Origin of the sequence: Hymenobacter aranciens (assembly GCF_030580865.1) — a bacterium.
Taxonomy (GTDB): domain Bacteria; phylum Bacteroidota; class Bacteroidia; order Cytophagales; family Hymenobacteraceae; genus Hymenobacter; species Hymenobacter aranciens.
In genome coordinates this window covers 57,672-115,342 of record NZ_JAUQSY010000014.1, presented here as the reverse complement: position 1 = coordinate 115,342, position 57,671 = coordinate 57,672, and the positions used below count along the sequence as shown (strand labels likewise).

The window sequence follows — 57,671 nt, the reverse complement described above, 5'->3', positions numbered from 1 at the left end:
GGCGTGGGCGCCACGCTGGAAGGCGACTGGGACGACGCCATTTACCTCAGCACCTCGCCTTCGGTGAACGGCGCCATTCGCATCGGCACCTACCGCCACGCGGGCACGCTGGGCGCGGGCGCCAGCTACTCGGTGGCGCTGCCAGTGACCATTCCGGCTTATTTGTCGGGCAACTACTACATTTTCCTGGTGGCCGACCAGTCGGGCGTGAACGGCTACTACCCCACGCAGCTCTGGGGCGGGGCCATTCAGTACGGCACGGTGTATGAGCACCAGCAGGAGCTCAACAACGTGGTGCAGGGCAACATCCTCATCCGCGTGCCCGAGCCGGCCGACCTAGTGGTAACCAGCGTAACCCTCCCCGCCAACCGCGTGCTCGGCCAGACCATGACCGTGCACTACCAGGTGCGCAACCAGGGCATCAACCCCGCCGTGGGCCAGCTGAAAGACGGCCTCTACCTCAGTCAGGACGCCACGATGGACGGGGCGGTAGACCAGCTCTTTGCCTCGCGCACCCAGAACGTGGCCATTGCCCCCAGCCAGACCATCAACGGGGTGGTGCGCTCGCGCCTGCAGGGCATCCTGCCCGGCAATTACCACGGGCTGATGGCCACCAACCTCTTCAACGACATCTACGAAGGGCCGGTGAGCAGCCCGGCGGCCAACAACAACATCACCGACGCCGGCAACCTGCTCAGCCTGGGCGTGAACACGCTGCCGCTGCGCACCCCCACCAGCTTCCCGCTGATGGCCGACTCGATAGTGTATTACCGCGTGACGCCCGGCGCCAACAAGGACATGGTGCTGACTCTGACCAGCACCCAGAGCCTGGGTCAGAACGAGATGTACGTGGCCTACAACCGCGTGCCTACCGCCGCCGACTACGACTTCATCTACCTCAACCAGGTGAGTACGAGCCAGGAAATCCTGGTGCCCACCACCGGCGCCGGCCCCTACTACGTGCTGGTGAAAACGCCCTACGCCTACCCGAGCCTGCAAACCGCCACGCTCTACGCCGATACGCTGGGCTTCCAGGTGCGCAGCATCGCGGCCAACCGGGTAGGGCAGGGGCGCGTGACCACCCAGGTGCTGGGCGCCGGCTTCCGCCGCACGCCGGCCACGCGCTTCTTCCTCACCAAGGGTCTCGACCCCACCATCCGGGCCGAGGCGCAGGTGCTGCGCTTCCGCAACAGCACGGAGGTGACCCTGCGCTGGCGCCTCGACACGCTGAGCGTGGGCGTGTATAACGTGGTGGCCGCCAACGGCGCCGTCCGCGTGCAGCTCACCGATGGCCTGACCGTGGAAACCGCCCGGCCGCTCGACGTGGACTTTGCCACCATTATCCCCCAGACCATCCGGGCGGGGGCCAATGGCAACTGGACCTACTTCCTGCAGAACAACTCGAACCTCGACGTGCCCTACTGGGAGTTCCAGTATGACCTGCCGCCGGGCCTGAACCCCGTCATCACCCACACGCCCAACGTGCGCAAGAAGTCGGACTTCACCAACGCGGCGGCCAGCGCCACCCCGCGCAACCGCCTCGACGACGGCCTGACCGAAGTGCTGCCCTTCATCGCCCAGGATTTGCGCCCCGGCGAAATCATCCAGGTGAACCTGCGCCTGACGGCCAATCTCGCTGTGAATCAATTTCTGCCGGTGGTGTGGAACCAGGCCGCCCTCACCGAGGAATGGTACACCCGCCAGACGCTCGACCACATTGCCCGCTACCGCGCCGCCGTGCTGGCCGCCCCGGCCCAGTACCCGGCCGGCGTGGCCTCGCTGGCCGCCAGCGCCAGCGCCTGGACCGACAGCCTGACCCGCTACTACACCCGTCTGGGCTTGGTAGATACCACTTGGCTGCGCCTGAATCCGCAGACCGGCTACACGGCCCGCTCGGTGGATATTGCCATTCCCGGCGGCATGTGCGGCACCACGGGCGTCACGGAATGCGTGCGGCCCTTCCGCCCCAACCCGTTCGACGGCAACACTTACCCGCCCGCACTGGTGGGCTGCGCCGACTCCATTGTCTTCACTTACAAGGGCCGCGGGCTGTCGTGCACGCTGGTGGTGGGTTCGGCCGACCCCAACCTGATAGTGGGCCCCAACGGCGTGGGCACCCGCAAGATGGTGGGGGTGCAAACCCCGCTCAACTATCAGGTGCAGTTTGAAAACGACCCCGCGCTGGCCACCGCGCCGGCCCAGGTGGTGCGCGTGACCGTGCCGCTGGGCCCGGCCTCCGACCCGCGCACCTTCCGCCTCGGCAGCTTCGGCTGGGACACGCTCACCTTCCAGGTGCCGGCCAATTCCTCGACCTACTCGGCCACGCTCGACATGCCCGACTCGCTGGGCTACGACGTGCGCGTGCTGGGCACCGTGGACGTGGTGGGCCGCCAGCTCATCTGGCGTCTCGAAACCATCGACCCCGCCACCGGGGTGGCCCCGCTCGACCCTAACAAGGGCTTCCTGGCCCTCAACGACAGCACCGGCCGCGGCCAAGGCTTCCTGAACTACATCATCCAGGGCAGCGCCACGGCCGCCACCGGCGATACGCTGGCCGCCCAGGCCAGCATCGTGTTCGACGTGAATCCGCCCATCGCCACCAACCGCTGGGTGAATATCCTCGACGCCGGCGTGCCGGTGAGTCAGGTGAATACCCTGCCCGCCACCCAGCCCGGCAACGTGGTGAGCCTCACCTGGACTGCCAGCGACGACGCGGGCGGCTCGGGCCTGCGGGCCTTCGATATCTACGCCAGTCAGGACGGCGGGGCCTTCACGCGGGTGGCGCAGGACGTGCCCGGCCTGAGCTACACCTTCACCGGCCTGCCCAACACGCACTACGACTTCTTCACCCTGGCCGTGGACAGCACCGACAACCGCGAGGCCCTCAAAACGGTGGCCGAAGCCGGCATCACGCTCGGCTCGGTGCTGCCCGACCTGGTGGTGAGCGCGCTGCAAACCCTGCCCGGCGGCAGCTACCGCAACGTCACCATCACCGGCACGCTGCACCTCAGTGCCGACCTGCTCGTGACCGGTACCCTCACCGTGCAGAGCGGCGGCGTGCTGAGCACCCTGGCCCCCGGCGGCGCGGCCTGCGCCGCCATCACCGGCGCGGGTAATTTCGTGCTGGCGGCCGGCGGCACCCTGCGCATCTGCGATGCGGCGGGCATCAGCGCCAGCGGCGCGACGGGCAGTATCCAGCTCAGCGGCACCCGCAGCTTTAGTGATGATGCTACTTACGTGTACGACGGCCTGGCGCCCCAGCAAACTGGCGCGGGCCTGCCCGACACCGTGCGCAACCTCCGCAACGTGAGCCAGCCGCTGACCCTGACGCAGCCCGTGGCCGTGGCCCAGGTGCTCGAAGTGAATGCCAACTTCAGTACTAACAGCCAGGCGCTGACGCTGCTGTCCTCCGCCGCCGGCACAGCGCTGGTGGCCTACAACGGCACCACCAACCCCACTATGACCGGCCCGGCCACCGTGCAGCGCTGGATTGACCCCAGCCAGAACGCCGGGGCCGGCTACCGCCACTATTCGTCGCCGGTGCTCAACGCGCCGTTCGCCGATTTGCAGACCCCCGGCTTCGTCCCCACGCTCACCACCAGCTACAACACCAGCGCCACACCGGGCAACGTGACGCCCTTCCCCACGGTGTTCGGCTACGACGAGGCACGGATTCCGGGCAGCGTGGCCACCGGTTTCTCGGCCTTCGATAAGGGCTGGGAGGTGCCCACCACCAGCACGCTCACCCTGGGCCGCGGCTACACCGTGAACATCCCGGCCTCCGAAAAAGTGGACTTCGTGGGCGCGCTCAACAACGCCCCCGTGAGCCTGCCGCTGAGCTTCACGCCCAGCGCCGAGGCCGGCTGGCACCTGGTGGGCAACCCCTTCGCCGCGCCGCTCGACTGGAGCCTGGTAACGCGGCCGGCCGGCCTCGATGCGGCGCTCTACGTGTTTGGCAGCACCGGGCAATACACCGGCCAATACCGCAGCTACGTGAACGGCGTGGGCCTGGGCAGCCCCGTGGTGCCCAGCGGCCAAGGCTTCTTCGTGCGCGCCTCGGCCCCGGCCACGCTCATCCTCAATAACTCGCACCGCATCCGCGAGTTCCGCACCACCGACCCCGCCTTCCAGCGCAGCACCGCCGACCTCCGGCCGCAGCTGCACCTGAGTTTGCGCGGCAGCACCGGCCCCGCCGATGATGCCTACCTCTACGCCGAAGTCGGGGCCAGCCCCGCCGTGGAAAGCGCCTTCGACGCCGTGAAGCTGGCCAACCCCAGCGGCCTCAACCTGGGCTCGCTGGTGGGCAATGAGGCGTTGGCCATCAATGGCCTGGCCCCGGCTCAATTGGCCGCCACCACCAGCATCCCGCTGCAAGTGGGCGTGCCGGCGGTAGGTGCCTACACGCTGACGGCCGCCGGGCTGCTAAACTGGCCCGCCACCACCGCCGTGGAGCTCTACGACGCCCTCACCGGCCAGCGCACCGACCTGCGCCAGCAGCCCGCCTACGCCTTCACGGTGAGCGCGGCCACGCTGAACAGCGCCACCGGCCGCTTCTGGCTGAACCTGGCGCCGGCGGCACCGCTCGGCACCGCCCCGGCCTTCTCAGCCGCCACGGTGCAGCTCTTCCCCAACCCGGCGCACCAGCAGGTGCGGGTGCTGCTGCCGGCCACGGCCGGCAGCGCCACGGTGCAAGCCGAACTGCTCAACAGCCTGGGCCAGCGGGTGACGCAAACGGCGGTGGCCCTGCAGCCGGCCGGCACCAGCTTCCTGCTGCCGCTCGACGGGCTGGCGGCTGGGGTGTACACGCTGCGCCTGCACGCGGGCGCCACGATTGTGACCAAGCGACTGGTAGTCGAATAGCATCCCGACTGCTTTGTGAACAGGAGAGGCCCCGGCAATTTGCCGGGGCTTCTTTTTTGAGAGGCTAACTCCTTATTTATTGCGCTGAATGCCGTGCATCCTAGCCAGCAGCCCGACCTTTGCCCGCTCATGCATACCCTCGAACAACTCCGCGCCGGCCAGCTCGCCGGGGCCACCCGCCTCGACCTCAGCGAAAACCTCACTGAGTTTCCCCGCGAAATCTTCGCTCTGGCCGATACCCTCGAAATCCTCAACCTGAGCGGCAACGCCCTTACTGCGCTGCCCGATGATTTTGCCCGGCTGCACCAGCTACGCATCCTCTTTTGCTCCGATAATCTGTTTGAGGAGCTGCCCGCCGTGCTGGGCCAGTGCGAGAATCTTACCATGATTGGCTTCAAGGCCAACCGCATCCACACCCTGCCCGCCGCCGCGCTGCCGCCCCGGCTGCGCTGGCTCATTCTCACCGACAACCAGCTTACCAGCCTGCCGCCCGAGCTGGGCCACTGCCAGCACCTGCAGAAGCTGATGCTGGCCGGCAACCGCCTCGCCGCCCTGCCTTCCGAAATGGCCCAGCTGCACCAGTTGGAGCTGCTGCGCCTGGCGGCCAACCAGCTCACCGAGCTGCCGGCCTGGCTGTTCACGCTGCCGCGCCTGGCCTGGCTGGCGTATGCCGGCAACCCCCTCGATGCCGGGGCCGAGGCCGCCACGGTGGCGCGCCACCCGGTGCCCGCCATTCCCTGGGCCGGGCTCACGCTGGGGCGCCTGCTGGGCGAGGGCGCTTCCGGCATCATCCACCAAGCGGTTTGGGAGCCTGCCGCTGGGGCCGTGCCCCAGCCCGTGGCCGTGAAGCTCTTCAAAGGGGCCGTGACCAGCGACGGCTTGCCCGCCAGCGAGATGGATGCCTGCATCGGCGCCGGCCCGCATCCCAATCTGATTGCGGTGCAGGGGCGCGTTAGCGAGCATCCGGTGGGCGCGCCGGGCCTGGTGATGGAATTAATTGACCCCGTCTTCCAAAACCTGGCGGGGCCGCCCAGCTTCGTCACCTGCACCCGCGACGTGTACGCGGCCGGCACCACTTTCACCCTGCCCGCGCTGCTGAAGCTGGCCCACGGCGTGGCCAGCGCCGTAGCGCACTTGCACAAGCAGGGCATCACGCACGGCGACCTTTACGCCCATAATATCCTGCACCTGCCTGATGGCACGGTCCTGCTGGGCGACTTCGGGGCCGCCAGCTTCTTCCCGCCCGATGACGTAGCCACCGCTACGGCCCTGGCCCGGCTGGAAGCCCGCGCCTTCGGCCACCTGCTGGGCGAGCTGCTGGCCCGCTGCCCCGCGCTGGAGGCGGTGCCCGCCGTGGCCGCCAGCCTGCAGCTGCTGCACGCCGCCTGCCTGCACGCCGAGCCCGCCGCCCGCCCTGGCTTCGCCGCGCTGACGCAGCAGTTGGCCGCGCTGGCGGCCGCGCCAAACCCGTCCGCCGCCGGGTAAAAATCAGGGCTGGCCCGGATGGCGCCGTATGGCCCGGAGCCAGAGCTTTGCGGGATGAAGCTGAATCCTTGCCTAGCCCTTGTGGCCGCTTTCGCCTTGGCCCTGGCTGCCCGGCCGGCAGCCGTTGCCCAACCCACCGCCGCGCTGGTGCCCACGGTGTTGCTCGACGAGCGGTTTGCCGATAACAGCAACAGCTGGATTGTGGGCTCCGACGACACCGGCGACAGCAAAATCGACACCCTGGCCGGCACCTATACGCTGCGGCGCCCACCGGAAGGCGGCAGCTTCATCACTCAAACCCTGGGCGTTAATTACGATGCCGATTTCAGTATCGATGTCGAACTGCGGGGCACCGGCGGCCTGGTGTGGGGCTACACCAAAGGCTCCTACAACACCCTGGAGCTAACCGCCGCCGGCCAGTGGCTGGCCAAGCGCGTGCTGAACTCCACCGCTACCACCCTAAAGCAAGGTGCCCTGACCGCGCCCGCCGACTGGCACCGCCTGCGCGTAGCCCGCGTAGTCAATGAGCTGCAAATAAGCGTTGATGACAAGCTGGTGCATCAGCAGGCCTGGGAGGCCCCGGCCGGGAAAAAGGTTGGTTTTGTGGCCCGGGGGCCGGGGGGCGAGCTGGTGCTGCGGCGGCTGCGGGTGCAGCACCGGGCGGCCCCTATTCAGCTGGCGCCCAACCTGCCGGCCGGCCTCAAGCGTGAGCGCCTAGGCCCGCCCGTGAGCGACCCCGCGCTGGCCGACGTAGGCCCGGTGGTATCGGCCGATGGCAAGCGAATCTTCTTTCACCGGGTTATCAGCAAGGTAAGCACCGTGAATGCTAACGTCTCAGATAAGGACGTGTACCTGACCGAGCGCCGCCCCGACGGTAGCTGGGGCCCGGCGCAGTCGCTGGGCCGCCCCATCAATAACGAAGCCAGCAACGCCCCCGCCTGGACCTCGCCCGACGGCCGCGAGCTGCTGCTCATCAGCCGCTACAATGCCGACGGCAGCTACTTGTCCAGAAGCGGCTTGTCGCGCAGCCGCCAGCAGCCCGACGGCTCGTGGAGCATCCCCGAAGTAGCCGTCGAGCGCAAGTCCGATTTCCCGGGCCAGCGGGTCAGCTACACGTTTGATGCGGGCAGCACCCTGCGGGTGTATTCCAAGCAGCTGGACAGCCGCGAGTCGCCGAACTCCGATTTGTACGTCGAGTTTCGGCAGCCCGACGGCTCCTACGGCCCGGCCCGGGCGCTGGGCCCTGTGCTCAACACCCCGCTCAAGGACATCAGCCCCTTCCTGGCGCCCGATGGCGTGACGCTCTACTTCGCCTCCAACGGCCATCCCGGCTACGGCCACCTCGACATCTTCGTCAGCCGCCGCCTCGACGACTCCTGGACCAGCTGGAGCCCGCCCCTCAACCTGGGCCCGGCCGTGAACACCAACGGCGACGAAAGCTTTTTCACGCTGGCCGCCGCCGGCGACTACGCCTACTTCAGCGCCACCGGCCCGGCCGGCAACCTCGACCTCTACCGCATCGCATTGCCGCCCGCCCTGGCCCCCAAAGCCACCCGCCTGGTGCGCGGCCGGGTGCTCAACGCCCGCACCGGCGAGCCCATCGGCGGGGCCGACATTGCCTACGAGCAGCTGCCCGGCGGGCAGGCCGCCGGCACCGTGGCTGCCGCCCTGGGCACGGGCCGCTACAAGATAGTGCTGCCGGCGGGACGCCAGTTCGGCTTCCGCGCCTCGGCCGCCGTCTACCTTTCGGTGAACGAAAACGTGGACCTGACCAGCCTGACTCGCTACGGCGAAGTAGAGCAGGACTTGCTGCTGCTGCCGCTAATGGCCCCGGTGGCGGCCTTGGCGGCGGCGCCCGTGCAGCTGGCCGGCGGCACCGCCCCCGCCGCCGTGCCGGGGCAGGTGAAGAGCGTGGCGGTGCCCGCCCCCAAAGTCCCCGTCGAGGAAAAAATCACCCTCAACAACCTGTTTTTCGTGCAGTCGCAGCCCAAGCTGTTGCCCGCTTCCTTCCCCGAGCTCAACCGCCTGGCCCAGACCCTGCGCGAGCACCCCGGCCTGCGCCTGCGCCTCGAAGGCCACACCGACAATGTGGGCGACGACAAGAACCCCCGCCCCAACCAGTTCCTGTCGGAGCAGCGCGCCGAGGCCGTGCGCAACTACCTGCTAGGCCAGGGTATTGCCGCCGAGCGTCTTAGCACGGCTGGCTACGGCGGCAGCCGTCCCGCCGTGCCCAATACCACCGAAGCCAGCCGCCGCCGCAACCGCCGTGTGGAGTGCGTGGTGCTGGCCCGCTAAGCCCGCGCCGGTAACCCTGCCCCAACCAAAGCCCCGCCCACCCCGGTAGGGGAGGGGAGGGGAGAAGCGTGAGCCTACCGGATGCCCCCTCAGGTGGTACCGGCGGGCAACGCTTGGCCGCGATTTGCAGTTATGGAGAGTAAGACAGGGCTACTGACGATGCTTCGCCGGGGCTTGCTGTCGTGTCTCCTTAAAATTGCGGCGTCCTCCGATGGTACAATTTGCAAGCTCAGCCATGGAAGCCGGCGGGGCGTGGCAACTGGTAATTCGGTATAATGTTTTGGGCTCGTTAACCAGGCTTATTTCAAGGTATGAATTTATGCTGGGAAACGCCGTGGATGAAAATTCAGCTTTCGTTGGTGATTTCTGCTGCAAAATCAATAAGCCCGCTTGAGCGCAGCCACAAACATGGAAAAACGGAGGTGGCATTAAAATGAAATTAACGCCGATTTTGGCTATGAAATGCCAAAAAAAAGTCGTATCTATGGGGGCTGGATTACCGTTTTAGCAATTTTATGCCCTCCCAACGGGCATTCAGCGCCCCCCTTAACCTTCCCCATTTCTTTCTTTATTTTATGCAAAACTCTCTACGCAACTCTGCCCGCTGGCCCTTGGCCTGGGCGGTGCTGCTGGCTGTGCTCACGCTGGGCCGGGCGCAGGGCCAAACCGTTACCATCGGGTCCACGGCGGTGCCAGTGGTAAGTCCGGCCACCAGCTCGTACCTCTACGGGCCGTTTTACCGCTCGGCCACCACGTCGGTGTTCGACTATTCGCGCTACGCCCATCTGTACCGCGCCTCGGAGCTGAACCTGCCCGCCGGCGCTGTTATCACGGAACTGGCCTGGTTGAAATCGACTGCCGCCGAGCTTACCGGCAGCAACACGTTCTCGGTGCTGATGAACAACACCGCTCTTACGACCCTGCCCTCACCCCAAACCTGGACTACGCTCAGCAGCGGGGCCACACCCGTGTATACCAACACTAACCAGCAAGTAACCGGCGCTGCCGGCTCCTACTTTGTGGTAACGCTGAACCAACCCTTCGTGTACCAGGGCGGCAACCTGCTCATCCTCACCGACCACGTGAAGCGCGGGGCGGCCACGGCCGCTATCAACTTCGTAACCAACCCGGCTACCGGCCAGGCGCTGGGCTACGCTTCCAACCTGGCGGCTACCGCCGCTTCCAACCTGACCACTACCTACGGCAACCGCCGTCCCACGCTGCGCATTACCTACGCGCCGGGCGGGCCCTGCGTGTCGCCGCCCCTGGCCGGTGCTGCCGTGGCTGAGCCCGATACGCTGTGCGCCGGCGCCGGCACCACGGTATTCCTGACCGGCGCCAGCTATGGTCAGGGCCAGACCTATCAATACGAGCAGTCGACGGACGGTGTAAACTACACCGACATCCCCGGCGCTACTTCCTTCTCTTACACCACGCCGGCGCTGTCGGGGCCGCGCTTCTACCGCGCCCGCACCACCTGCGGCGGGCAGTCGGCTACGTCCACGCCCGTGCGCGTGTTCGTGAATGCGCCCACCTACGCCCCCCTGCCGGTAGCCGAGAGCTTCGAGAACGTGTGGCAAAGCGTGTGCGGCATCCGCGACGCGCCTTCGCCCAGCTGGCGCACCACGCCCGTGGTGGGCAACAACGCCTGGCGCCGCTTCGACGACCCCGCCGGGGCCAACTGGACCAGCCCCACCTTTGGCGGCTACACGCCGCAGGCCAGCCAGGGGCGCTTCTCAGCCCGCTTCCACTCCTACATTGCCACGGCCGGCCTGGAGGGCATCATGGATTTGTACGTGGACATGAGCGCGCCCGGCACCAAGGAGCTGACGTTTGACCACATCAACACCAACGGCACCGACTCGCTGTTCGTACAGATTTCGACCGACGGCGGCGCTACCTTCGGCCCGCGGCTGATTCGTCTGGGCAGCCGGGCTACCACTACCTTCCGCAGCGAAAGCCTGCCGCTGACCCTGACATCGCCCACCACGGTGATACGCTTCCTGGCCCGCAGCGACAACGGCACGACCGACATCGGCCTCGACAACGTGAACATTGCCGTCACTTCGTCGTGCCTGGCGCCGGGCGGTGTGCAAATTTCGGCCACCACCAGCGACAGTGGCACCGTGACCTTCTCCGGCGCGGGTGGACCCTACACAATTGAGTACGGTCCGACGGGCTTCACGCCCGGCAGCGGCACCACCATTTCGGGCGTCACGGGCTCGCCCTACACCATCGGTACGCTGGCGGCCTACACCACCTACGATGTGTACGTTACCCAGGTGTGCGCCAGCGGCCAGACCGGCACCTCGTCGGTAGTTACCTTCACCACGCGCATCGGCAATGACAACTGCGCCACGGCCATTCCGCTGACGCCGGGCGCCAACTGCAACCCGGTGGCCGGCTCGGTGTTCCAGGCCTCGGCTTCGGCCACGGCGGCCTGCACCCCCACCACCGGCACGCCGGATGACGACGTATGGTACTCCTTCGTGGCCACGGCCACGGCCCACGACATCCGGCTGGCCGAAGGCGTGGGCTTCGATGGCGCCCTGCAATTGTACGGCGGCACCTGCGGCACCCTCATGAGCCGCCAGTGCCTCGATGCCACCGCCGCCAACGGCGTGGAAGTAATGGCCGCTACCGGCCTGACGGTTGGTAGCACCTATTATATCCGGGTGTACTCGTCGGGTACGGCCGTGCCCACGGCCGCCAACGGCACCTTCCTGATTTGCGTGACGGCCCCGGCCGGCATCCCCACCAACAACGAATGCGCCAATGCTCTGGCCGTGACGCCGGGCGCGGTGTGCTCGCCCATTCTGGGCACCACCTTCCGCTCGACGGCCAGTGCCAGCGTGCCGGTGTGCTCGCCCGCCCTCGGTACCCCCGACGATGACGTGTGGTACTCCTTCGTGGCCACGCGCACCTCGCACGACGTGACGATGGACGAATACACCGGCTTCGACGGCGTGCTGCAGGTGCTGAGTGGCAGCTGCGGCAGCCTCACCAGTGTGCAATGCGCCGACCAGAGCCTTGCCGGCGGTGTTGAAACCCTGCGTGTGGGCGGCCTTACCGTGGGCCAGACCTATTACATCCGCATCTACTCGTTTGCCAACGCCGCTCCCACGGCCAGCAACAGCAACTTCACGCTGTGCGTGACGAACTCGCCCACGCCGCCCGCCAACGATGACTGCGCCGGCGCCATTGAGCTGCCCGTGCAGCTGGGCGTCACGAGCTGCACCACGCCGCTCATCGGCACCAACGTGGGGGCTTCGGGCTCGGCCGGTGCGCCGGCGCCAGCCAACTGCACCACGCCTACGTCGGGTGTCGCCAACTACCAGGGCGGCGATGTGTGGTTTAAAATAACCGTGCCCCTGGCCGGCCAGCTGAACCTCGAAACCGGCGCCCTCGTGGGCAGCACTATCACCGACACCGGCATGGCGCTGTACTCGGGCACCTGCGGCGCCCTGACCCAGATTGAGTGCGACGACAACGATGCAACTGGCAACTTCTCGCTCATCAACGCCACTGGCCTCACGCCCGGGGCCATCCTCTACCTGCGGGTGTGGGAAGTGGGCAACGACGTGGAAGGCGGCTTCACGGTGTGCGCCACCGCTCCGGCCACCTGCATCGAGCCCGCCGCGCCGGGTGCCGACAACATCGCCGCGACCTCAGCCGACCTCACCTGGGGCGGCGCGGCCATCACCGGCGAGAGCTTCAAGGTGGAATATGGCCCGACGGGCTTTGTGCCCGGCACCGGTACCATCCTGCTGGGCCTCACCAATAACCTGACCTCGCTGACGGGCCTGACGCCCGATACCGAGTACTGCTTCTACGTGACCAAGCAGTGCGGTGGCACCCAGGGCGACAGCCCGACGGCTGGCCCCATCTGCTTCCGCACCCGTGTGGCCGTGCCCACCAACGACGAGCCCTGTGGTGCCGTGGCCCTCACCGTGGCCCCGGCCGGCACTGCCCCCACCCTGGTAAACAGCTCCAACGTGGGTGCCACCGCCAGCCTCGACAACGACATCATTGTGCCGGCCTGCTCGCCGGCCAGCAACCCCACCGACGTGTGGTTTGAGTTCACGGCCCCCGGCGGCTCGGTGGATGTAACCGTGACCGGCAACCCGGCCGGCATGATGCGCGTGTTCAGCGGCACCGACTGCACGGGCTCCTTCACGCAGCTGGGCTGCCGCGGCCTGGGCAGCAACCAGGCAGCGGGCACCCTCACCGTGAGCGGCCTCGTGCCGGGCCAGCGCTACTTTGTGGCCGTGTCGGGCTACGGCTCGGGTGATACGCCCGGCGCCTTCGCCGTGGGGGTGGCCTCCACCATCCTGAGCAGCCGCGCCGGCCTGCCCGGCAGCGCCCTGCGCGTGTACCCGAACCCCAGCAGCACCGGCCAGCTGACCGTGGCCCTGCAGGGGGCCGGCACTGCCACCCGCGCCCAGGCCACCCTGCTCAATATGCTGGGCCAGCCCGTGCTCACCGAAACGCTGACTCTGCACGGCGGCACCGCCGTGCAGACCGTGAGCGTGAAAGGCCTGGCTACCGGCCTCTATACCCTGCAGTTGCGCGTGGGCGATGCCCTCATCAGCCGCAAAGTGATACTGCAATAACCGCTGGTAAAAAGGGTTGGCCACATGGTCAGCCCTTTTTATTGTGGCGGCCCGGCGGAACCGGAAGCAGCTGAAATAGCTTGCACGGGTGATTTAGCTCATTGATTGTCAAAAAATACCCTGCCATGCGGGGGCGCCTGGCGCCAAGCGTGGCAAGTAGTACGTTTTTACTTTTTTATTCCCCCACTTTTACTTCTTACTTCATGCAAACAATTACTCCGCAGCGGATGCGGGCCTGGCTGAGCCGGGCGGCATCCGGACGCTCGGTGGTGATAGGGCGGCAGGGGCTGCTGGGACTGGTGCTGCTGCTGAGCAGCTTCGCCGCCCACGCCCTCAACGGCACCTACACCATCAACAAGAACGCGGCCGCCAGCGGCACGAACTACGTGTCGTTTGCGACGGCCATGGCGGCCCTGAACGGCTCGACCAACACCGGCAACGTAACCTTCAACGTGGTGGCGGGCAGCGGCTCCTACAACGAGCAGGTCGTTATTCCGGCCTACACGCCGGGAGCGTTTACCACCACCATCAACGGTAACGGTAACACGCTGACCTTCGCCACTACCAGCACGAACATGTACGTGCTGTCGTTTGCCACGGGCACCTCGAAGGTGACGGTGAATAACCTGACCGTGACCAACACTGCTATTACCACCACTACCGTGGGTGGCATTGGCATTCTGGGGGCTTCGAGCAACAATACGGTATCAGGCTGTACGGTAAACATTCCGCTCACTGCTACCGGCTCTACGTCGGGGGGCATCCACATTGGCGCTTCGGCTACTTCGGGTACTACGGGTGGCACGGCCAGCAACAATACCATCACGGGCAATACCGTGACCGGTGGCTACTACGGCCTGCTGGCTTACGGTACTTCGGCCGGCGTAACGGCGGGCAACTGCATCAACAACGTGTTTACGAACAACGTGGTGCGCGAAGTGTATGCCTACCAATGCTACGCAGTGCAGCAGACGAATCCGCGCTTCATCAGCAACGACGTCAGCCGCCCGGCCCGTACCAACTCGACCATCACTTACCTGGTGCAAATGGGCACGGGCACCACCGGGGCGCGGATTGAAAAGAACGTGTTTCACAACATGTTTGATGGGATGACGGCCAACGCCTCATCGCTGTATGGCCTGTATGCCAGCGTGGCGGCCACGGCGGCCGCCCCGAACGAGTACATCAACAACGTGCTGCACAGCCTGGGCGGCACCGGTACGCAGTACCTCATGTACCTGGGTGGCAACTACACCCGCTTCTACAACAATACCATCGTATCGGACAACACCACGGCCAGCACCAGCACCACCTACGGGGTGTACCAGGTTACGGCGGGCCCGAACGCGGAGGTGTATAACAACAACATCGTCATCACCCGCGCTGGCACCGGTACCAAGTATGCCTACTACGGCAGCTCGACCCCGACCGGCGTTTCCGACTACAACAACCTGTACGTGAGCGGCACCAACGCCAATGTGGGCTACTACAGCAGCACCGCCCGCCCCACGCTGGCCGATTGGCAGAGTGCCAGTGGCCTGGATGCCAACAGCAAAAGTGCCGACCCGCTCTTCGTGAGCAGCACCGACTACCACCCCACCAATGGCGTCCTCAACAACGTAGGCAACCCCAACATTGCCGGCCCCGGCAAGCGGGTGACCGACGACCAGGCCGGCGTAGCACGCTCGGCTACGCCCGACATCGGGGCCTATGAGTTTAGCGGCCCGCCGAACGACGTGCAGGTGCTGGCCCTGACGGCCCCGGCAGCTCCCACCACCAGCGGCCCTAAAACCGTGACGGTACAGCTGCAAAACAATGGCAGCGCTGCGCTCACCTCCGTGACGGTGCAGTACACGCTGAACGGTGGCACGGCCGTGTCGCAGGCCTTCACCGGCCTCAACATCGCGCCGGCCGCCACGGGTACCGTGTCGTTTACGACGCAGGCCACGCTGGTGAGCGGAGGCAATGCCTTCGTGGTGACGGCCAGCCTGCCCAACGGCAGCGCCGACCCCACGCCAACCAATAACGTGCTGAACACAACGGTGTACACGTCGCTGAGCGGCAACTACACCATCAACCAGTCGGCCGCCGCCAGCAGCACCAACTTCGTGAGCTTCACGGCAGCAGCTACGGCCCTGAACAATGGCGGCGTGAGCGGCCCCGTGAACATCAGCGTGCTGAACGGTCCTTACACCGAGCAGTTTGCCCTGGGCGACATCGTCGGCACCAGCGCCACCAACCGCGTGACGGTGGATGGCGGCGCCAGCAAGCAGACGCTGAACTACACGGGAGTAGTAGCCCAGCCAGCCGCAGTGCAGCTCAACGGCAGCGACTACGTAACCATCAGCAACCTGACCATCGACGTATCGGGCGGCGCTACTTACGGCATTGCCGTGCACATGGTGGGCGGCACCACCGGCAACCGCATTCTCAACAACGTGCTGCGCGCCCCGGCCACGGCTACCTCCAGCACTGCCAATGCCGGCGTGGCCGTCAGCGGCTCGCTGACTTCGGCCTCTTCGGCCAGCAGCGCCACCGACCTGTGGGTGAACGGCAATACCATTACGGGCGGCTACTACGGCGTGATTGTGACGGGCACCGCCACCACCGGCATACTCACGGGCTTGCAGGTGAACAACAACACCGTGAGCAACTTCTACCTCTACGGTGTGGATGTGGAAGTGAGCGACGGGGCCAGCATCGTGGGCAACGACATCAGCCGCGTAACCCGCACCGGGCTGTCGACCTTCTACGGTATCTACATCACCGGCGTCACGCAGAACGCGCGCATCGAGCGCAACCGGATTCACGACACCTTTACGGCTGCTGCCGCCTCCACCAGTGCGGCCTATGGCATCTATTTTGTTTCGGCCGATGCCATTCCGGGCGAAAGCAACCAGGTGGTGAATAATCTGCTGTATAATTTCAACAACAGCGGCAACGCCCCCGTCTACGGGCTCTACAACTCCGGCTCCAACTACGTGCAGTACTACCACAACACGGTGGTGCTCGACAACACGGCCAGCACTTCGACGGCCTTAGCCTACGGCTTCTACCAGACCGTGCAGGCTGATGGCATTGAGCTTAAGAACAACATCATTGACGTGGCGCAAGGCGGCACCGGCAATCGGGTGGCGCTGTTCTTCAATACTACTACTCCGACGCCCTCCAACATCACGTCGGATTACAACGACCTGTACGTGGGCTCGGGCACCAACTTTTACACCGGCTCCTACAGTGGCATCTTGTATGCCACGCTGGCCGACTGGAAGACGGCCGGCGGCCCCGGTGCGCCCGACCCCGGCATCTACGACCAGAACAGCGTGCAGGCTGACCCCAGCTTTGTGGGCGCCACGCTGGTGCCCTCCTCGGCCGTGCTGAACGGTGCCGGCGATGCCACCCTGGGAGCGATAGTACCCAAAGACTTTACCAACACCACCAACCGCACCAGCCCGCCCGACATCGGGGCGTATGAGTTCACGCCGCCCTCGGCCGACGTGGCCCTGACGGCCTTCGTATCGCCGGTGCCGCCGGTGGGAGCGGGCCCACGCACGGTGGCCGTGACGGTGCAGAACAACGGTGGCACCACGCTCACCAGCGTACGCCTGGTATACACCCTGAACGGCGGCACTGCCGTGACGCAGAACTTCACCGGCCTCAGCATTGCCTCGGGCAGCAGCACCACGGTTACCTTCTCGGCGGCCAACAACGTGACGCTGGTGGTGGGCAACAACACGCTGAACGTGACGGCCTCGCTGCCTAACGGCTTCACCGATGCCAATGCCAGCGACAACACCATTTCGGAGTCGTTCCGCACGGCGCTGGCCGCCGGCACCTACACCATCAATAGCGGCGCCCCCACAACGGCCCTGAACGGCACCGGCACCAACTTCCAGAACTTCGCCGATGTGTCGACGGTGCTCAACGAAGGCGGCATTGCCGGCAGCGTTATCTTCAACGTGGTGGCCGGCAGCGGACCCTACAACGAGCAGTTTATTGTGGGCGAAGTGGCCGGCACCAGCAGCACCAGCACCATCACCATCAACGGTAATGGCCGCACGCTGACTTCGGGCGCTACCACCGCCAGCACGACCGCCCTGGGCGTGCTGAACCTGAACGGTACCGACTGGGTGACGATAAACAACCTCACCGTGGCCGCGACGGCTACGGCTACCGCGGCCGGTATCCGCCTGACCAATGCCGCCGACAACAACACCATCAACGGCTGCACCATCACGGTGAACCCCGCCGCTACGGCGAGTACCACGGCTGGCATTACCGCCAGCAGCGGCACCACGGTAACGGCGGTGGGTAATGCGGCCAACAACCTGGCCATTACCAATAACACGATATCGGGGGGCTACTACGGTGTGTTCATCACGGGCCCCAGCGCCGCCAGCCGCAGCACCGGCCTGACGGTGAGCGGCAATACCCTGCGCGATGTGTATAGCTACAACATCGACATCGAAAACCAGGAGAACCCGCAAATCATCGATAACGATGTGAGCCGCCCGACCCGCGGCAGCGCGGCAGCCGGCAATACCGTGACTACCTTCTACGGCATCTACCTGAGCGGTGTGGGCGGAGCCGATGTGGAGCGTAACCGCATCCACGACCCGTTCACCGGCATCCCGACCTCGACCAGCGCGGCTTACGGCCTGTACTTTACCGGCAGCGATGGAGCGGCCGGTGCCGAGAACGATGTAGTGAATAACCTCATCTACAACTTCAACGGTTCGGGTACGGAGTACGGTATCTACAACAGCGCCTCGGACTACTGCCGCTACTACCATAACTCGATTTCGCTCGACAACGCGGCTTCGACGGCTACTTCGACCTACACCACCCGTGGTTTTTACCAAACCGCTCTGGCGACGAACATTGAGTTCGTGAACAACATCGTGAGCCTGACCCGCACCGGGACCAACGTGAAGCACGCCCTGTACTTCAATACTGCTACCTCGGGCATTTACTCGGACTACAATGACCTGTATGGTACCGGCAGCTTCAGCACGGGCTACTACAATGCCACCAGCTATGCCACGCTGGCTAACTGGAAAACCGCCAACAGCAACGCCTACGACCAGAACAGCGTGCAGGCCGACCCCCTCTTCGCGGCGCCGACTACTGGCAACCTGCGGCCCTCGGCCTCGGCCGTGAATAACGCGGGCATTGCCTATGTGCTCACCCGCACGCCCACCGACTTCACCGGCGTGACCCGCAACGCGACCGCGCCCGACCCCGGCGCCTACGAGTTTACACCCTCGCCGACCGACCTGGCCCTGGTGGCCCTGCTGGCGCCGCTGGATGGCCAAAGCTGCTACGGCATCGCCGATACGGTAATCGTGACGGTGCGCAACGTGGGCACCGTGGCCCTGAACTTTGCCAACACCCCGGCTGCCATCTCGGTAGCCATCAGCGGGGCGGGCACGGCTACGCTCACGGGCAGCATCACGACCGGCACGCTGGCCCCCGGCGCCACCCAGAACGTGACCCTGGCCCAGACGGCCAACCTGAATGCGACCGGGACTTACACCCTCACGCCCTCGGTGACGATTGCCGGCGACGGCAACCCCGGCAACAACACCCTGACGCCGGCCCCGACCGTGACGTCGGTGGCGCCCACGGCGGGCACGCTCTCGCCGAATGCGGCTACGGCCTGCTACAGCCAGGGCCAGCTGCTGAGCCTGACGGGCTCGGCCAACGGTACTATCCAGTTCCAGTCGTCGACGACCAGCGCCAGCGCGGGCTTCACCGACATTGCCGGCGCTACCTCGGCCACCTACACCACGCAGCCGACTACCCAAACGACCTACTACCGCGCCCAGGTGCGCTGCGGCAACAACGTGGCTACTTCCAACGTGGCTACCATCTCGATTGACAACCCGCAGCCCGCCAGCGCCACGGCCGGCGGCACGGTGTGCGAAGGCAATACGACGACCATCACGGTAACGAAAACGGCTGCTCAGACGGCAGCCCGCCTCTACACGGCGGCCAGCGGCGGTACGGCCCTGACGCCGACCAACGTGGCTGGCAACGTGTACACCTTCACGACGCCGACGCTGACCGCCGGCACCACCAACTTCTACGCCGCGGGCGTAACGGGTGGTGTTGACATGGTGGGTCCGGCTACGAACACGGCCATCGGCACGGCTGGCGGGGGCTCTAACACCACCTACGCGATGGTGTTTGATGTGCAGTCCCCCACGACGCTGAATGGCGTGTACGTGTACCCGACCGTGGCCGGTACGTTCGTCATCAACTACAAGAACTCGGCGGGCACCCTGCTGCAAACCGTGACGCCCACCTTTACGGCAGCCCAGTTGAACGTGAAAACCTACGTGCCGCTGAACTTTAACCTGGTGGCTGGTACCGGCCAGCAACTGGAGCACGTTTCGACCGGCAGCACGGCCTCGGCCTACCGCAACACCAGCGGGGCGGTGTATCCGTTCGTGAGCACCTCCGGCAACGTGAGCATTACTGGCAACACCTTCAGCAGCGGGGCGGCTTACTACTATTACTTCTACGACTGGCAGCTGACCGGCGAGTGCGAAGGCAGCCGCGTGGCCGTGCCCGTGAATGCCACGGCCGCCCCGGCCTTTGCCGTGACGCCGAGCACCACGCAGCCCATCTGTGCTGGTTCGAGCGTGACTGTGACGGCTACGGCCGATGCGTTCTACAACAACTTCGTGTACACGGCCAGCCCCAGCGGCAGCAGCGCCGGCATCAGCCAGCCCAGCACGGCTTCGGCCAACGCTACGCTGACGCCCACCGTGACCACGACCTATACCGTGACGGCCAACAGCACCACGGGCGGCGCGGGCTCGTGCCAGGCCATCCGCACCTTCACCATCACGGTGAACCCGGCGCCGGTGGTGACCCTGACCGGGCCCAGCACCACGGTGTGCACCGGCACCCCGGCTACCCTCACGGCCCGCAATGCCGAAGACGGCGACCCGACGGTGTTCCGCATCACTGAAGTGATGATAAACCGCTCTGGTACGGCCACGCTGGGCACGGTGCCGAGCTACATTCCGAGCACGGCCGAGACGATTGTTGAAATCAGCAACCTGGGCAGCGTGGCAGTTGATGCCGGCGGCCTGACGCTGGACGGCTACTATCTGGCCGGCGCTGGCAATACCGGCGTATTGAACACGAGCATTACCTTCCCGGCCAATACCATCGTGCCGGTTGGTGGCGTGCTGACGGTAGGAAAAACCACGAGTGCAGGCACTGGCACCCCGAACTCGCCGACTGACCGATTCTTCTTCTCGACCAACGTGACGGGCATCGACTACCAGTCGACGGCCAGCACGGGCTATGTGCTGCGGTCGGGAAGCACTATCGTTGACGTAGCTGCGTTGAACGGCGCCTTGTTCCCGGCCAGTTCCAACGTGACGGCAGCCGACTTTAGCGGCACCATTCCTTCGACCAGCGGTATTTCGGGCGTTATCCGCTCGGCTTCGGTCGACAACAACACGGCGGCCAACTTCTCGCTGGCTACTGCGGCGGCCCCGCAAACGCTGGGCGTGTTCAACACAGCGGCTAACTACGCTACGCTAAGCGGCAGCGCCACCAACCCGAACTACAGCTACAGCTACTCGGCCAGCCCCAGCACCGGCACCTTCGCCAATGCTTCGGCCCAGAGTACCACGTTTACGCCCAGCGCGGGTGGCACCTACACCATCTCGCTGCTGACGACGAACCTGACCACCAACTGCACCACCACCAGCACGGTGACGCTGACGACGGGCACCTCGACCCTGAGCGGCAACCAGCCCACGGTGAGCGGCACGTACTGCGACCTGACCATCACGGGCACGGCCACGCTGAGCGGCCCCGTGACGGTGAACGGCACCCTGACCCTGGCCACCGGCGCTTCGCTGAACACCAACTGCCAGACCATCGGTGGCAGCGGCTCCTTCGTGATGCAGCCCGGCACTACGCTGAGCGTGTGCGACCCGGCCGGCCTCACGCTGACCGGCGCCAACGGCCCCATTCAGGTGGCCGGCACGCGCAGCTTCAGCGCCGATGCTAACTACATCTACAACGGTACGCTGGCCCAGGTGACCGGCGCGGGCCTGCCCGCCACGGTGCGCAGCCTCACGGTGAACAACCCGGCCGGCGTGACCCAGACCCAGGCCCTGAGCGTGGTGCAGCTGCTGACGCTGACCAACGGCAACCTGGCCACCGGCAGCCAGCCGCTGACGCTGCTGAGCAGCGCCGCCGGCACGGCCGTGGTGGTGAACACCAACGGCGTGGTAACGGGCACGGCCACGGTGCAGCGCTGGATTAACCCCAGCGTGAACCCGGGCCTGGGCTACCGCCACTACTCGGCCCCGGTGACGGGCTCGACGGTGGGCGACCTGCAAACCAGTGGCTTTGTGCCGGTGGTGAACCCGGCCTACAACACCTCGGCCCAGCCGGGCTTCGTGACGCCCTTCCCCACGGTGTATGGCTACGATGAGAACCGCATCGCCACTACGACCAGCAACTTCTCGGACTTCAACAAGGGCTGGGTGTCGCCCGCGGCGCTCAGCGATGCGCTGACCGTGACCAAGGGCTACACCGTGAACATCGCCGCCAGCGAGCTGGTCGACTTCAACGGCACGCTCAACAACGACACCATCATGGCCTCGGGCCTGACGCACGGCCCGTCGGCAGAGGCCGGCTGGCACCTGCTCGGCAACCCCTACCCGTCGCCCATCAACTGGAACGCGCTGGCGGCTTCGGATTTCACCAACCTCGACCAGAGCGTGTACGTGTACCGCTCGACGGGCCAGTACACGGGCCAGTATGTGTCGTTTGTGAACAACATCGGCGGGGCGCAGGAAATTGCAACCGGTCAGGGCTTCTTCGTGCGGGCCACCCAGCCCGGCGCCGGCAGCCTGCGCCTGACCAATGCCATCCGGACGACCACCTACAGCAACTCGCCGGCCTTCTACCGCTCCAACGATACGCGGCCGCTGGTGCAGCTCGACCTGAGCAGCGCTACCAGCACCGACCCGCTGTATGTGTACTTCCAGGCGGGCGCTACGGCCGACCAGGATGTGGCCTTCGACGCCGTGAAGCTGCCTAACACCGACGGCCTCAACCTGAGTGCCGTGGCCGGCCTGCACAACCTGAGCATCGACGGCTTGCCGCTGCTGGGTACGCAGGCCGTGGTGGTGCCGCTGTTCGTGGGCTCGCCCGCGGCCGGCACCTACACCCTGACGGCGGCGCAGCTGAAGAACTTCACGCCGGGCACGGCCGTGGAGCTGCGCGATGCCCTGACGGGCACCACGACGCTGCTGACGCCGGGCGCCAGCTACCAGTGCACGCTGCCCGCCGGTACCATCGGCGGCCGCTTCACGCTGGTGTTCCGCCCGGCTGCCGTGCTGGCCAGCCAGGCCAGCCTCGACGCCGCTCTGGTGAGCCTGTACCCGAACCCGGCACACGGCCGCTTCACGCTGCAGCTGCCCCCGGTGGGCGGCGTGAGCAAGGTGCAGGCCACGCTCCTCAACGCCCTCGGGCAGGTGATGACGGTGCGCACGCTGCCGATGTCGGCCCACGGCGCGACCAGCGAATTCGTCACCACGGAGCTGGCTCCGGGCGTGTACTCGCTGACGGTGAAAGCCGGCGCGCTGACGGTGACCAAGCGCGTGGTTATTGAGTAGCGATTATGGAGTAGTCGGTAGTCGGACGTCGTCGGGCTACTGACTACCGGCTACCAGCTTCATTGGAAAAGCCCCGGCCTTGGCCGGGGCTTTTTTTGTGGGTGGGAGGGAAGGGGACGATTACGCGAGTCAGGCGTCGCACTGCACGAGTCGGGTGTCGCGCTGCACGAGTCGGGTATCGCGCTGCACGAGTCGGGTATCGCGCTGCACGAGTCGGGTATCGCGCTGCGCGAGTCGGGTATCGCGCTACGTGAGTCAGGTATCGCGCTACGTGAGTCGGGCGTCGCGCTGCGTGAGTCGGGCATCAGGCTGCGGGAGGGGGGGAGGGGGCTGCCGGAGCCGGGCGGGGCGGCGAGGTGGGGCAGGGGCGGGCAACGGGAAAAACAGCCCTGGCCGGCTGCTGCGCTACTCTGGCGTGTGCTGCTGACCATCAGGCTGCTGCCGGCAACATATTTTTTGGTAGCGATACCGTGGTGGGTAGATGCCAGGTAATGAAAAATTCGTTTACTTGCCGCTGCATTGGCCGGGCCGGTGCGGGCTTGTTTTACTTTTTTTCTTACCAAATACTCATGAAAAACGACGAAGACGATTTTTTGAAGATGGCGGAAGGAGAACATACCTTTCTGCTGGGCGACGGGGCCCCGCTGGGCAACGCGGTGCCGCGCCTGCAAAAGGCGATTACGGAGCTGGGCCTGCGCATCGGGGCGGCCCGGCAGCAGGGGCAGGGCCAGAAGCCGGGCACGGCCACCATTACCCAAACCCGCGACGAGCTGAAGACGGCGACCATCCGGCCCGCCTCGGTGCTGCGCCGGCAGATTGGACTGGTGTGTACGGATGCGCTGGTGCTGCAAGCGCTGAAGCCGACCGTGAAGGATATGGAGAAGGGACCCGATAAGGACTACCTGGACTACTTGCAGGTGCTGGTGGATACGCCGCCGACGCTGGATGCCAAGGCGCTGCAGGAGGTGGGCTACGATGAGACGGTGCGCGACGGCCTGGCTACCCAGCTCGAAACGCTGCAGAATACGGCCGGGGCCACCCGGCAGCAACAGAGCAAGCAGACGACGGCGACGGCGCAGTTTGGCCCGGCGCTGACGGCCGTGCGCGAGTGGCTGGACAAGGAGCTGGACCCGCTGGTGGAGGGCCAGGAGCTGGCGTTTCCGAAGCTGGTGACGCGCTACCTGGAGTTGCGCCGCATTCAGCACACGGCGGGGGCGCGGCGGCCCAAGGTGCTGCGCGGCACCACGCACTTCGGCATCCCGGAGGTGGTGATTCGCCGCGATAAGGTGACCATTGCGGCGGGCACGCTGCGCAACAAGAGCGGCAAGGGCACCCTGCTGCGCTACTACCTGGCCGACACGCCCGACGCGCTGCCCACCGACGGCCGCGGCCGGGTGGTGAAGTACCGCGAAAGCCCCTACATCGCCGACCTGAGCACGCTGGGGCCGGACCCGAACGCGCCCTTCCTGCTGGTGCTGCAGGAGCGGCAGGGTGGGCCGGGCGAGTACCGGCTGGAATACACCCCGAGCGGGGATACTATCTAGCGCCAGCGCCCGGCTGGTGCGGGAATGGGAAGCCCCGGCTGCGATGTGCGGCCGGGGCTTTTTCACTAATGTCGAATAGGATGAAAAAAAAGGGGGCCGCGCAAGCGGCCCCAAGGAGTCCTACTGCCAGAATAATCTGGTGTCAGACCAGTGCAAAAACAATGGAAAGCGCTGGGAGTAGGTTCGGCCAGGGTTTAGGGCGGGGAAGAACGGGGAAGCCTCAGCGGCGATGGGCGGCTGAGGCTTTTTAGCTTTACTTTCCGGCTATTAATCCCGCCTATACCATGGACACCAACAGAATTTTCAACTACTACCGCCACGCTTTCGGCAAGCTCAACCGCGACACTAAAAACGGGGGCGCTCCACATAAGCCTGTTCTGTTGCTGAGTGTCCTGCATGAGTACGCAATGGGACGGATAACTACGAATCAGGTGATGATAACGCCTGAGCTAACCCGGACCTTTTCCAATTACTGGAATGCGCTGGTGACGACAGGCCATAACAAGCTTTTTGCTTTGCCATTTTACCACTTGTCGAATGAGAAAGGCGGCTGGTGGCGCCTGCATCCTATGCCTGGCTGTGAGGTTTGGGTGCAAAATGGGGGCTCGATGCGCAGCTTTGTCAACCTGTCGGCGGCGGTAGCTTATGCGGAGCTTGACGTCAATTTAACGGCGTTGCTCATTCAGCCTAACACCCGGCAGGAATTGCGGCAGCAGTTGTTGGATAGCTACTTTCTAGGGCAGGCGGTGCCCTTTGTTGCCGACGACAGCGCGAGCTACGTAAAAAAGTTGGAGAGTGAAATCGTGAATGAGAACCAAGCGGAATATCAGGCGACAATGCAAGAGCTGCGGGTTGAAGCAGAAACCCCAATGGCGCAAAAGGCAGAGCCGGAGAAATATGCCATCGAAGTGTATAACAGGGGCACTGTATTCCGCCGTGAGATTTTGAAGCTCTACCACGATACTTGCTGCATTTCCGGCTTGCACGTAGCGGCGACGTTCAGTATCACAATGGTTGATGCCTGCCACATCAAGCCCTTTGCGCTGGGCTTTGATAATACGCTAACCAATGGCATTGCCCTTTGCCCAAATCTACATAGAGCTTTTGACCGTGGCCTGCTGACCGTGGATGCCAACTACCGCGTCGTGTTTTCCTCTGCCTTCACCGAGAACGCCAACAGCTCATTTCAGCTTCGGCAGTTGGAAGGAGTGGAACTGATGTTGCCGGCGCAACATCGGCCGTCGTTGGAGGCGTTTGCCTGGCACCGGCAGCAGGTGTTTCATTCTTGAGAGTTGCCACAAGCATTAGACAGATAGTGCTTCTTTGTGCATAAACTTCCTTGCCCATTTCCGGATGATTTGCTTCCAAAAATTTGTTGAGAAACCCACAACTCAAACTCTTTACTTGTGGCGCTTCTATCGCGCTTTAATTCGCGAATGCTTTTGCGCCAAGCTCCGTACTTGGCGCACTTTCGGTCGTTTTTGATTTCCGATGTCGGTTTCATTGTTACTGGTGTTTAGATTCACCGGTAACTAGGGGTGAGTTGGTATCTTGCGCCACTCCTTGCGCCAAATTCTCCTTCCCCGGCCACCACTCCGGCCGCTGCGGCAGCCGCATCTGCTGCCCCTGAAACTGCCGGCTGCCGTAGCCGGTGCCGCCGAGCTCGCGGAAGTCGGCGACGACGTGGAAGAGGCGGCGAGACTGCCTGGTTAATTCCGCCTCCGCCCCGTGTTCCCGCAGCGCCTGCACGGCTTTTTCGGTGTACTCTTCCAGGTCCTTTTCCACGATGACGTGCTTTGGGGCGGTCGATTCTTCGAGCATCCGGAGGGCGTGGTCGTATTCGGCAAACAGGCGGCGGTCGGCGGTTATCTTGCTGCGGTTGTGCTGTGGATGCTGCCCTCGGCGATGCCTTCGAGCACGGCCAGCAGCAGGGCGGGCTACCTCTGCAACGACAACCTGCTGCGCCGCTACCGCCAGAACCCCGACGGTTTACTCAAGGCGATGGAAACCCTCATTAATGACCTGCCCAACGGCGGTTAGTACCCCAGGCGCACCATAGCCTTCGGGCCCGACGGCATGCTCTACCTCTCGGTGGGCAGCAAGTACGATGACTGCAAGGAGGCCAACAAGGAAATGGCCTCGATGCTGCAGCGCGCCCCGGCCGTTTGGTCGGGGCGCGCTTGGTTTTGGCGATAATTGAGAAGCCAGGGCAACGCCTGAAGCAGATTTTTGGTCTTGTGGAATTAGTAATTTTTTCGCTGATTTTCCTTGAACTCTCGCAAACTCATTTCCGCTTCAGTGGTAGCGAGGTATTGCAAATCCGCAGAAAAAACGTGGAATCATCAACATTAGAATCGGATTAGAATGCTGATTATTGGTATTTTCTGAAAAAAAAGGCGTAACTATGAAATGTGCTTTATGGTGAAACCGGCCAATCGGGTTGCTTTTGCTTTTCCCCCATTATTACCATTTTCGTATGCGTGAACGCACTTTACTAATTTACCCTTCGGGTAACGAAAACCACCAGTCGGGCCGCTTGCGCCGCCTCGGCCGCTGGCTGAGTCTGGCCCTGCTGGCCCTGAGTGGCCCGGCCGCATTTGCCCAGCTTTCGGGCACCTACACCATCAACAGCGCCCTGCCCACGGGCGGCACCAACTACGCCAGCTTCGGGGCGGCGGCGACGGCCCTGGCCACGGGCGTGAGCGGCCCCGTTACCTTCAACGTGAGCGGCGGGCCTTATACCGAGCAGCTGGCGCTGTCGGCCATCAGCGGCGCCAGCGCTACCAACCGCATCACTTTCAACGGCAACGGGCGCACCATTCGGTTTGGCTCCAGCACCACCGGCTCGCGGGCCGTAGTGGCCCTCAATGGCGCCGACTACGTGACCATCGACAGCCTCAACATCGACGCCACCAACGGCGGTACGCCTGGCACCTACGGCTGGGGCGTACACCTGACCGGCCAGGCCGACAACAACATTGTGCGCCGCAGCACGATAACTACGTCAACCAGCGCTACTACTACCAATTACGCGGGTATCGTAGTAAGCGGCAGCGCCTCCACGGCCACCACCACCGGCAACAACGCCAACAACCTGCTGCTGGAGCGCAACACCATCATCGGGGGCTACTACGGCGTGACGCTGATAGGCTCTTCGGCCTCGCGTGGCGCAGGCAACGTGCTGCGGAATAACATTATCCGCAACTTTTATTACTACGGCGTGTACGACTCGTACCAGAACGGCGTGCTGCTGAGCGGCAACGACCTGAGCCGCCCCAACCGCGGCGATGCCGGCACCGGCTACGGCCTCTACGTGTATTACAACACCGGCGGGCGCGTCGAGAACAACCGCCTGCACGACTTCTACACCGCCAGCCCGACTTCGACCCTGGCCTTTTACGGCGTCTACCTGTACTATTCCGACGGTACTTCGGGCGCCCCCATCGAAGTGGTGAACAACCAGATTCATCACGACAAGGGCGCGGGTGTTGCCTATGGCCTCTATAACTACTACTCTGATTTTGTGAATCACTACCACAATACGGTAGTGTTCGACAACCCCGCCCAGGCCACCGGCAACGTGCGGGCCGCCTACATCTACAACTCGAACAGCGTAGCGCTGCGCAACAACATTCTCTACAATACGCAGCCGTCGAGCTCGGGCTCGTTTGCCTACTATAACTACGCCACGGCCACCTACACCGGCCAAAGCTCAAACTACAACGACCTTTACGTGGCCCCGGGCGGCTACATCGGCTACTCGGGCACCTCTACCGCAGCCACGACGGGCGCCACCACGCTGGCCGCCTGGCAAAACCAGGGCTTCGACCAGAACTCGGTGTCGGCGAACCCTATCTTCGTCAATGCCGCAGCCAACAACCTGACCCCCACGGCGGCGGCCGTCAACGCGGCGGGCACCACGACCACCCTCGCCACCGTGCCCCGCGATGCCAACGGCACCACCCGCACCAGCCCGCCCGACCTCGGCGCCCTGGAATTTACGCCCGCTACCAACGACGTGGGCCTCGTGCGCATCGATTCGCCCACGGCCCCGGTAGGCGTCGGCAGCGCCCCGGTTAGCATTACCTTGCTGAACAACGGCATTTCACCCCTCACCACGGTGCAGGTGCAGTACGTGCTCAATAACGGCACGCCCGTCACGCAGGTACTCACCCTGAGCCCGGCCCTGGCCTCGGGCGCCAGCCGCACGGTATCGTTCACCACGCCCGCCACGCTCGTATCGGGTATCAATACGCTCAGCATCAGTGTCAGCGCCCCCAACGGCGCCGCCGACCCTACCCCGAGCAACAACACGCTGTCGGCCACCTTCTACACCGCCCTGGCGGGGGTATATACCATCGACAAAACCCTGCCGACGAGCGGCCGCAACTTCGCCAGCTTCACCGATGCTGCCGCGGCGCTGAATAGCTCGGGCATTGCAGCCTCGGTACGCTTTAACGTGCTGAATGGGCCTTACAACGAGCAATTTAGCCTGGGCGTGGTGGCCGGCGTGAGTGCCACCGATACCATTGGGGTAGATGGCGGCGCCAGCAAGCAGACGCTACGCTACTCGGGCACGGTATCGCAGCCGGCGGCCGTGCTGCTCAACGGCACCGACTACGTAACGCTGAACAACCTGACCATCGACGTGTCGGCCGGTGCTACCTACGGCGTAGGCGTGCATCTGGTGGGCCAGGCCAATAATAACCGCATCAGCAACAGCGTAATTGTGGGCACTACCACCGCTACTTCCGCCACGGCTAATTCGGCCATCGCGACGAGCGGTAGCGTCACTTCGGGCACCAGTGCCGGTGATGCCAACAACCTGCGCATCGAAAACAACGTGCTGAGCGGCGGCTACTACTGCCTGCGCGTGAACGGCCTCAGCACCGCCAGCCCTGGTACGGGCCTGCGCATCATCGGCAACGAAGTGCGGGACTTTTACTTCTACGGCGTGTATCTCAGCAACAGTAGTGGTCCGCGCATCCTGGCGAACAACGTGCACCGGCCGGTGCGCAGCACCACCACTTTCTATGGCATCTATCTGACGGGCGTGGTGGGCGCGAACGTGGAGCGCAACCGCATCCACGACCCATTTGGCACCAATACGGCCTCTACCTCGGCCTCTTATGCCTTCTACCTGACGGCCAGCGACGCCACCGCTGCCGCGCCGAACGACTTCGTAAACAATGCCGTGTATAGCTTCAATAGCAACGGCACGGAGTACGGGGTGTATAATACCAGCTCGGACTACATGCGCTTATTCCACAATACAATTGTACTCGACAATGCCAATGCCGGCGGCACCGGCATCAGCTACGGCTTCTACCAGACGACGGCTGCCACGGGCATTGATATTCGCAACAACCTTTTCAGCATCACGCGCGGCGGCACGGCTGCCCGCTACGCCCTGTACTTTGTGACGACGACCTCGGGCATTACTTCGAACTACAACGACCTGCACATCGGCGCCGGCACGAACTACTACACCGGCCGCTTTGGCACCGTCAACTACGCTACGCTGGCCAACTGGCGCACTGCCAACAGCGGCGCCTATGATGCGAACAGCTTGCAGGAAAATCCTCTGTTTGTGGCCGCCGCCACCGGCAACCTCGAGCCGACGGCCGTGATTCTGAACGGCGCGGGCACGCCCGCGCTGCTCACCCGCGTGCCCACCGACCTCGTGGGTACCGCCCGCACCGGTGCGCCCGACCCCGGCGCCGTTGAGTTCACGCCCGTGAGCAACGACGTGGCCGTGGTCAGCATCGATGCCCCCACGGCCACGGCCACCCCTGGCATCAACCCCGTAACCGTGACCATCCGCAATGGTGGTACGGCCGTGCTTACGGCCGTGACCCTGAGCTACGTAGTAGATAGCGGCACGCCCGTCTCGCAGAACTTCACCGGCCTCACGCTGGCGGCGGGCGCTACGCAGCAGCTCACTTTCACCAACGGCTTCACGGTGGCCAGCGGCCCCCACACCCTCACCGTGACGGGCAGCCTGCCCAACGGGGCCGCCGACGGCAATGCTACCAACAACAGCCAGACCATCAGCTTTAACCAGCCCACGCCCGACAACGACGAACCCTGCACCGCCATTGGCATCAGCAGCACGCCCGTAGCTGGTTCCAACAGCGGCGCCAGCGCCAGCCAGCAAACCGGCATCGTGCTGCCTTCGTGCTCACCTGCCGCCGCGCCCAAAGATGTGTGGTTCAGCTTCACGCCCACTACGCCCGACCTTGGCCTGAACATCGCCGGTTCGGCTGCCGGCATGGTGCGCGTGTTCACGTCGCCCGACTGCGCGGCTGGTCCGTTCACGCAGGTGTTCTGCCAGAGCAGCGGCGCCAACAATGCCGGCGTGGGCAACGTGACCCTGACCGGCCTCGCCGTGGGCCAGCGCTACTACGTGGCCATCTCGGGCTTCGGCAGCTCCGATACCGAGGGGGCCTTCACCATCAGCACTACCGTGGTTACCGGCACCCGCCACGCCGCCAACTACCTGCTGACCGTGTTCCCGAACCCCAGCAATACCGGTCAGCTCACGTTGCGCCTAGCCGGCTCGGCCGCCGGCACCGGCACCGCCGAGTTGCTCAACGCCCTGGGCCAGTCGGTGCTGCGCCAGCCCCTGAGCGGCGCCGAAGCCGAGCTGAGCACCCGCGGCCTGGCCGCGGGCCTCTACACGCTGCAAGTGCGCGCCGGCGGGCAGGTGATGACCCGCAAAGTAGTGCTGCAATAAGTCACTTCTGGTTTAGCAGCCAGCTGTAAATTGAAAAGGCCCCGCCATTGGCGGGGCCTTTTTTGTAGGGCGAAAGGGAGGCGTTAGTCGCAGCGCACGTAAGGCCGCAGCTTCTCCAAATCAGCTTCTTTTAAAAACGCAATCTGTTTCAAATCAGCCACCGTTTTGAACGGCCCGTGCTGATTCCGGTACGCCACAATGGCCCGTGCCAGCGGCTTGCGGATGCAGGGGTGAAAGCACATCTCATCAAAAGTGGCCGAGTTGATGGGCACCTGTTTTGGCACGAAGCCGGGCGCTACAAAGGTGTATTTCTGCACGCTATCCACCAAATCCGGCGCCTCTTTAAACGACCAGATGTCGTTCAACTGCTTCTCATTGATAAAGCCGCCCAGCAGGTTTCGCTCCTTCACCACCGCCAGCGCCTTCCAGCGCCCGATGCCCCGAATCTGCATCAGCTGCGTGGTATCGGCGGTATTTAAATCGAACGGCTGCAGGTTGCGCGGCTTGCGCACGAAGCGGCTGGGCGCCCCGTCCTGTCCGGCAGCAGTGCCATTTTTAGCGAAGGGCTCGCCGCGCCGGGACGCCTCCTCCGGCAACTGCATAAACGGCGCCAGTCGCTGATACACCGAGTCTTCTAGTCCGTACATCTTTCTGATTTTGGCCTTGTCCTTAAAGCCGCCGGCGGCCTCCTTATACTTCACCATGCGCTGGGCCACGAAATGCGGCACACCCCGCGCCTCCCAGCCTTCGGTCGTCAGCGCATTGGGGTCGAAAGGCGTCAGCGGCACCCGCGCCACGCTGGGATAGCGGCTGCTTTGGCCGTTGCGCTGCGGGTAGCGGCCGGTCAGGGCCGCGTTGCTCATGCGGTGCTCGTGCAGCGAGGCCACCAGCTGGTCGAGGCCCTGCTGGTCGGCAGCGGGCAGGTAGGTGACGAGCTGCGGGCGCCATAGCAGGGGGCCGAGCAAAAAGAACAACGCCAAGAGTAGCAGTAGTATCAGGCCCCGGGCTTCGGCGCGCGAGTAGCCCAGGTAGCGGCGGGTCCAGCGTAGCAGGCCGCGGTCGGTCCAGTGGGCGCGGGAGGGTGGGGGAGGAGCGGGTGAAACAGCCATTGGTTTTCGTTAAATAGTTGACAATAAAAAAGGCGGAGCTTGCGCCCCGCCTCAATAATACAAAAACGTCTCGAATTTTACTGTGCCGGCAGGCTCAGCAGGTAGCCGATGGTGAAGTTGGCATCCCAGTCAAATACAAATTGCTGACAGCCGGTGCCTTCGGCAATAGCCTTGTAAATATTCAGCCCGGCCTTCGACTTGGCGTTGTCGAGCTGGTAGGCGTCGGCCGCTTTCAGCACCGTAAAACGCTCCTTGCCGTTGCGCACCTGCTTGGCCAGCTCAAACGGCACACCGCCGATAATAAAGCAGGTCTGGCGCAGGGCGGCGGGCACCTGCTGGGCTTTCTCCTTCACCTGCGTGGCTACCACTTCGTCGCTGCTACCGTTCTGGAAATACTTGGCGCCGAAGGTTTCCACCGATTTCGGCGTGCCGCCTGTCAGCCACGAAATCTTGGTGTTGCCCGAGCCAATGTCCGTCACAAATGCCTTATCCGCATACGAGGGCGGCAGCACCGAGCGCAGCCCCAAAATGCCTTCTTTTTCCGGCGTCACGGTGTTCACCACGTAGTTCAGGCTCTTGAGGGCTTTGATAATCTTACCCGTATTCTCAGCCTTGAGAGCACCCGAGCTCACCACGAAGTGAATATCGCGCCCGGCCACGCCAAAATCCAACATTTGCCCGATGTACGCTTTCAGGCCGCGGCGAACGTCGTCGTCCGAAGCCATGTTTTCCAGCACCAGGCTGTTGCCAAATTCGGCCTTTTCCATCTTCCAGTTGCGGTCCTTATCGATACGCACGATAAACGAGTTGAAGCCGCTGGCTCCCAGCTCTACTACACCTTTCAGCTTACCATTCACCGGCACCGGGGCTTCGTAGGCGAAAGCCTGCGTGCTGCCAGCCGCTGTCGAAGCGGCCGGTGAGTTATTGTCAACTACGGCATTGCCGGGCTCGGTGGCAATCTGGGTGTTGGCCGAAGTGGTAGCTGGCGCCGCCAGCTTGTCGCCCGCGAAGTAGCGGAAGCCGAAATACACGGCCGCCACCACGATAAGCGTGATAATGAGCCGGCCGGCGAGGGTTATGCGTTGCATGTGAGAGTTGGGGGTGTTTGGTGTTTGTAATTTAGAACGTCATCCTGAGCGCAGCGAAAGGACCTCGCCCGCTTCTCTGTGGTAGTAATTTCTTTCAGTTGAATGATTGGGATTACTGCTGCAGGCGGCGCGGGTGAGGTCCTTTCGCTGCGCTCAGGATGACGTTCTTTTTGTTCAGAAAATCAGTTCAGCAAATCCCGGTAGCCCGCGTCCTTGGCCGGAAACTCCTCCGTGCCGCGCGCGCTCAGCGTGGTACCTTCCGATTTGGCATCCAGGTTCACTAGCTTGATATCGCCGCGATTGTAGGCGTCCAGCATGGCTGCGCCCTTGTCCGAGAGCACGCCGTTCTGCACGTCCACCGAGTTGATGAAGTCCATCGACAAATCCATGGCGCGCTTCATTTCGCCCAGCTTCTGGCTCATGTCGTCCTGGATGTATTCCATCGACTCGTCGAAGTAAAACTTCTTGTCCGGGTCGCCCTTGAAGATGCTTACGGCCGTGCGCAGGGCGCTGGAGCTTTCCTTCACAATCTTGTATTCCACCTCCTTGAGGCGCACCTTGATTTCGGTTTCCTTGATGATGTAGTCGGCGCTGGTGTTCACTTTCTCCATGAAAGCCAGCACCATCTTGATGTTGCGCTGCAGCGGCAGCAGCTTCTCGTTCATCTGCTGCAGGCCCGCGCCTTCGATGGTAGCCAACTGCGCCGCTTCCTTCATGCCGGGGCGCTGGGTGGCCAGGCTGCTGGCCTTGTTGGCCTCGGCAAATTTCTGCTTGATTTCCTCGTTGTTCTCGTTGATTTTCTTGTTCAGCTTCACCATCTGCCCGGCCAGGGTATCAATCTGGCCTTGCATTTTCTGGCGCTTCTGCTTGAGGTCCTCGATGTAGATTTTGAGGATGGCAATCGGGTCAAGCTGAATAACGAGGCCCGTAATCTTGCGCATCAGCGTCTTAAACAGGAAGAAGAGCCCCGTGCGAATGTCGCGGCTCGTGACCAGGAAAATGACCAGCGCCAACGCCCCCAGCAGGAACATCAGGTGCAGCGTATTCCGGGCCACGTCAATGAGAAACTTCACAATCTCATTGTAGTAATAGAGCCCGGTGCCGAACAGGCCGGCCACTACGACCAGCCCCAGCAGCCCCTCGGGCCGCGACCAAAACGAGCGCCGCTCCGCCTCGGTGGAGCCGCCTAGCTGTGAAAAATCAGGAGTTGCCATAATGGGAGTTAAAAGTTTTAAGTTAAAAGTTAAAAGTGCGGTAGGTCTTAAAACGAAAGGATTTTAACTTTTCATTTTTAACTTTTAACTCTATTTCAGATACTGCCCAATCTTGGCCACGTCGTCCTTAATCTGCTGCGTAAAGTGCCCATACGTCGCCTCGTAATTCTGCCGGTTCTGCGTCAGCTTGCCGCTCTGGTCCTTGATTTCGCCGCCAATAGCCTTCAGCCGCTCCGTATTGGTGACGATGCGCTGCTGGATTTCGGCCAGCTGCCTAGTCAGGGTTTCGTTATCGGCCTGCAGCTGGGTTAGCTCTTTTTCTAGGCCGCCCACCCGCTCATTGATGGCGGCCTCTACGCTTTTATTGAAAGAGTCACGGTCGGCCGCCAGCGAGTTCAGATATTGGTTGGCCGCATTGGTGAGCACCGTCACATCAGGCGCGCCGCCCATGGCCTTAAAGCTAGCCCAGGCTGCCTGAAACTGCTTGTCCTCGCTCAGCCCCAGGCCCGCCAGCCCGCGCAGGGCTTCGCGGAACTCGAAGTAATCGGGACCGGGCAGGTTGCTTTTGGCCAGCACGTTGGCAAAATGCTCCGCAAACTTGGCGTCGATGGAGCCGGGCGGGAGCGGAGCGGGCTGCGGGGCCGCCGGCGCACCCGTTGGCGTGGTGGCCGCTGGCGACGGCCCAGGTTCGGCATCCTTGATGAAAAAGCTCAGGATTTTGTGGCCGAGGTTATCCGATTCGGGCATAAGCGGGGCTAAGGGAAGGGAAAACGGTAGCAATGTTACTACGCTGGCGCCAATTTTAGCCGGACTGCTATACCAAAATAGCTACCCGGCGCGCCAATAACGGCGACTTGGCCCGCCGGGATGCCGGGCACGGCTCCGCCGGCCGTAATTTCGTAGCCGCAGCGGCTTCCGCCGAAACCTTCCGACCCCCGCCCGCTGTTCATCTGGCTATGCCCAAAAAAGACGCTCTGCAAGTGGCCGCCCCCGCGGCCGACCCGATTGATAACCTCGACCCCCGCGAATTTATTCTCATTAAAAACGCTCGGGTTCACAATCTTAAAAACCTGAGCGTGGCGCTGCCGCGCAACCAGTTCATCGTCGTCACGGGCTTGTCGGGCTCGGGTAAGTCGTCGCTGGCTTTTGATACCTTGTACGCTGAAGGCCAGCGCATGTACGTGGAAAGCCTGAGCAGCTACGCCCGGCAGTTCCTGGGCCGCATGGACAAGCCCGACGTGGACTACATCCGCGGCATCTCGCCGGCCATTGCCATCGAGCAGAAGGTCAGTATCAAGAACAACCGCTCGACCGTCGGCACCAGCACCGAGATTTACGACTACCTCAAGCTGCTCTACGCCCGGGTGGGCCGCACGTATTCGCCCGTCAGCGGCGAGCAGGTGCGCAAGGACAACGTGGCCGACGTGGTGGACTTCTTGGCCAAGCTGCCCGAGGGCACCCGCGCCATGATTCTGGCCCCGCTGACGCCCACCGAAAAAGGCCGCCCCATGAGCAAGGAGCTGGACCTGCTGCTGCAAAAAGGCTACAGCCGCGTAGTGGTGGAGGGCGAAATGGCCCAAATCGAAGACCTGCTCGCCGAAGGCCAGCCCGAGGTAAAAGGCGACGTGTTCATTATGATTGACCGCGCCGTGCTGCGGCCCGACGATGAAGACCTGCTGTTCCGCCTCTCCGACTCGGTGCAAACCGCATTTTTCGAAGGCCACGGCACCTGCCTGGTGAAGCTCGACGACGAGACGCGCACCTTCTCCGACAAGTTTGAGCTCGACGGCATCGTTTTTGAAGAGCCCAGCGTCAACTTCTTCTCTTTCAACAATCCCTACGGCGCCTGCCATACCTGCGAAGGCTTCGGCTCAGTGCTGGGCATTGATGAAGACCTCGTTATTCCCGACAAAAGCCTGACGGTGTACGAAGGCGCCATCGCGCCCTGGCGCACCGAAAAGCAGGGCGAATGGCTGAAGCCGCTGCTCAAGAATGGTATTCGCTTCGACTTTCCCATTCACCGCCCCTACAGCGAGTTGAGCGAGGCCGAGCAGCGCCTGCTCTGGACGGGCAATAAGCACTTCCAGGGCCTCAACGACTACTTCAAGTGGGTGAGCGAGCAAACCCACAAAATCCAGTACCGGGTGCTGCAAAGCCGTTACCGCGGCCGCACCACCTGCCCCGATTGCCGCGGCACCCGCCTGCGCAAAGACGCGCAGTACGTGAAAATTGACGGCCGCAGCATTGCCGATGTGGTGCTGCTGCCCATCTCGGAGGCGGAGGAATTTTTTCACAATATGAACCTGAGCGAGCACGAGGCCAAAGTGGCCGAGCGTCTCGTGACGGAAATCACCAACCGTCTGAGCTACCTCAACCGCGTTGGCCTGGGCTACCTGACCTTGAACCGCTTGAGCAACACGCTCAGCGGCGGCGAAAGCCAGCGCATTTCGTTGGCTACCTCGCTGGGCTCGGCGCTGGTGGGCTCGATGTACGTGCTCGATGAGCCCAGCATCGGCCTGCACCCCAAGGATGCCGAGCAGCTCATCGGCGTGCTGCGCTCGCTGCAAAAGCTGGGCAATACCGTGGTAGTGGTGGAGCACGAGGAGAAGATGATGGAGGCGGCCGACCAGATTATCGACATCGGCCCCGAGGCCGGCAGCGGCGGCGGCAACCTGATGTTCCAGGGCAGCTACGCCGAGCTGCTGCGCGATACCGAAACCTACACCGGCCAGTATCTGAGCGGCAAAATGGAGGTGAGCATGCCCAAAGTGCGCCGCCCTTGGCGCAACGCCCTGGAGCTGACCGGCGCCCGCGAAAACAACCTTAAGAATGTGAGCGTCAAATTCCCGCTGGGCGTGATGACGGTGGTGACGGGCGTATCGGGCTCGGGCAAATCGACGCTCGTCAAGCGCATCCTGGCGCCGGCGCTGATGAAGCAACTGGGCGGCGGCGCGGGCGAAAGCACCGGCAAGTTCGACAAGCTGACGGGCGTGCAGGGTCAGGTGTCGCACGTCGAATTCGTGGACCAGAACCCCATCGGCAAGTCGTCGCGCTCGAACCCGGTGACGTACGTGAAAGCTTACGACCAGATTCGCAGCCTCTTTGCCGACCAGGCGTTGGCCAAGGCGCGGGGCTACAAGCCCTCGCACTTCTCCTTCAACGTGGAGGGCGGGCGCTGCGAGGTGTGCCAGGGCGAGGGCCAGGTGAAAATCGAGATGCAGTTCATGGCCGACATTTACCTGACCTGTGAAAGCTGCGGCGGCCGGAAATTCAAGCAGGACATTCTGGAAGTCAAATTTCAGGACAAGAGCATTGACGAGGTGCTGGAGCTGACGGTTTCTGATGCCGTCGAGTTCTTCAAAACCCAGCCCAAAGTAGCCGAGCGCCTGAAACCGCTCGACGACGTGGGCCTGGGCTACATCCGCCTCGGGCAGTCGGCCAACACGCTCTCGGGCGGCGAGGCCCAGCGCGTGAAGCTCGCCAGCTTCCTTACTAAAGGCGCTTTGCTGCAGCACGATAAAATCCTGTTCATCTTCGATGAGCCCAGCACCGGCCTGCACTTTCACGACATCAGCAAGCTGCTCACGGCCCTCAACGCGCTGGTGGAGCAGGGCAACTCGGTGCTCATCATCGAGCACAACATGGATATCGTGAAGTGCGCCGACTGGATTATCGACATGGGCCCGGAAGGCGGCCTCAACGGTGGGCATCTGCTGTTTGAAGGCACGCCCGAGGAGTTGGTCAAGCTCAAGGATACCAATCATACAGCCCGCTTCCTGGCCGAGAAGGTGTAGCTTTGCCGTATTCACTTTAATAGTACGAATATGAAACGACTAACTATACTCCTTGCCGTAATCGCGCTGTCTCTGCAAACCGCGCATGCGCAGATTAACCTGAACAGCGGGCTGTTGGGGCGTTTCCCTTTCGATGGCAATTCTGTCGACGTAAGTGGGAACATGGGTAGCTCAACTGACTACAGTGTGACTTACGCCGCTGATGCACGCGGCCAGGCCAACGGCGCCCTGCGGCTGAATGGGGCGGGCAGGGTAGACATTACGCCCGACGGCTTACTGGATTTTGGCACGACGGGTAGCTTCAGCTTTTCGGTGGCGTTCCGCACGCTGTCGTCGGGTACCCAGTCGTTTTTCACCAACCGCGGCAATATGACCGCAGGAACCAGTAATGCCTGGCCCGTGGGCTGGCGGCTGGGCTTCGATAATACCCAGGTTGGCAAGGTGTATCTGGATTTGTTTGGGTTTTTGCCCAACACCAATGCCAGCCTGGGGCTGGCCACCCAAGCCTCATTCAACGACGGGCTGTGGCACACCGCCGCCATCACCGTGAACCGGAGCACACAGCAAATCAGGATTTATGTGGATGGGGCCGCCCAGGCGCTGACCTATGTGTCCACTAACCCTACGTATGGTAACGTTACCGGCACGGTGTTTCAGTACGGCCAGCAGTTAGCCGCCACGATGAGCCTCAATCCGGGGTATGCCAATGGGGTGCTTGTGAATAGTTTTGGCGTCAGCCTGAACGGTAGCCTCGATGAGGCCCGGTTCTACAACCGGGTGCTGAGTGTAGCGGAGGTGCAGAGCCTGTCTTCGCTGGTGCTGGCCACCAAAGCTACCGAAGCGAGCGCTGCTATTCAGATATTTCCCAACCCCGCAGCGGCCGGGCGGTTCACGGTGAAGCTGCCGGCCGCAGCGTCCGCTCCGCGTCTGAGGGTGTACACGCTGATAGGGCAGCAGGTGCAACCAATTGTAAAACAAGTTGCTCCGCAGGAAATACAGGTTGCCGGCCTGCAGGCCGGACTTTACATGGTTCGGGTCGAGGGGGCGGGCCAGCCATTTTCCCGTTGGCTTCGCGTCGAGTAGCAGCGGGCTTGGGAGAAATTAAACGAAAGGTCGTAAGCTGCTCCATTGAACTAACCCGGTTCGACCAAGCCTAAACCTTCCGACCGGGGAAAGGCTGGTATTAGTCGACCCAGTGAGTTAATCCGTACCCCGGCTGACATGCGTAAGTGTAGCCCGCGCTATACTTGTACTTCTTCTATGATTCCAAATCCCACCCCGCCCGACCATTACGCCGCCCCCGACCTTCGCCCAATCGGCCGGTTGTGGCGCCTGATAACACTGTTGGCCATTTTGGCTAACATTGTTTTAGCTTATCTGTCCAATACCGGTGCCTTTAATGGGCAAAGCATGGGTGAAGTATCGGCCAAGTACCCGACGCTGCTCACGCCGGCGGGCTATGCCTTCAGTATCTGGGGGCTGATTTACCTAGGGATGGTGGCGTACGGCATCTGGCAGCTACTGCCGGCGCAGCGCAAATTGTCGCTACCCGATGCGGTGGCCCAGCCCCTCACGCTGGCCAACCTGGGCAGTGCTGCCTGGGTGGTGTTGTTTGCCTACGAGCAGATTTTGCTCAGCCTGGGCGTGATGTTGTTGGTACTGGTATCGCTGATAGTGGCTTACGGGCGGGCCCGCCGCCGGGTGCTGGTAGATGCCGCCCCGGCTTGGGTGAGCGTACCACTGGCCATCTATCTGGGCTGGATTTCGGTGGCGGCCACTATCAATATTATTATTGGCCTGCAAAATGTCGGTCTGGCATTCAGTGGTGGTATCCCGGTATTGCTGGCTTATGTGTTGATAATTCTTATAGTGGTGCTGGCCCTGATAATGAGCCGCGCCTTCAGTGCCATCGTCTTTGCCCTCACGGTGGCTTGGGCACTAGTGGGCATCTGGGTAGTGCAGCTGCGCGAAATACCGGAGCTGGGCTGGACGGCTCTGGCCGGGGCCGTGGTGGCAATAGTGGGCGGCAGTGCAATGGCCCGCAACGGTAAGAAAAAGGCTCCATGGGAAATAGCCGCCGAAGCCGCCGCCGCCGCCGAGGCCGAAATAGTAGCCGCCCGCCTGGCCGCCGAAAAAGAGCGCGCCGGCGAATAAAGTCCATCGGGTAGGTGGCCCCGCGTTTGCCTGTTAGCTTTGTGGCGCTAATTCTTCACGACTTTAACCGCCCTCGCTTATGCGCCAACACCTCGTTGCCGGCAACTGGAAAATGAACATGACGTACCAGGATGGCCTTGCCCTGGTATCAGAAATCACCAACATGGTGGCCGACGAAGTGAGCGGCCCGCAGGCGCCGCAAGTGGTTATCTGCCCGCCGTTTCCCTTTCTCCATAGTGTGGGCAAGCTGCTGCCGCAGGGCTCGCGCTTCTACCTGGGTGCTCAGAATTGCCACCAGAAGGAAGGCGGCGCCTTTACCGGCGAAATCTCGCCCAAAATGCTGGCCTCGGTGGGCTGCGAATACGTGATTCTGGGCCATTCGGAGCGCCGCCAGTACTTTGGCGAAGACGATGAGCTGCTGAGCCAGAAGCTGAAAGCTGCTCTGGCCGCGGGCCTCACGCCCATCTTCTGCATCGGCGAAAGCCTCGAAACCCGCGAGGCCGACGAAACTTTCGATTTCCTGGCCAAACAGCTCAAGGACGGCCTGTTTCACCTCAGCAATGAGGAGTTCGACAAGGTGGTTATTGCCTACGAGCCCATTTGGGCCATCGGCACCGGCCGCACGGCCAGCAGCGCCCAGGCGCAGGAGGTGCACGCCTTTATCCGCGAGCAGATTGCCCGCGCCTACGACGCCGAAGCCGCCCAAAATACCACCATCCTCTACGGCGGCTCGGCCAACGCCCAGAATGCCCGCGAGCTGTTCGCGCAGCCCGACGTTGACGGCGGCCTCATCGGCGGCGCCTCGCTGAAGTCGCGCGACTTCACGGAAATCATCAAATCATTCTAGGAGTTATGAGTTTTAAATTATGAGTTATGAGTTGTAAAACTGGGCTGATTTATGCTTTGTCAGCGTTGCCCTCAACTCATAACTCTTAACTCATAATTCATAACTCATTATCATGTTTTCCTTCCTGCTTTCCGCGCTACTTGCCTTCGCTCCGGCTCCTGCAGCAACTACCGTTGCCGTGCCCGCCGTGGCCCCGGCCGGCTCCTACGACCCCTGCAAAATCTTCGGCTCGGTATACCTCGAAACCGACCCGCGGCGGCGTGGTAACTGCTTTGGCGTGGTGTACATAGAGCCGGAAGAAGCGTTTGCTAACCTCATCGTTTTCAAGGAAAACAACAAGCTGTTTGCCGACAAGGCGGGCCTGTGGGCCGAAGCGCCCAACCGCGAATTTGCCGACTATGCACTATTCGTGACCACCGACCGGGGGCAGGCCGATTTTTCCATTCATTACACCACCGTGCGCTCGTTTGCGGGCTGCAAAAACTGACTTGAGTTATGAGTTACGAGTTATGAATTATGAGTTTCAGGTGGGCTAATCCGGCCTGACAAACTCTGGTTTTCAACTCATAATTCATAACTCGTAACTCATAACTCACAAAGTGGATTTCATTGAAGTAACCGTACTGGCTCCGGCCGAGCTGTCTGATATTCTCATTGCCGAGCTGGCCGAAGTAGGCTTCGATACCTTCGAAGAAAACGACGCCGGCTTCTGTGCTTACACCACAGAGGACGTGTTCAATCCCGACGCGGTGGCCGAAATCATGAGCCGCTACGAGGCGCAGGGCGAGTTGAATTACTCGCACCGCATCATCACCCGCCAAAACTGGAATGCCGAGTGGGAGAAGAACTTTCAGCCGCTGGTAATTGCTGAGCGGGTGTCGGTGCGGGCGCCGTTCCATCCCAAGCCCGAGGGCGTGGAGCACGACATCGTCATCATGCCGCGCATGTCGTTTGGCACCGGCCACCACGAAACTACCGCGTTGATGATTGAAAACCAGCTCGACGTGGACCACCGCGGCAAGCGCGTGCTCGACATGGGCTGCGGCACGGGCATTCTGGCCATCATGGCCGAGATGCTGGGCGCCCGCCAGGTACTGGCCGTGGATGTGGAGCCCTGGACCGTGGAAAACGCCCGCGACAACGCCGCCGAAAACAACTGCCGCACGATAGAGTGCCGCCTGGGCGGCGTCGAAACCCTGGCCGACGAAGCGCCTTTCGACCTCATTCTGGCCAACATCAACCGCAACGTGCTGCTCGAAGATATGCACGAGTACGCGCGCCTGCTGCCCAGCGGCAAGCCGATTCTGTTCAGCGGTTTTTATGAGGAGGATTTGGAGAAAATCACCGCCGAGGCCGAGCGGCAGGGGCTGATGTACCAGCGCCACCGCACGCTGCGCAGCTGGGTATCGGCGCTGTATTTGAAGGCGTAAAGGGCATAAGAACGTCATCCTGAGCGTAGCGCTCAGGATGACGTTCTTTTACTGACGTTCTTGCTTACTTCCACTTGCTGAAATACGCGTCGAACCCCTCGCGGTAGCCGTCGCTCACCGGCAGCGTCTCGCCCTTAATCTGCACCGTGCCGCGCCCTACGGCCTGAATGTGATTTAGCCCCACGATATAGGAGCGGTGAATGCGCATGAATTGCCGGCTGGGCAGCTTTTCCTCCATCGAGCGCAGGCTGGTGAGCGAGAGCAAGGGGCGCGGCTGACTGACCAGGTGCACCTTCACGTAGTCTTTCAGCCCTTCGACGTAGAGGATATCGTTGAAAGCCACGCGTACCAGCTGGTATTCAACTTTTAAATACAGGTAATCCTCCATTGGCTCGGGCCCGGCGGGGGCGGGCACGGACACCGGCGCCGCGGGCGCACTGACGGCCCCGGTCCTGAGCTCGAAAAATGCTTTGGCCTTGAGCGCGGCGCGCAGAAACTCCTCGTAGTTGAAGGGTTTGAGCAGGTAATCAAGCGCATCGACCCGGAAGCCTTCGAGCGCGTACTGATTGAAGGCGGTGGTGAAGATGACGCGCTGCTGGCCCGACTGGATGACCCGCGCCAGCTCGAGGCCGCTGAGGTCGGGCATTTTGATGTCGAGGAAGAGCAATTGCACGTCGGGCTGCTCGTGCAGGGCGCGCAGGGCGGCCACGGCGCTTTCGTAGCGGCCCACCAGCTTCAGGAAAGGCGTTTGCTGGATGAAGGAGCATACCAAGCCCAGGGCCAGCGGCTCGTCATCGACGGCGATGCAGTTGATTACGACGGGAGTAGATTCAGGCTGAGACATACTTCGTATTCGCCGGCGGCGGTGTGCGGGTTGATGGTGAGGGAGTGCTGGTTGGGGTAGAGCAGGTCGAGGCGGCGCTTGGTGTTGGTGAGGCCGATGCCGCCGGGCTCGTCGTCCTCGTCGTCGGCGCGCTCAGGGAAAAGCGTGTTGCGCACGACCAGCTCGATAGACGTTTCGGTGGGCTGGCGCAGGCTGATGGAAATGGTGCTGGGGCTGGTGGCGCTCACGCCGTGCTTGAAGGCGTTTTCGACAAAGGTCAGCACAATCATGGGGGCGATGGGCTGGTCGGGGCGCGGCGGGTCGGGCGCGTCGAGGCGCACGGTGACGCGGCTGCTCAGGCGCAGGTGCATGAGCTCAATGTAGTCGCGCATGAAGCTGATTTCCTGGCTCAGGCGGGTGTGGCCGGCGGGCGTTTCGTAGAGCACGTAGCGCATCATGCGCGAGAGCCGGTGCAGCGCGGCGCGGGCCTGCTCGCCGTCGATGTGCGTGAGGGCGTAGATGTTGTTGAGCGTGTTGAAGAAGAAGTGCGGGTTGATTTGGGCTTTCAGCAGGCTCAGCTCGGTGGCTACCTGCTGGCGCTCCAATTCGAGGCGGCTTTCGGCGTCGCGCTGGGCTTTTTGCATGGCGGCGATGCTGCTGGCGATGCCCAGCACCATGAGCGACAGCAGCAGCACGCCGGGGTTGAAAAAGCCGCCGCCTTCTTCCTCGGGGCCCTGCAGGTGGGGGCGGGGCGCGCACCAGGGATTGGGTGGGTTGAGGGCGGCCTCGCGGGCGCGGGCCACCAGTTCGGGCACGTGCAGGCGCTGCTCCACTTGCTGGTGCGCCCCCAGCACCAGCAGCACGGCGCCGGCATTCACGGCCGCGTAGCTGAGCAGGCGGCGGCGCTGCAGCAGGCGCGGGGCCGCCCAGGCCACGTTCAGGTAAAACACGCCCGCCAGCAGGGCAAACACCACCGCCTGCTTGAGCCAGAACTCAGGGGGCTTGGGGCCGGGGTAGTCGGGCTGCTGGGCAATGAGCAGCACCGCTACCAAGCCCCAGACCAGGGCGTGCAGCAGCCACGTAGAGGCAGAGCGCAGGAAAGTGAGGGGCACGAGGAAAGGAGAAAGAACTGGTTGCGAAGCTACGCTGGCGGCGGCGGTCCGGCGGCGCCAAACCGCCCGGCGGGCTAGGCGCGTCGCCCAGCTCGCCCGCTGACCCGACGTGGCCGTAGCGGCGGCTTCAGCCGCCCGCTGGCGGGGCATTGGGCGGCTGAAGCCGGGAAACGGGCGGCGCCGCGCGGCAGCTAGTCGATTGGAGTTGCCAAAGGAGGGGAAAGCTGGCAAATTTGGGAAAGCACAAAAGCTGCGGTTTTGCGGCACTGCCCCTGCCCACGCATTTGCTCATGGCCTACTCCGTACTCGTTCGCTTGCTGGCTTTAGTGCTGGCTGCCGGCATGTTGCTGCTGGTAGCATGTCAGCGCGAGGTAGAAAGCCCGGCCACCGATGGCGGCTTCAGCGCCCTGCCCCTCAGCGCCCCCGCGCCCGCCGACAACCCCAGCAGCCCCGCCAAGCTGGCGCTGGGCCGGGCGCTGTTCTGGGACCCCGTGCTCTCGGCCGGGCGCGACGTGAGCTGCGCCAGCTGCCACCACCCGGCCAGCGGCTACGCCGACGGCCTCGACCTGGCCGTGGGCGTGAACGGCCAGGGCCTGGGCAGCGCCCGGCACTTCCGCTCGCCCAATACTATTCCCTTCGGCCAGCGCAACACACCTACGCTGCTGAATGTGGCTTTCAACGGTATAGCCCCCGATGGCACTTGCCAGCCCGCCGCCGCGCCCATGTTCTGGGACGAGCGGGCACGGTCGCTCGAAAGCCAGGCGTTACGGCCTTTGCTTGCGCTGGAGGAAATGCGCGGCCCCGTCTGGACCAAAGCCGGGGCGCTGGATTCCATTGTGGCCCGGCTGCGCGGCATTGCGGAATACGGCCCGCTATTTAAAGCCGCTTTTGGCGACGATGCCGCTATCGACTCCATCAACCTGGGCCGGGCGCTGGCCTGCTTCGAGCGCAGCCTCATGAACGCCGACACGCCTTTCGACCAGTACCTGCGCGGGGATAAGTCCGCGCTTAGCGCCGAGCAGCAGCGTGGCCTCACCGCCTTTGTGCAGAGCGGCTGCGCCAAATGCCACACCGGCCCCATGCTCAGCGACTACCAAACCCACGTGCTGGGGGTGGTTGATAACGAGAAGAATGTCGCCTCCGATGCCGGGCAGGGCGGCAGCTACGCCTTCCGCACGCCCAGTCTGCGCAACCTGGCCGCCACCGCGCCCTACATGCACAGTGGCAAGCTGGCCAACCTGCCCGCCGTGCTGCGCTTCTACGACCCCGGCCGCGGCCAGGCGCCGCCACTCAACGCTCACGTAACCCGCAGCCAGCGCGACCCGCTGCTGCCCACCCGCGTGACCGACCCCGAGGCCATCATTGCCTTCCTGGGCGCGCTCAACAGCAGCAGCTTCGATAAAACGGTGCCCGCCCGGGTGCCCAGCGGCCTGCCGGTGGGCGGCAATCTGTAAATGGATGTTGCCGGCCCGTGGGTCGGATTTTTTTAACCCTTTAATTCTTTGTTCTTATGCGTACTACCTTTCTTCGTCTGGGCTTCGGCCTGCTGCTGCTGGCGGGCCTCGGCCAGGCCCTGAGCTCCTGCCAGCCTACCGACGTGCGGCCCAGTGGCAAGCACGGCGGCTGCGGCACTTCCACTACGCCGGCCGATACAACCACGACCGGCGGTAATAGCTAGAAGGTTAACGGTGAAGAGTTAAAACAACAGGATTTTAACTCTTCACCGTTAAATTTTAACTTCACAAAATGCGGCTGCGCAATTCGTATTATCTTCACTAAACCACCGTTCTTATCGCCCTATCCTACGCGTCTAATTCTTACTCCTGCAACGTTATGTCTGCCCCCGTATTCAGCCGGTTTACTGGTCTGCTATTGCTTTTGCTGTTGATTGTGGGCCGTGCCTCGGCTACGCACATTGTGGGCGGCGAGCTGGATTTGCAGCACCGCAGCGGCAGCCAGTATACGCTGACGCTGAACCTGTATTTTGACGACATCTATGGCAACACGGGGGCGCTCGACCGGGAAATGCAGGCCAGCATTTTCGATAAAGCCACCGACGCCCGCAAAACCAACCTGATACTGCCGCTCACGAGCAACACGTTTGTAGATTATACCGACCCGGCCTGTGCCGTGGGCACGCTGCGCACCCGCAAGCTGGTCTACCGAACCACCGTCACGCTGGCCCCGGCGGTTTATAATAGTCCGCAGGGCTACTACGTTGCCATCGAGCGCTGCTGCCGCAACGTTTCAATTTCCAACATTCGCAGCCCCGGCGCGGCCGCGCAGACCTTCTACCTGGAATTTCCGCCCGTGACGCGCAACGGCCAGCCATTCATCGATTCGACCCCGCAGATTTTTCCGCCCCTGAGCGACTATGCCTGCCTGGGCGACCTGTTTTACTACGACTTCGGCGGCACTGATGAGGACGGCGACTCGCTGGTGTATGACATGGTGACGCCGCTGAACGGGTACTCCACCGCGGCTGACCCGGCCCCGCCTGCCGCGCCCGCGCCCTACCGTCTGGTAAACTGGAACGCGGGCCTGGGCACGGCCAACCAGATTCCCGGCTCGCCACCGCTGGGTATCGACCGCCAGACCGGGCGGCTCACGGTGCGGCCGTCCAGTATTGGTTTGTTTGTGTTTGGGGTGCGCTGCGCGGAATACCGGGCGGGCGTGAAAATAGGGGAGACGCGCCGCGACTTCCAGCTTTACGTGCTGAACTGCCCGCGCAATGCCACCCCCTCGATGGTGGTGTCGGCGGGCGCGGGCACCTACCGCCCGGGCCGCGACACGCTGCGCCTGAAGCTGGGCGGCAACCGCTGCCTGACCATCAAAACCACCGACCCCGACCCTAGCACGCGCCTCAGAATCAGTACCCACGCTGTCAATTTTACCGGCCTGGCCACCAGCTTCACCAGCAGCAGCACTGGCAGCATCCGCACCCCCGGTATGCCCGACACGCTGACCACCACGCTGTGCTTCCCCGACTGCGCCGAAACCAACGGCCAGGTGTATCTGCTCGATGTGATAGTGGCCGACAACGGTTGCAGCCTGCCCAAGCGCGACACCGTGCGGGTGGCTTTCACGGCCGATTCGGGCGGCAATATTGCGCCCGTACTCAGCAGCACCTTCGGCGCCACGGGCGATACGCTGGAGGTGCACGTAGCCGCCGGCGCCACCTTCACCGGCACGCTTACGGGTACTGATGTCGATGTCAACCCGCTGGTATTAAGTTCGGGGCAAAACTTTAATCTGGCCCAGGCGGGCATGACTTTTACCGCCCAGAACGGCACCGGGCAGGCCAGCGGCAGCTTCCGCTGGCAGCCCACCTGCCAGACCCTGCGCCCCGCCGACGGCCTGCTGGTCAGCTTTCAGCTTACGGAAAACGGCGTGTGCCAGCCCAAGCCGCAAACCCAGATAGTGCGCTTCAGGGTGATACTGCCGCCCAATGCGCCGCCGGTGCTCTCCAGCACCTTCGCCAGCCAGCCCCCGGCCGATACCGACACGCTGGTGGTGCGCGTGCGGATAAACGAAGTGTACGACGCCACCCTCACCGGCACCGATGCCGACCCCGACCCGCTCACGCTCACGGCCACCCAGGATTTTGACCTGGCGGCGGCGGGCATGGAGTTTGGCGCCCAGAATGGCCTCAGTCTCGCCAGTGGCACGTTCCGCTGGCGGCCCACCTGCCAGACCCTGCGCCGTGACGAGGGGCTGCTGATGCGCTTCCAGCTCGCCGAAAACGGCGTGTGCCAGCCGCTGCCGCAGTCGCAGCTGGTGCGCTTCGTGGCGGTGGTGCCGCAGGACACCGTGGCCTTCCGCCCGCCCAACGTCATCACCCCCAACAGCGACGGCCTGAACGACTACTTCACGCTGCCCGCCCCGCCCGCCGACCTCTGCGAATCGCGCTTTGCCGGGGTGCAGATATTCTCGCGCTGGGGACAGCAGGTGTACCAGTCGGGCGAGCGCAGCTTCCGCTGGGGCGGCGCCGGGCTGGCGGGCACTTACTACTATCTCATTACCTACACCGACGGCCGCCGCCTCAAAGGCTGGCTGGACGTGCTGCCGTAACGTGTTTAGTATTGAGTAGATAGGGTTGAGTGGTGAGTATTCAAAAGGATGCCAACCCTATTGCTCACTACTTGCTCTCACTACTCGATACCACCTACTCAATACTAAATGAAACTCAAACCCACTATTGCCCTCAGCGCCGCCGGGCTGCTCTTCAACCCTGCCACCGGCGACTCCTTCTCGGCCAACCCGGTGGCGCTCGAAATCCTGGGCTTGCTGCGGGAAGACGCCGCTCCGGAGGCCGCCAAAACCGCCGTGCTGGCCCGCTACGAGGTGGAGGCCCACCAGCTCGACAAGGATTGGGACGACCTCGTGGCCCAGCTGCGCCAGCACGATTTGCTCGACTCTTGAACCCCGCCCGCCCCCGCCTCACCGTGGCCCTCACCGGCCTCAATGCCGTGGACAGTCCCGGCCCCGGCGTGGCCGTGGCCCGCGCCCTGCGCGAAAGCCCCGCCTACGACGTGCGCCTCATCGGCCTGAGCTACGAGGCGCTGGAGCCCGGCATCTACCTGCCCGATTTGTTCGCCCGCAGCTACCAGCTGCCTTATCCCTCGGCCGGCACGGCAGCACTACGGACGCGCCTGCTCGAAATCCACGAGCGCGAGCAGCTCGACGTCATCATCCCCAATTTCGACGCCGAGCTCTACAACTTCGGCCGGCTGGCCCCGGAGCTGGCGGCGCACGGCATTCACACCTTTTTGCCCACGGCGGCCCAGCTCGAAATGCGCGACAAGCTCAACCTGGCCGCTTTCGGGGCCGAACATGGCTTGCAAGTGCCGGCCGACATGCGCCTCTTTGGAGTAGCTGATATTCCCAAAGCCGCCGCCCAACTGGGCTGGCCGCTGGTGCTGAAGGGCCGCTACTACGACGCCACCGTGTGCCACACCCCGGCCCAGGCCGAGCAGGCGTTCTGGCAGCTGCAGGCCCGCTGGGGCGCGCCGGTGCTGGCCCAGCAGTTCGTGGCCGGGCAGGAAATCAACGTGGCCGGGCTGGCCGACGGGCGCGGCGGGCTGCTCTCGGCCGTGCCCATGCGCAAGCTCTTCATCACCGACAAGGGCAAGGCCTGGGCCGGCATCACCATCGCCGACGACGCGCTGCCCGCCCTGGCCCGCCGCTTTGCCGCCGCCACCCGCTGGCGCGGCGGCTTCGAGCTGGAGCTGATGCGCACGGCCGCGGGCGAGCTGTTCATCATGGAAATCAACCCGCGCTTCCCAGCCTGGATTTACCTGGCGGTGGGAGCGGGGCACAACCAGCCCGCTGCCCTGCTGCAGCTGGCGCGGGGGGAGGCGGTAAGTGATTTCAATGAGTACGCGGTGGGGAAGATGTTCGTGCGCTACGCCTGGGATTTGGTGGTGGATAATGCGGATTTTCAGCAGATGGCGAGCGTGGGAGAACTTTGATAGAAAACCTGTCATGCTGAACGCAGTGAAGCATCCTTTCACGCCAGCCCGACGCAGTAATTAAAATCTACTGAATAGCCACCCTGATAATCGTTCTGCCGTGAAAAGATGCTTCACTGCGTTCAGCATGACAGTAGTATGAAACTCCCCTACGAGCGGCCCCATATCCGCAAGCTCACGGCCGGGCCGCCCAGCAAGTTCGGGCCCCGCCCCGGCCAGCAGCCCGTAACCGAGCTCGACGGCGTGCCCGTGACGGCCTTGGCCGCGCGCTACGGCTCGCCGCTGTTCGTGCTGAGCGAGCGGCAGCTGCGCCGCAACTACCAGGCCGCCGTGCGGGCCTTTGGCACGCGCTACCCGCAGGTGCAGCTGGCCTGGTCCTATAAAACCAATTACCTCAATGCCGTGTGCCGCGTCTTCCACCAGGAGGGCGCCTGGGCCGAGGTCGTCTCGGGCTTCGAGCTGGAAAAGGCGCTGGGCAACGGCGTGCCCGGCCACCAGATTCTCTTCAACGGCCCCGGCAAGCGCCGCGCCGATTTGCTCCGCGCCGCCGAAGTCGATGCCGTCATCCACCTCGACCACGCCGACGAGCTGCACCTGCTGCTGGAGCTGGCCGCCGGCCTGCCGCAGCGCCCCCGCGTGGCCCTGCGCATCAACCTCGACGCCGGCACCTTCCCGCAGTGGGACCGGTTCGGCTTCAACCTCGAAAACGGCCAGGCCTGGCAGGCGATAGAGCGCCTGGCCGCCGCCGCCGACCGGGTCGAATTAATCGGCCTGCACTGCCACATCGGCACCTTCGTGCTGCAGCCGGCGGCCTACGGGGTGGCCGCCGGCAAGCTGGCGGCCCTGGCCCAGCGTTGCGCCCGCGAGCTGCAGGCCCCCATCCAGTACCTCGACCTGGGCGGCGGCTTCCCCTCTACCAACACCCTCAAAGGCGCCTACCTCCCCGGCCCCGACACCGTGCCGCCCCTCGACGACTACGCCGAGGCCATCACCCAGGCCCTGCTCGGCGCCGGTTTCCGCCCCGACGAGCTGCCCCTGCTCATCCTCGAAGCCGGGCGGGTGCTGGTGGATGACGCCGGCTCCCTGCTGGGCTCGGTGCTGGCCACCAAGCGCCTCGCCGACGGCCGCCGCGCCACCATCGTGGACTTCGGCGTGAACCTGCTTTTCACCTCCTACTGGTACGACCACCTTATCAGCCCCACCCGCGACTACTCGCCCCAAACCGAAACCACCGTCCTCTACGGCCCGCTCTGCATGAACATCGACGTGCTGCGCGAGGCCGTCAGCCTGCCGCTGCTGGCCCCCGGCGACCTGCTGGTGGTGCACAAAGTGGGGGCGTATAATATGAGCCAGTGGCAGCAGTTTATCACCCTGCGGCCGAATGTGGTGCTGATTGATATGCAAGGCGAAGTGCATGTGGTGCGCGAGGCCGAGACGCTGGCGTATCTGCAGCAATTAGAAAAGGTGCCGGGGCACCTGCGCTGAAAATCCAGAACGTCATCCTGAGCTGACCGAAGGGAAGCGAAAGGACCTCGCCCGCGCCGCGTGCAGCAGTAATCACTACCAGTTGAAATTACCACCACAACGAAGCGGGCGAGGTCCTTTCGCTTCCCTTCGGTCAGCTCAGGATGACGTTCTAAATACAACGTTCTTGTGAAATCCTTCCTCCACGCCGTCCTTCACAGCTACAGCCTGCTGTTCTTCTCGCAGCATCGGGGCTTCGCGCTGCTGCTGCTGCTGGCCACCTTCGCCCAGCCCTGGGCGGGGCTGGCGGGGCTGGGCGCGGCCGCCCTGGCCGTGGGCACGGCCCGCCTCGCCGGCTTCAACCAGGAGCTGACCGACCTCGGCGCCTACAGCTTCAACGCCCTGCTGGTGGGCCTCTGCCTGAGCGCCCTCTACCAGCCCGGCTGGGGCCTGCTGGGTTTGATAGGGGTGGGCGCCCTGCTGGCGCTGCTGCTGAGCGTGGCGCTGGGCGGCTGGCTGGGCGGGCGCGGCCTGCCGCCGCTGTCGCTGCCCTTCGTGGCGGTGCTGTGGCTGCTGCTGCCGGTGGCCGCCCGCCTGCCGCAGCTCGGCCTGAGCGAGCGCGGCATCTACTGGCTCAACGACGTGTACGCCCTGGGCGGCGCGCCGCTCGTATCGGCCGCGCGCTGGGTAGGGGAGTGGGCCTGGCCGCCGCTGCTGGGCACCTACCTGCGGGCCCTGAGCTCGGTGCTGCTGCAGGACAGCGCCGCCGCCGGGCTGCTGGTGGCGCTGGGGCTGCTGTGGCACTCGCGCATTGCCTTCACTTTGTCGGGGCTGGCGTTTGGGGGGGCGTATGGGCTGGCGCTGCTCACCGGCACGCTGCCGGGCGAGTCCGAAACCTATAATCTGGGGGCCAACTACATCATGACGGCCCTGGCCGTGGGCGGCGTGTTCGTCATCCCCTCGGCGGGCTCGTATGCCCTGGCGCTGGGCAGCGTGCCGCTCACCGCCGTGCTGCTCGCGGGGCTCAGCACGCTGCTGGGCCGGGCGGGGCTGTCGGTGTTTTCGCTGCCATTTTGCCTGGGCGCGCTGCTGGTACTTTACGCTCTGCTGCTGCGCGAGCGGCCCCGGCCGGGCCTCGTGCTCACGCCCGTGCAGCGCTACTCGCCCGAGCGCAACCTCTACGCCTACCACACCGACCGCATCCGGCTGCAACATCAGTTGTACCTGCCGCTCACCCTGCCCTTCCTGGGCGAGTGGCGCTGCTCGCAGGGCTACGACGACGCCAACCCCACCCACCAGGGCGACTGGGGCCAGGCCCTCGACTTCGTGATAACCGACGCCGACGGCCGCACCTATGCCGGCGCCGGCCTCACCCTCACCGACTACTACGCCTACAACAAGCCCGTCCTGGCCCCCGCCGACGGCGTGGTCGAAGAAGTCGTCCAACACATTGAGAATAACCCCATCGGTGAAGTAAACCTGCGCCAGAACTGGGGCAACACCGTCGTGCTGCGCCACGCCCCCGGCCTCTACACCCAGCTCTCGCACCTGCGCCCCCACTCCGTGCCCCTCAAGCCCGGCGACGCCGTGCGCCGCGGCGACCTCGTCGGCTACTGCGGCAGCTCGGGCCGCTCGCCCGAGCCGCATCTGCACTTCCAGGTGCAGGCCACGCCCTTCGTGGGCTCGCGTACGCTGGCCTATCCGCTGGCCTATTTTCTGGCAAAAGCCGCTTCGGCAACACCAGTTGGCCTTCCCAAACGGCACTTGGCTTCGCCAAACGGCACTTGGCATAGCCCAAACGCTATTCTTGCTCCTGAAACGGCATTCGACATAGCCGAAACACTATTCGAGCCAGGCCAAACACCTCTTGGCGGAGGCAAAACACCATCCGACCTTGCCCAAACGGCACTTGACCGACCCCAAACACCATTCGGCATTACCAAAACACCTCCCGACTTTACAAAAACATCACTTGGCGGAAGCCAAACACCATTCGGCGGAAGCCAAACACCATTCGGGGAAGACAAAACACCCCTTGGCGGCGGCAAAACACCATTCGAGCGAAGCAAAACACCCTTCGACCATGCCCTAACACTCCTTGGCATCATCGAACCACCATTGGGCTTCCCCTCTGCCCACGGAGCGCGGCCCGCTACCCCCCAGCTGCGCCACTTCGCCGTGCCCGCCGCCGGCGACGCCGTGAGCCCGCCCACCCCCAACCGCCCCCTCAGCCAGGCCCTGCGCCTGTCCCCCGGCACCGTGCTGCAGGTGCAGCAAACCCATTCACCCATCCACCCATCCACCCATTCACCTATTGAAAGCTGGGAAGTCTTCACTGACGCCTACAACCTGCGCTACCTCCGCTGCCAGCGCACCGGCGCCGTGGCCTACTTCGAAAGCGACGACGCCGTCTTCTACTGCATCGCCTATTACGGCCCCGAAACCGCCTGGCTCTACGCCTTCTACCTGGCCGCCTACCGCGTCCCGCTCATTCAGCCCACCCCCGCCGAAACCCGCGACGTGCTGCCCCTCTCCGTGCTGCGCAACCCCCTCTTGAAAGCCGCCCAGGACCTGCTGGCGCCCTTCCACCGCTTCGTGCAGCCCACTTTCTGCCTGCGCCCGGCCCCGCCCGAAGGCCGCCGCCAGTGCCTGCGCAGCCGCGCCACCGTGCGCGCCTTCGGCCGCGAGCAGCTGCTGCAGGCAGCCGAATTACAAATCCACGACGGCCGCCTGGCCAGCCTGCGCCTCACGCGCAATGGCGCAGAATGCACCCTCACCTTCAGCCCCGGCGGCGCATGAGAAACATCTGCGCCCTGCTGCTGCTCCTGCTGCTGGCCCGCCCCGCCGCCGCCCAGCGCCTGCTCGATTTCACCTACACCGACAGCCTCACCCACGCCCTGCTAACCCAGCACCGCTGGCAAGCCCTCGACTCGGTGGGCCGCGCCGCCCTGCGCCTCGGCGTCGACTACCCCACCCTGCGCCGCCGCCTTGGGCTGGCCGGGCAGCTGCGCGGCCGCCCCGCCCGGGCCCTGCGCCACTACGCCGCCGCCCTGCGCGACAACGCCGCCGACACCCTCGCCCGCACCGGCCTCGCGCTGGCCTACCTCGCGCTGGGCCAGCGCGAGCTGGCCGCCGCCGTCGCCCCCGGCCTGCGCGACTCGCTGCGCCAGCGCTGGCACCTCGGCGCCCGCCAGCTGGTCAGTTCGGCCGACGTCGAGCTCAGCGGCCAGACCACCACCAGCCGCTTCCGCGGCAACGCCGGCTACGCCCGCCTGGGCCTCGGCAGCCGCCTCAGCTCCCACCTCAGCCTGCTGCAGAGCCTCAGCTACTACGGCCAGCACGTCGAGCTGCTGCGCTTCGACCAGGGCCGCCCCCGCTCGCAGGACTACAGCGTGCGCCAGGGCGAATACGCCGCCCTGCTCGGCTACCAGCTCGACGCCCGCTGGCGCGCCAAGCTCGGCTACCACTACCTGCACAGCTACTTCGGCACTGCGTTTTACCCCGGCCACCTCGGCCTGGCCGCCCTGCACTATACCCGCCCCTACTGGCAGGCCCAGGCCAGTGCCTACGCCGGCCGCCTCACCGCCGAGCCCGTAGCCCAAACCAGCCTGCGCCTCGTCGCCTACCCGCTGGGCAACCTTAAATTGTACCCCTTCGGGCAGTTCAACGTGGTGTTTTCGCAGGGCCGCCGCTACCCCAACTACCAGCTCGGCCTGGGCACCCAGCTGCGCCGCTGGCTCTGGCTGGAGGCCTACGGCAGCGCCGGCCGCGTGCCCGTGCTGGCCGAGGCCGACGGCACCTACGTCTACAACCTGCTCGACCCGCTAGGGCGCCGCGCCGGGGCCAGTTTGCATATCTTGTTGCCGCATTCGCTGTTGCTGCGCCTGCACTATTTGGCTGAGCAGCGCTACCAATACGCCACCCCCGGCACCTACAACCTGTTTTCGCTCACTACTTCGCTCGCATGGACCTGGTAAAGCCCGCCCTCGTTGCCGCCGCCCTGCTGCTGGCCGCGCCCGCCCCGGCCCAAACCGACCTCTCGGCCGCCTTCGCCACCAGCTACGCCGCCGAAACCAAGGGCGACTACGCCGACGCCATCGCGCCCCTGCGCACCACCTACACCGGCACCTACGAGCAGAATCTGCGCCTCGGCTGGCTCTACTTCCTGGGTAAAAACTACACCACCTCGGCCAGCTACTACCAGAAGGCCGTCGAGCAACGCCCCTACGCCATCGAGCCCAAGTTCGGCCTCATCAAGCCGCTCAACGCCCTGGCCCAGGTCGAGAAAATGCTGGCCCTCTACACCGACATCCTCAAAATAGACCCCCAGAACACCCAGGCCAACTACTGGACCGGCGTCATCTTCCTCAACCGCAAAGCCTACGACAAAGCCGCCCGCTACTTCGAGCGCGTCGTCAACCTCTACCCCTTCGACTACGACACCAACCTCTCCCTGGCCTGGACCTACCTCAACCTGGGTAAGAAACCCGAAGCCAAAGCCCTCTACACGAAAGTGCTGCTCATCCGCCCCGGCGACGCCACCGCCCTGGCCGGCCTGAAAAAGCTGTAGGGGAGGAGGGAACAGGAACAAAAAAAAGAACGTCATCCTGAGCCGACCGCAGGGAGGCGAAAGGACCTCGCCCGCTTCTTTGGGGTAGTAATTCCAATCGTTTTAACGAAAAGAAATTACGGCTGCATGTGGCGCGGGCGAGGTCCTTCCGCCTGCGCTACGCTACGGCTCAGGATGACGTGCTGGTTCGACCAATCCCCCCAATCCACCCGACGAATCCTCCAATCCCAGTTTCACCGACCCAATTCTCCCATTAGTGGCCCCCACTTCCCAGCCATCCACTCTTCCTTGACGTGGGCATTGAAATAAACCATCTTCAAGTCGTCACCCCGCTGGCCCTGAGCCGCCGGCCCGGTGAACGGCTCATTTGTTCGGTTCGTTTCACTTCACAGCCCCTTTGCCATGAAAGCGTTGATGTTTGGTTTCCTCGTCCTTATTGCCCTCTTAGCCGCCCGCCCCGCCGCCGCGCATTCCGAACCCGAACGCGCCGTGCCCGGCCAGCCCCTTGCCGCCGCGCCCCGCCCGCTGCTGCGCTTCCTCATCAACATGCTGGAGCTGCCCGACCAGCAGGCGCTGCAGGTGGAGCAGGCCCTCAAGCGCCACCCCGCCAAAATCACCACCGCCGCCGAGCTCACCGCCGCCCTCCGCTCCGTGCTCACGCCCGGGCAGCTCACCCGCCTGCACGCCCTGCACCCCGAAGCTGAATTGCAGGACGAGTTGCGATATCTGGCCACATTATACTAACTTTGCAGCCCAGCCGTTAGTGCGTTCACCGGTTAAAAAGGGGGCGTTGGCCGTGTTAAAAATACATCCTGTCGATTTAAAGCTACCCGAAGCAGCCCGATAGGCTAATTTTGTGTCATTCTCCAGCGGCTGATACCGCAACGGACAAAGAAATTAAGTAAACGCTGGCACTGAAAGCCACGTTACAAAGGAAAACGGGTTTGGTGAGAGATTCCCGGAGGCCGGCTGCTAATCACAGTCGGCCTCAACTTTTTTAGGGCGGATTGTAATGTACCAGTCCGACGCCGTAGGCGTCCGACTGGTTGCCGGCTGTCCGGTATTCAGCCTATAAGCCTATTCGAAAGCGCTGATGATAACCGGTCCGACGCCGTAGGCGTCGGACCGGGACAGCGGCTTGGTGTTGAATGAAATGCCCGCCAGCCGCGTTGGCAAGCGTACGGATGGCCCCGGCCCGGCGGCCATAATGTGCCGACTATTCCCGAAATTGTAGCCCTAACGCGGCCGACCACCCCGGCTGTGTCCCCGAAATTGTTCTCTATGAAGCGTTTTGCTGTTGCGATAGTGTGGTTGAGTGCCCTGATGAGCGGCGTGTTGCCGGCCTCGGCCCAAACCACGCCACCGCCCACGGCGGCCCCGGCCGGGGCTAAGGCCCCGCCGCCCGC

33 protein-coding genes (2 of these 33 cut by a window edge) are annotated in these 57,671 nt (G+C 63.8%); 26 read left to right on the top strand and 7 right to left on the bottom strand.

The features are described from left to right. The 7 genes from Q5H93_RS19060 to Q5H93_RS19030 all read left to right on the top strand — a co-directional run. Positions 1-4,860: the 3' portion of a CARDB domain-containing protein gene (locus Q5H93_RS19060; RefSeq protein WP_305008246.1), read on the top strand. 4,806 nt of this gene lie to the left of the window's left edge; the window shows 4,860 of its 9,666 coding nt (coding positions 4,807-9,666); its start codon lies beyond the left edge, outside the window; the stop codon is at positions 4,858-4,860. A 129-nt stretch (positions 4,861-4,989) separates the two neighbouring features. Next, positions 4,990-6,345, top strand: a complete 1,356-nt coding sequence (locus tag Q5H93_RS19055) for a leucine-rich repeat-containing protein kinase family protein (protein WP_305008245.1) — start codon at positions 4,990-4,992, stop codon at positions 6,343-6,345. An 81-nt stretch (positions 6,346-6,426) separates the two neighbouring features. After that, entirely contained in the window at positions 6,427-8,640 is a 2,214-nt protein-coding gene (locus tag Q5H93_RS19050; RefSeq protein WP_305008244.1) for an OmpA family protein, read from the top strand. A gap of 575 nt (positions 8,641-9,215) precedes the next feature. Further along, positions 9,216-13,253, top strand: coding sequence for a DUF8696 domain-containing protein (locus Q5H93_RS19045; RefSeq protein ID WP_305008243.1), 4,038 nt, complete (start codon positions 9,216-9,218; stop codon positions 13,251-13,253). Positions 13,254-13,456: 203 nt separating this feature from the next. Next, the gene (locus Q5H93_RS19040) at positions 13,457-22,909 is read left to right on the top strand and encodes a DUF8693 domain-containing protein (RefSeq protein ID WP_305008242.1); all 9,453 of its coding nucleotides are present in this window, start codon (positions 13,457-13,459) and stop codon (positions 22,907-22,909) included. 569 nt (positions 22,910-23,478) lie between these two features. Further along, the gene (locus Q5H93_RS19035; protein ID WP_305008241.1) at positions 23,479-24,453 is read left to right on the top strand and encodes a hypothetical protein; all 975 of its coding nucleotides are present in this window, start codon (positions 23,479-23,481) and stop codon (positions 24,451-24,453) included. Positions 24,454-24,737: 284 nt separating this feature from the next. Further along, a complete protein-coding gene (locus Q5H93_RS19030) occupies positions 24,738-25,742 on the top strand; it encodes an HNH endonuclease (RefSeq protein ID WP_305008240.1) in 1,005 nt (334 codons plus the stop codon). A gap of 217 nt (positions 25,743-25,959) precedes the next feature. On the opposite strand, the gene Q5H93_RS19025 is transcribed toward Q5H93_RS19030, so the two are convergent. Then, complete coding sequence (locus Q5H93_RS19025; RefSeq protein WP_305008239.1) at positions 25,960-26,274, bottom strand: hypothetical protein; 315 nt, start codon at positions 26,272-26,274, stop codon at positions 25,960-25,962. Between the two features lie 60 nt (positions 26,275-26,334). Between Q5H93_RS19025 and Q5H93_RS19020 the strand changes: the two genes are divergently transcribed. Together Q5H93_RS19020 and Q5H93_RS19015 are read left to right on the top strand one after the other, a co-directional pair. After that, entirely contained in the window at positions 26,335-26,493 is a 159-nt protein-coding gene (locus Q5H93_RS19020; RefSeq protein ID WP_305008238.1) for a hypothetical protein, read from the top strand. 436 nt (positions 26,494-26,929) lie between these two features. Beyond that, a complete protein-coding gene (locus tag Q5H93_RS19015; RefSeq protein ID WP_305008237.1) occupies positions 26,930-31,189 on the top strand; it encodes a beta strand repeat-containing protein in 4,260 nt (1,419 codons plus the stop codon). An 83-nt stretch (positions 31,190-31,272) separates the two neighbouring features. Here Q5H93_RS19015 and Q5H93_RS19010 read toward each other — a convergent pair whose 3' ends face one another. The 4 genes from Q5H93_RS19010 to Q5H93_RS18995 form a co-directional block, all read right to left on the bottom strand. After that, positions 31,273-32,298, bottom strand: a complete 1,026-nt coding sequence (locus tag Q5H93_RS19010; protein WP_305008236.1) for a ComEA family DNA-binding protein — start codon at positions 32,296-32,298, stop codon at positions 31,273-31,275. A gap of 77 nt (positions 32,299-32,375) precedes the next feature. Further along, a complete protein-coding gene (locus Q5H93_RS19005; RefSeq protein WP_305008235.1) occupies positions 32,376-33,386 on the bottom strand; it encodes a hypothetical protein in 1,011 nt (336 codons plus the stop codon). Between the two features lie 182 nt (positions 33,387-33,568). Continuing rightward, the gene (locus tag Q5H93_RS19000; protein WP_305008234.1) at positions 33,569-34,600 is read right to left on the bottom strand and encodes a hypothetical protein; all 1,032 of its coding nucleotides are present in this window, start codon (positions 34,598-34,600) and stop codon (positions 33,569-33,571) included. Between the two features lie 90 nt (positions 34,601-34,690). Continuing rightward, positions 34,691-35,347 carry a hypothetical protein gene (locus Q5H93_RS18995; RefSeq protein WP_305008233.1) on the bottom strand — a complete coding sequence of 219 codons (657 nt, stop codon included), beginning with the start codon at positions 35,345-35,347 and terminating at the stop codon, positions 34,691-34,693. A 209-nt stretch (positions 35,348-35,556) separates the two neighbouring features. On the opposite strand from Q5H93_RS18995, the gene uvrA reads away from it, so the two are divergent. From uvrA to prmA, 6 genes are all read left to right on the top strand, one after another. Continuing rightward, positions 35,557-38,394 (top strand): excinuclease ABC subunit UvrA, encoded by a 2,838-nt coding sequence (gene uvrA, locus Q5H93_RS18990; RefSeq protein ID WP_305008232.1) that lies wholly within the window; start codon positions 35,557-35,559, stop codon positions 38,392-38,394. A gap of 30 nt (positions 38,395-38,424) precedes the next feature. Beyond that, entirely contained in the window at positions 38,425-39,477 is a 1,053-nt protein-coding gene (locus Q5H93_RS18985) for a LamG-like jellyroll fold domain-containing protein (protein WP_305008231.1), read from the top strand. A gap of 177 nt (positions 39,478-39,654) precedes the next feature. Next, positions 39,655-40,548, top strand: coding sequence for a TspO-related membrane protein (locus tag Q5H93_RS18980; protein WP_305008230.1), 894 nt, complete (start codon positions 39,655-39,657; stop codon positions 40,546-40,548). Between the two features lie 79 nt (positions 40,549-40,627). After that, positions 40,628-41,395, top strand: a complete 768-nt coding sequence (gene tpiA / locus Q5H93_RS18975; protein ID WP_305008229.1) for a triose-phosphate isomerase — start codon at positions 40,628-40,630, stop codon at positions 41,393-41,395. 112 nt (positions 41,396-41,507) lie between these two features. Next, positions 41,508-41,882 (top strand): 7(1) septoil knot domain-containing protein, encoded by a 375-nt coding sequence (locus Q5H93_RS18970; RefSeq protein WP_305008228.1) that lies wholly within the window; start codon positions 41,508-41,510, stop codon positions 41,880-41,882. 112 nt (positions 41,883-41,994) lie between these two features. Continuing rightward, positions 41,995-42,825 (top strand): 50S ribosomal protein L11 methyltransferase, encoded by an 831-nt coding sequence (gene prmA, locus Q5H93_RS18965; RefSeq protein WP_305008227.1) that lies wholly within the window; start codon positions 41,995-41,997, stop codon positions 42,823-42,825. A 64-nt stretch (positions 42,826-42,889) separates the two neighbouring features. On the opposite strand, the gene Q5H93_RS18960 is transcribed toward prmA, so the two are convergent. Beyond that, positions 42,890-43,669 (bottom strand): LytR/AlgR family response regulator transcription factor, encoded by a 780-nt coding sequence (locus Q5H93_RS18960; protein WP_305008226.1) that lies wholly within the window; start codon positions 43,667-43,669, stop codon positions 42,890-42,892. Next, entirely contained in the window at positions 43,639-44,760 is a 1,122-nt protein-coding gene (locus Q5H93_RS18955; protein WP_305008225.1) for a sensor histidine kinase, read from the bottom strand. The genes Q5H93_RS18960 and Q5H93_RS18955 overlap by 31 nt, the downstream gene beginning before the upstream one ends. 290 nt (positions 44,761-45,050) lie before the next feature. On the opposite strand from Q5H93_RS18955, the gene Q5H93_RS18950 reads away from it, so the two are divergent. The 11 genes from Q5H93_RS18950 to Q5H93_RS18900 form a co-directional block, all read left to right on the top strand. Next, positions 45,051-46,214, top strand: a complete 1,164-nt coding sequence (locus Q5H93_RS18950; protein ID WP_305008224.1) for a cytochrome-c peroxidase — start codon at positions 45,051-45,053, stop codon at positions 46,212-46,214. A gap of 56 nt (positions 46,215-46,270) precedes the next feature. Then, the gene (locus Q5H93_RS18945) at positions 46,271-46,438 is read left to right on the top strand and encodes a hypothetical protein (protein ID WP_305008223.1); all 168 of its coding nucleotides are present in this window, start codon (positions 46,271-46,273) and stop codon (positions 46,436-46,438) included. A 155-nt stretch (positions 46,439-46,593) separates the two neighbouring features. After that, on the top strand, positions 46,594-48,831 hold the full coding sequence (locus Q5H93_RS18940; protein ID WP_305008222.1) for a T9SS type B sorting domain-containing protein: 2,238 nt from the start codon (positions 46,594-46,596) through the stop codon (positions 48,829-48,831). A gap of 108 nt (positions 48,832-48,939) precedes the next feature. Beyond that, complete coding sequence (locus Q5H93_RS18935) at positions 48,940-49,182, top strand: PqqD family protein (protein ID WP_305008221.1); 243 nt, start codon at positions 48,940-48,942, stop codon at positions 49,180-49,182. Beyond that, the gene (locus tag Q5H93_RS18930) at positions 49,179-50,231 is read left to right on the top strand and encodes an ATP-grasp domain-containing protein (RefSeq protein ID WP_305008219.1); all 1,053 of its coding nucleotides are present in this window, start codon (positions 49,179-49,181) and stop codon (positions 50,229-50,231) included. The genes Q5H93_RS18935 and Q5H93_RS18930 overlap by 4 nt, the downstream gene beginning before the upstream one ends. Before the next feature lie 138 nt (positions 50,232-50,369). Next, positions 50,370-51,716, top strand: a complete 1,347-nt coding sequence (locus Q5H93_RS18925) for a type III PLP-dependent enzyme domain-containing protein (RefSeq protein ID WP_305008218.1) — start codon at positions 50,370-50,372, stop codon at positions 51,714-51,716. A gap of 168 nt (positions 51,717-51,884) precedes the next feature. Next, positions 51,885-54,494 (top strand): urea transporter, encoded by a 2,610-nt coding sequence (locus Q5H93_RS18920; protein WP_305008217.1) that lies wholly within the window; start codon positions 51,885-51,887, stop codon positions 54,492-54,494. Continuing rightward, positions 54,491-55,672 carry a hypothetical protein gene (locus Q5H93_RS18915; protein WP_305008216.1) on the top strand — a complete coding sequence of 394 codons (1,182 nt, stop codon included), beginning with the start codon at positions 54,491-54,493 and terminating at the stop codon, positions 55,670-55,672. The genes Q5H93_RS18920 and Q5H93_RS18915 overlap by 4 nt, the downstream gene beginning before the upstream one ends. Further along, entirely contained in the window at positions 55,660-56,265 is a 606-nt protein-coding gene (locus tag Q5H93_RS18910; protein WP_305008215.1) for a tetratricopeptide repeat protein, read from the top strand. Before Q5H93_RS18915 ends, Q5H93_RS18910 begins: the two co-directional genes overlap by 13 nt. A gap of 402 nt (positions 56,266-56,667) precedes the next feature. Beyond that, positions 56,668-57,009, top strand: a complete 342-nt coding sequence (locus Q5H93_RS18905) for a hypothetical protein (RefSeq protein ID WP_305008214.1) — start codon at positions 56,668-56,670, stop codon at positions 57,007-57,009. 537 nt (positions 57,010-57,546) lie between these two features. After that, on the top strand, positions 57,547-57,671 hold the 5' end (the start) of the coding sequence (locus tag Q5H93_RS18900; RefSeq protein ID WP_305008213.1) for a hypothetical protein. 5,677 nt of this gene lie beyond the right edge of the window; only the first 125 of its 5,802 coding nucleotides appear in the window; it begins with the start codon at positions 57,547-57,549; the stop codon falls past the right edge of the window.

Coding starts and splice junctions, on each gene's coding strand:
- Q5H93_RS19055 (WP_305008245.1), top strand. CDS start 4,990: ATGCATACCCTCGAACAACTCCGCGCCGGCCAGCTCGCCGGGGCCACC.
- Q5H93_RS19045 (WP_305008243.1), top strand. CDS start 9,216: ATGCAAAACTCTCTACGCAACTCTGCCCGCTGGCCCTTGGCCTGGGCG.
- Q5H93_RS19040 (WP_305008242.1), top strand. CDS start 13,457: ATGCAAACAATTACTCCGCAGCGGATGCGGGCCTGGCTGAGCCGGGCG.
- Q5H93_RS19035 (WP_305008241.1), top strand. CDS start 23,479: ATGAAAAACGACGAAGACGATTTTTTGAAGATGGCGGAAGGAGAACAT.
- Q5H93_RS19030 (WP_305008240.1), top strand. CDS start 24,738: ATGGACACCAACAGAATTTTCAACTACTACCGCCACGCTTTCGGCAAG.
- Q5H93_RS19025 (WP_305008239.1), bottom strand. CDS start 26,274: ATGCTCGAAGAATCGACCGCCCCAAAGCACGTCATCGTGGAAAAGGAC.
- Q5H93_RS19015 (WP_305008237.1), top strand. CDS start 26,930: ATGCGTGAACGCACTTTACTAATTTACCCTTCGGGTAACGAAAACCAC.
- Q5H93_RS19010 (WP_305008236.1), bottom strand. CDS start 32,298: ATGGCTGTTTCACCCGCTCCTCCCCCACCCTCCCGCGCCCACTGGACC.
- Q5H93_RS19005 (WP_305008235.1), bottom strand. CDS start 33,386: ATGCAACGCATAACCCTCGCCGGCCGGCTCATTATCACGCTTATCGTG.
- Q5H93_RS19000 (WP_305008234.1), bottom strand. CDS start 34,600: ATGGCAACTCCTGATTTTTCACAGCTAGGCGGCTCCACCGAGGCGGAG.
- Q5H93_RS18995 (WP_305008233.1), bottom strand. CDS start 35,347: ATGCCCGAATCGGATAACCTCGGCCACAAAATCCTGAGCTTTTTCATC.
- uvrA (WP_305008232.1), top strand. CDS start 35,557: ATGCCCAAAAAAGACGCTCTGCAAGTGGCCGCCCCCGCGGCCGACCCG.
- Q5H93_RS18985 (WP_305008231.1), top strand. CDS start 38,425: ATGAAACGACTAACTATACTCCTTGCCGTAATCGCGCTGTCTCTGCAA.
- Q5H93_RS18980 (WP_305008230.1), top strand. CDS start 39,655: ATGATTCCAAATCCCACCCCGCCCGACCATTACGCCGCCCCCGACCTT.
- tpiA (WP_305008229.1), top strand. CDS start 40,628: ATGCGCCAACACCTCGTTGCCGGCAACTGGAAAATGAACATGACGTAC.
- Q5H93_RS18970 (WP_305008228.1), top strand. CDS start 41,508: ATGTTTTCCTTCCTGCTTTCCGCGCTACTTGCCTTCGCTCCGGCTCCT.
- Q5H93_RS18960 (WP_305008226.1), bottom strand. CDS start 43,669: ATGTCTCAGCCTGAATCTACTCCCGTCGTAATCAACTGCATCGCCGTC.
- Q5H93_RS18950 (WP_305008224.1), top strand. CDS start 45,051: ATGGCCTACTCCGTACTCGTTCGCTTGCTGGCTTTAGTGCTGGCTGCC.
- Q5H93_RS18945 (WP_305008223.1), top strand. CDS start 46,271: ATGCGTACTACCTTTCTTCGTCTGGGCTTCGGCCTGCTGCTGCTGGCG.
- Q5H93_RS18940 (WP_305008222.1), top strand. CDS start 46,594: ATGTCTGCCCCCGTATTCAGCCGGTTTACTGGTCTGCTATTGCTTTTG.
- Q5H93_RS18935 (WP_305008221.1), top strand. CDS start 48,940: ATGAAACTCAAACCCACTATTGCCCTCAGCGCCGCCGGGCTGCTCTTC.
- Q5H93_RS18925 (WP_305008218.1), top strand. CDS start 50,370: ATGAAACTCCCCTACGAGCGGCCCCATATCCGCAAGCTCACGGCCGGG.
- Q5H93_RS18915 (WP_305008216.1), top strand. CDS start 54,491: ATGAGAAACATCTGCGCCCTGCTGCTGCTCCTGCTGCTGGCCCGCCCC.
- Q5H93_RS18910 (WP_305008215.1), top strand. CDS start 55,660: ATGGACCTGGTAAAGCCCGCCCTCGTTGCCGCCGCCCTGCTGCTGGCC.
- Q5H93_RS18905 (WP_305008214.1), top strand. CDS start 56,668: ATGAAAGCGTTGATGTTTGGTTTCCTCGTCCTTATTGCCCTCTTAGCC.